Origin of the sequence: Photobacterium sagamiensis, assembly GCF_050337085.1 — a bacterium.
Lineage (GTDB): Bacteria > Pseudomonadota > Gammaproteobacteria > Enterobacterales > Vibrionaceae > Photobacterium > Photobacterium sagamiensis.
This window is the reverse complement of sequence record NZ_JAKJSP010000032.1, coordinates 1-57,671: the sequence shown is the minus strand read 5'-3', so window position 1 is coordinate 57,671 and position 57,671 is coordinate 1. Positions and strand designations below refer to the sequence as shown.

50 protein-coding genes and 1 pseudogene (1 of these 51 running past the window's edge) are annotated in these 57,671 nt (G+C 45.6%); 20 read left to right on the top strand and 31 right to left on the bottom strand.

Annotation, left to right across the window (positions count from 1 at the left end; translation table 11 throughout):
- The 3 genes from L4D76_RS16260 to znuA all read right to left on the bottom strand — a co-directional run.
- Positions 1–1,818: the 5' portion of a helix-turn-helix domain-containing protein gene (locus tag L4D76_RS16260; RefSeq protein WP_428441945.1), read on the bottom strand. It extends 1,650 nt beyond the left edge of the window; the window shows 1,818 of its 3,468 coding nt (coding positions 1–1,818); the start codon lies at positions 1,816–1,818; its stop codon lies beyond the left edge, outside the window.
- A 183-nt stretch (positions 1,819–2,001) separates the two neighbouring features.
- A complete protein-coding gene (gene mepM / locus L4D76_RS16255) occupies positions 2,002–3,357 on the bottom strand; it encodes a murein DD-endopeptidase MepM (protein ID WP_428441944.1) in 1,356 nt (451 codons plus the stop codon).
- A complete protein-coding gene (gene znuA, locus L4D76_RS16250; protein WP_428441943.1) occupies positions 3,357–4,274 on the bottom strand; it encodes a zinc ABC transporter substrate-binding protein ZnuA in 918 nt (305 codons plus the stop codon). Before znuA ends, mepM begins: the two co-directional genes overlap by 1 nt.
- A gap of 108 nt (positions 4,275–4,382) precedes the next feature.
- On the opposite strand from znuA, the gene znuC reads away from it, so the two are divergent.
- Together znuC and znuB are read left to right on the top strand one after the other, a co-directional pair.
- On the top strand, positions 4,383–5,159 hold the full coding sequence (gene znuC, locus L4D76_RS16245) for a zinc ABC transporter ATP-binding protein ZnuC (protein WP_428441942.1): 777 nt from the start codon (positions 4,383–4,385) through the stop codon (positions 5,157–5,159).
- Entirely contained in the window at positions 5,152–5,937 is a 786-nt protein-coding gene (gene znuB, locus L4D76_RS16240) for a zinc ABC transporter permease subunit ZnuB (RefSeq protein WP_428441941.1), read from the top strand. The genes znuC and znuB overlap by 8 nt, the downstream gene beginning before the upstream one ends.
- A 129-nt stretch (positions 5,938–6,066) precedes the next feature.
- Here the strand turns inward: znuB and sucD are convergent, their stop codons facing one another.
- The 8 genes from sucD to sdhC form a co-directional block, all read right to left on the bottom strand.
- Positions 6,067–6,939 carry a succinate--CoA ligase subunit alpha gene (sucD, locus tag L4D76_RS16235; RefSeq protein ID WP_428441940.1) on the bottom strand — a complete coding sequence of 291 codons (873 nt, stop codon included), beginning with the start codon at positions 6,937–6,939 and terminating at the stop codon, positions 6,067–6,069.
- Entirely contained in the window at positions 6,939–8,105 is a 1,167-nt protein-coding gene (sucC, locus tag L4D76_RS16230; protein WP_428441939.1) for an ADP-forming succinate--CoA ligase subunit beta, read from the bottom strand. Before sucC ends, sucD begins: the two co-directional genes overlap by 1 nt.
- Before the next feature lie 159 nt (positions 8,106–8,264).
- A complete protein-coding gene (gene odhB / locus L4D76_RS16225; RefSeq protein ID WP_428441938.1) occupies positions 8,265–9,482 on the bottom strand; it encodes a 2-oxoglutarate dehydrogenase complex dihydrolipoyllysine-residue succinyltransferase in 1,218 nt (405 codons plus the stop codon).
- A gap of 31 nt (positions 9,483–9,513) precedes the next feature.
- Positions 9,514–12,324: a 2-oxoglutarate dehydrogenase E1 component gene (sucA, locus tag L4D76_RS16220; RefSeq protein WP_428441937.1), complete on the bottom strand. Its 2,811-nt coding sequence runs from the start codon at positions 12,322–12,324 to the stop codon at positions 9,514–9,516.
- 113 nt (positions 12,325–12,437) lie between these two features.
- Positions 12,438–13,151 carry a succinate dehydrogenase iron-sulfur subunit gene (locus L4D76_RS16215; RefSeq protein WP_428441936.1) on the bottom strand — a complete coding sequence of 238 codons (714 nt, stop codon included), beginning with the start codon at positions 13,149–13,151 and terminating at the stop codon, positions 12,438–12,440.
- A gap of 14 nt (positions 13,152–13,165) precedes the next feature.
- Entirely contained in the window at positions 13,166–14,932 is a 1,767-nt protein-coding gene (sdhA, locus tag L4D76_RS16210; RefSeq protein ID WP_428441935.1) for a succinate dehydrogenase flavoprotein subunit, read from the bottom strand.
- Complete coding sequence (sdhD, locus tag L4D76_RS16205) at positions 14,933–15,280, bottom strand: succinate dehydrogenase, hydrophobic membrane anchor protein (RefSeq protein ID WP_428441934.1); 348 nt, start codon at positions 15,278–15,280, stop codon at positions 14,933–14,935.
- Complete coding sequence (gene sdhC, locus L4D76_RS16200; RefSeq protein ID WP_428441933.1) at positions 15,274–15,666, bottom strand: succinate dehydrogenase cytochrome b556 subunit; 393 nt, start codon at positions 15,664–15,666, stop codon at positions 15,274–15,276. The genes sdhD and sdhC overlap by 7 nt, the downstream gene beginning before the upstream one ends.
- A 397-nt stretch (positions 15,667–16,063) precedes the next feature.
- Here sdhC and L4D76_RS16195 point away from each other — a divergent pair, with 397 nt between their 5' ends.
- Positions 16,064–17,353 carry a citrate synthase gene (locus tag L4D76_RS16195; protein WP_428441932.1) on the top strand — a complete coding sequence of 430 codons (1,290 nt, stop codon included), beginning with the start codon at positions 16,064–16,066 and terminating at the stop codon, positions 17,351–17,353.
- A 52-nt stretch (positions 17,354–17,405) separates the two neighbouring features.
- Here L4D76_RS16195 and L4D76_RS16190 read toward each other — a convergent pair whose 3' ends face one another.
- Together L4D76_RS16190 and L4D76_RS16185 are read right to left on the bottom strand one after the other, a co-directional pair.
- Positions 17,406–18,164 (bottom strand): Nif3-like dinuclear metal center hexameric protein, encoded by a 759-nt coding sequence (locus tag L4D76_RS16190; protein ID WP_428441931.1) that lies wholly within the window; start codon positions 18,162–18,164, stop codon positions 17,406–17,408.
- Positions 18,165–18,329: 165 nt separating this feature from the next.
- Entirely contained in the window at positions 18,330–18,536 is a 207-nt protein-coding gene (locus tag L4D76_RS16185; protein ID WP_428441930.1) for a DUF2517 family protein, read from the bottom strand.
- 142 nt (positions 18,537–18,678) lie between these two features.
- Between L4D76_RS16185 and L4D76_RS16180 the strand changes: the two genes are divergently transcribed.
- Positions 18,679–19,512 carry a DUF1853 family protein gene (locus L4D76_RS16180; RefSeq protein WP_428441929.1) on the top strand — a complete coding sequence of 278 codons (834 nt, stop codon included), beginning with the start codon at positions 18,679–18,681 and terminating at the stop codon, positions 19,510–19,512.
- A gap of 94 nt (positions 19,513–19,606) precedes the next feature.
- On the opposite strand, the gene pgm is transcribed toward L4D76_RS16180, so the two are convergent.
- Positions 19,607–21,253: a phosphoglucomutase (alpha-D-glucose-1,6-bisphosphate-dependent) gene (gene pgm / locus L4D76_RS16175; RefSeq protein ID WP_428441928.1), complete on the bottom strand. Its 1,647-nt coding sequence runs from the start codon at positions 21,251–21,253 to the stop codon at positions 19,607–19,609.
- A 35-nt stretch (positions 21,254–21,288) separates the two neighbouring features.
- Positions 21,289–21,825: a replication initiation negative regulator SeqA gene (seqA, locus tag L4D76_RS16170; protein ID WP_428441970.1), complete on the bottom strand. Its 537-nt coding sequence runs from the start codon at positions 21,823–21,825 to the stop codon at positions 21,289–21,291.
- A gap of 104 nt (positions 21,826–21,929) precedes the next feature.
- Between seqA and L4D76_RS16165 the strand changes: the two genes are divergently transcribed.
- From L4D76_RS16165 to fcrX, 4 genes are all read left to right on the top strand, one after another.
- Complete coding sequence (locus L4D76_RS16165) at positions 21,930–22,694, top strand: alpha/beta fold hydrolase (RefSeq protein WP_428441927.1); 765 nt, start codon at positions 21,930–21,932, stop codon at positions 22,692–22,694.
- 328 nt (positions 22,695–23,022) lie between these two features.
- Positions 23,023–23,244: a DUF2788 domain-containing protein gene (locus tag L4D76_RS16160; RefSeq protein ID WP_428441926.1), complete on the top strand. Its 222-nt coding sequence runs from the start codon at positions 23,023–23,025 to the stop codon at positions 23,242–23,244.
- 230 nt (positions 23,245–23,474) lie between these two features.
- On the top strand, positions 23,475–24,002 hold the full coding sequence (fldA, locus tag L4D76_RS16155; RefSeq protein WP_428441925.1) for a flavodoxin FldA: 528 nt from the start codon (positions 23,475–23,477) through the stop codon (positions 24,000–24,002).
- A gap of 374 nt (positions 24,003–24,376) precedes the next feature.
- Positions 24,377–24,823: a ferric iron uptake transcriptional regulator FcrX gene (gene fcrX / locus L4D76_RS16150; RefSeq protein ID WP_428441924.1), complete on the top strand. Its 447-nt coding sequence runs from the start codon at positions 24,377–24,379 to the stop codon at positions 24,821–24,823.
- Between the two features lie 100 nt (positions 24,824–24,923).
- Here the strand turns inward: fcrX and glnS are convergent, their stop codons facing one another.
- Together glnS and nagE are read right to left on the bottom strand one after the other, a co-directional pair.
- Entirely contained in the window at positions 24,924–26,588 is a 1,665-nt protein-coding gene (gene glnS, locus L4D76_RS16145; RefSeq protein ID WP_428441923.1) for a glutamine--tRNA ligase, read from the bottom strand.
- A gap of 630 nt (positions 26,589–27,218) precedes the next feature.
- A complete protein-coding gene (gene nagE, locus L4D76_RS16140) occupies positions 27,219–28,709 on the bottom strand; it encodes an N-acetylglucosamine-specific PTS transporter subunit IIBC (RefSeq protein ID WP_428441922.1) in 1,491 nt (496 codons plus the stop codon).
- Between the two features lie 259 nt (positions 28,710–28,968).
- Here nagE and nagB point away from each other — a divergent pair, with 259 nt between their 5' ends.
- The 5 genes from nagB (at position 28,969) to asnB (ending at position 35,950) form a co-directional block, all read left to right on the top strand.
- Positions 28,969–29,769: a glucosamine-6-phosphate deaminase gene (gene nagB / locus L4D76_RS16135; RefSeq protein WP_428441921.1), complete on the top strand. Its 801-nt coding sequence runs from the start codon at positions 28,969–28,971 to the stop codon at positions 29,767–29,769.
- 85 nt (positions 29,770–29,854) lie between these two features.
- Positions 29,855–30,991 (top strand): N-acetylglucosamine-6-phosphate deacetylase, encoded by a 1,137-nt coding sequence (gene nagA, locus L4D76_RS16130; RefSeq protein WP_428441920.1) that lies wholly within the window; start codon positions 29,855–29,857, stop codon positions 30,989–30,991.
- A 2-nt stretch (positions 30,992–30,993) separates the two neighbouring features.
- Positions 30,994–32,208 carry a DNA-binding transcriptional regulator NagC gene (nagC, locus tag L4D76_RS16125; protein ID WP_428441919.1) on the top strand — a complete coding sequence of 405 codons (1,215 nt, stop codon included), beginning with the start codon at positions 30,994–30,996 and terminating at the stop codon, positions 32,206–32,208.
- A gap of 127 nt (positions 32,209–32,335) precedes the next feature.
- Positions 32,336–33,922 carry a cation:proton antiporter domain-containing protein gene (locus L4D76_RS16120; RefSeq protein ID WP_428441918.1) on the top strand — a complete coding sequence of 529 codons (1,587 nt, stop codon included), beginning with the start codon at positions 32,336–32,338 and terminating at the stop codon, positions 33,920–33,922.
- Positions 33,923–34,285: 363 nt separating this feature from the next.
- Complete coding sequence (gene asnB, locus L4D76_RS16115) at positions 34,286–35,950, top strand: asparagine synthase B (RefSeq protein WP_428441917.1); 1,665 nt, start codon at positions 34,286–34,288, stop codon at positions 35,948–35,950.
- A gap of 149 nt (positions 35,951–36,099) precedes the next feature.
- Here asnB and L4D76_RS16110 read toward each other — a convergent pair whose 3' ends face one another.
- The 4 genes from L4D76_RS16110 to htpG form a co-directional block, all read right to left on the bottom strand.
- On the bottom strand, positions 36,100–37,404 hold the full coding sequence (locus tag L4D76_RS16110; RefSeq protein ID WP_428441916.1) for an inosine/guanosine kinase: 1,305 nt from the start codon (positions 37,402–37,404) through the stop codon (positions 36,100–36,102).
- Between the two features lie 148 nt (positions 37,405–37,552).
- Positions 37,553–38,521 carry a ferrochelatase gene (gene hemH, locus L4D76_RS16105; protein WP_428441915.1) on the bottom strand — a complete coding sequence of 323 codons (969 nt, stop codon included), beginning with the start codon at positions 38,519–38,521 and terminating at the stop codon, positions 37,553–37,555.
- 182 nt (positions 38,522–38,703) lie between these two features.
- The gene (gene adk / locus L4D76_RS16100; protein WP_428441914.1) at positions 38,704–39,348 is read right to left on the bottom strand and encodes an adenylate kinase; all 645 of its coding nucleotides are present in this window, start codon (positions 39,346–39,348) and stop codon (positions 38,704–38,706) included.
- A gap of 161 nt (positions 39,349–39,509) precedes the next feature.
- A complete protein-coding gene (htpG, locus tag L4D76_RS16095; protein WP_428441913.1) occupies positions 39,510–41,414 on the bottom strand; it encodes a molecular chaperone HtpG in 1,905 nt (634 codons plus the stop codon).
- Positions 41,415–41,868: 454 nt separating this feature from the next.
- On the opposite strand from htpG, the gene L4D76_RS16090 reads away from it, so the two are divergent.
- Entirely contained in the window at positions 41,869–42,738 is an 870-nt protein-coding gene (locus L4D76_RS16090; RefSeq protein ID WP_428441912.1) for a winged helix-turn-helix domain-containing protein, read from the top strand.
- The gene (locus L4D76_RS16085) at positions 42,729–43,283 is read left to right on the top strand and encodes a regulatory protein ToxS (RefSeq protein ID WP_428441911.1); all 555 of its coding nucleotides are present in this window, start codon (positions 42,729–42,731) and stop codon (positions 43,281–43,283) included. Before L4D76_RS16090 ends, L4D76_RS16085 begins: the two co-directional genes overlap by 10 nt.
- Before the next feature lie 124 nt (positions 43,284–43,407).
- Here the strand turns inward: L4D76_RS16085 and recR are convergent, their stop codons facing one another.
- The 5 genes from recR to L4D76_RS16060 form a co-directional block, all read right to left on the bottom strand.
- The gene (recR, locus tag L4D76_RS16080; RefSeq protein ID WP_428441910.1) at positions 43,408–44,010 is read right to left on the bottom strand and encodes a recombination mediator RecR; all 603 of its coding nucleotides are present in this window, start codon (positions 44,008–44,010) and stop codon (positions 43,408–43,410) included.
- Between the two features lie 3 nt (positions 44,011–44,013).
- Complete coding sequence (locus tag L4D76_RS16075) at positions 44,014–44,343, bottom strand: YbaB/EbfC family nucleoid-associated protein (protein ID WP_428441909.1); 330 nt, start codon at positions 44,341–44,343, stop codon at positions 44,014–44,016.
- Between the two features lie 28 nt (positions 44,344–44,371).
- Positions 44,372–46,654: a DNA polymerase III subunit gamma/tau gene (gene dnaX / locus L4D76_RS16070; RefSeq protein ID WP_428441908.1), complete on the bottom strand. Its 2,283-nt coding sequence runs from the start codon at positions 46,652–46,654 to the stop codon at positions 44,372–44,374.
- A 174-nt stretch (positions 46,655–46,828) separates the two neighbouring features.
- Positions 46,829–47,389: an adenine phosphoribosyltransferase gene (gene apt, locus L4D76_RS16065; RefSeq protein WP_428441907.1), complete on the bottom strand. Its 561-nt coding sequence runs from the start codon at positions 47,387–47,389 to the stop codon at positions 46,829–46,831.
- A 179-nt stretch (positions 47,390–47,568) separates the two neighbouring features.
- Positions 47,569–47,967, bottom strand: a complete 399-nt coding sequence (locus L4D76_RS16060) for a YbaN family protein (protein ID WP_428441906.1) — start codon at positions 47,965–47,967, stop codon at positions 47,569–47,571.
- Positions 47,968–48,289: 322 nt separating this feature from the next.
- Here L4D76_RS16060 and L4D76_RS16055 point away from each other — a divergent pair, with 322 nt between their 5' ends.
- Positions 48,290–48,652 carry a conjugal transfer protein TraR gene (locus L4D76_RS16055; protein ID WP_428441905.1) on the top strand — a complete coding sequence of 121 codons (363 nt, stop codon included), beginning with the start codon at positions 48,290–48,292 and terminating at the stop codon, positions 48,650–48,652.
- 177 nt (positions 48,653–48,829) lie between these two features.
- Here L4D76_RS16055 and L4D76_RS16050 read toward each other — a convergent pair whose 3' ends face one another.
- Positions 48,830–49,468, bottom strand: coding sequence for a YccT family protein (locus L4D76_RS16050; RefSeq protein WP_428441904.1), 639 nt, complete (start codon positions 49,466–49,468; stop codon positions 48,830–48,832).
- Between the two features lie 165 nt (positions 49,469–49,633).
- Positions 49,634–50,617 (bottom strand): porin, encoded by a 984-nt coding sequence (locus tag L4D76_RS16045; protein ID WP_428441903.1) that lies wholly within the window; start codon positions 50,615–50,617, stop codon positions 49,634–49,636.
- 535 nt (positions 50,618–51,152) lie between these two features.
- Between L4D76_RS16045 and dinG the strand changes: the two genes are divergently transcribed.
- The 4 genes from dinG to L4D76_RS16025 all read left to right on the top strand — a co-directional run bounded on the left by dinG (position 51,153) and on the right by L4D76_RS16025 (position 55,698).
- Entirely contained in the window at positions 51,153–53,231 is a 2,079-nt protein-coding gene (dinG, locus tag L4D76_RS16040) for an ATP-dependent DNA helicase DinG (protein ID WP_428441902.1), read from the top strand.
- Between the two features lie 120 nt (positions 53,232–53,351).
- The gene (gene priC, locus L4D76_RS16035) at positions 53,352–53,903 is read left to right on the top strand and encodes a primosomal replication protein PriC (protein ID WP_428441901.1); all 552 of its coding nucleotides are present in this window, start codon (positions 53,352–53,354) and stop codon (positions 53,901–53,903) included.
- A 63-nt stretch (positions 53,904–53,966) separates the two neighbouring features.
- Positions 53,967–54,128, top strand: coding sequence for a pleiotropic regulatory protein RsmS (gene rsmS, locus L4D76_RS16030; RefSeq protein ID WP_428441900.1), 162 nt, complete (start codon positions 53,967–53,969; stop codon positions 54,126–54,128).
- A 238-nt stretch (positions 54,129–54,366) separates the two neighbouring features.
- Positions 54,367–55,698 (top strand): hypothetical protein, encoded by a 1,332-nt coding sequence (locus L4D76_RS16025; RefSeq protein ID WP_428441899.1) that lies wholly within the window; start codon positions 54,367–54,369, stop codon positions 55,696–55,698.
- An 80-nt stretch (positions 55,699–55,778) separates the two neighbouring features.
- Here the strand turns inward: L4D76_RS16025 and L4D76_RS16020 are convergent, their stop codons facing one another.
- From L4D76_RS16020 to L4D76_RS16010, 3 genes and pseudogenes are all read right to left on the bottom strand, one after another.
- Positions 55,779–56,195 carry a MarR family winged helix-turn-helix transcriptional regulator gene (locus L4D76_RS16020; protein WP_428441898.1) on the bottom strand — a complete coding sequence of 139 codons (417 nt, stop codon included), beginning with the start codon at positions 56,193–56,195 and terminating at the stop codon, positions 55,779–55,781.
- A 24-nt stretch (positions 56,196–56,219) separates the two neighbouring features.
- Positions 56,220–57,137 carry a CDF family Co(II)/Ni(II) efflux transporter DmeF gene (dmeF, locus tag L4D76_RS16015; protein WP_428441969.1) on the bottom strand — a complete coding sequence of 306 codons (918 nt, stop codon included), beginning with the start codon at positions 57,135–57,137 and terminating at the stop codon, positions 56,220–56,222.
- A gap of 275 nt (positions 57,138–57,412) precedes the next feature.
- Positions 57,413–57,671: pseudogene (locus L4D76_RS16010) on the bottom strand (IS4 family transposase); the annotation flags it as partial.

Here is a 57,671-nt window from a genome sequence, read left to right as displayed (position 1 = left end):
AACTTCCAACAGCCCTTCACGGCCACCGAAAAGCATTTTACCCGACAATAATCGCTCACACGCTTGTGAGTAAAATTCATTTTCAATGACTCCAACCGGCGGTGCAAAATGCTGACGTAAATCAGCATTAAATGAAAAATATGACACACCTTTACTGGAGCCTAACCACACGCCTTTATTATCACTCACCACGCAATAAGGATTGGCTCGCTCACCCATAAGTTCGATGATAGATGGCTGCAAGTTTTTTAAATCAGGTGCAAACTGCAAACTATGATTATTCACAATCCAAAGCTGCGCCATCTGATCTTCATATAAATCTAAAACTCCGCCTTGACCTCTGGTTTGTTCAACAACTTGAAGGCGTCCGGCGTCAAAACGATACAGCGCATAGTCCGTTCCTATCCATACTTGTTTTGCACTATCTTCAAAGATAATTGTGGCCAGTTCATCCCCCTTAGGATCCTGCTGCCAATGGCTGCCAAAAGTAACCAATTCATGGCTATCCGGCCAGTAGCGATACAATTTTGATCGCATACCAATCCAGACCGACCCATAGTGATCAACCATAATGCTGACAACGAGCTCATTGTTAAACCAAGGAGGCAGTTCATAAGAAACCAGTTTATTGCTCGATAATGAAAAAACCTTCAGCCCACGCTCGGTCGCGAGCCATAGCTCATTGTTACGATTAGCGATATGGTTAACAACACCCAGAGTGGTAATTTGGCGCACAATATCAAGTTCACCATTCAGTTCCACCAACCCCCGATCGGTAGCCAGCCAGATCTTACCGTCAGGCAATTCGATCACATCGTTAATCTGCCCTGCCTGAATCTGATCGACCTGCATACCGTAACGAAGACGCTTAAACAGGGTTGTCGTGGTAGGAAAATAGTTGATCCCATTATTGGATGCTATCCATAACGCCCCTTGCTCATCACGGTGTAAAGCCTGGATCTGATCGCCATCAATGGAAAAAGTATCATGCCGACGAGCTAGAAACTGATGCAATTCACGGCTCTCAAATTCGAGCAGATTCAACCCTTTCTTGGTACCAATCCACAGTCCTGAATCTGTTTCAGAAATACTCGAAATATAATGATGACTCAACGGTTTACTATCTTTAAATAAATAAGGCTTTTCACTGTTATTCACGAAAAGTCCTTCATTGGTACCCACCCAGAGCTGGTTGGTTTTATCGGCATAAACCGCCGTCACCTGATGTTCAGGGTACTGCATTGGTTCAATCAGCTGGCGCTCTTTAAATTCATAAAGACCGCTTTCCCCGGCAATAAACAGTGACTCACCGGCAAGATATAAACCCGTTGTAATAAAGCCCTCAGGTAAACTGAAAAATGCCGGGCGTACCTGACGCTCTGTAACGAGATAAAGCCCCTTGTCATTGGCAAACCAAACTTCTCCACCTTTGTGAATAACATGTTTCAGTGGGATCTGACTGAAGTTGAGTTTACGTAATCGGGTTTCTGCCGGAGAGTAATGAAAAGCTTCGCCATCTTTGATCAACCATAACGCCTGGTTCACCATAACAACATCGGTTACGCCTTTAACGATATTACCCAGCCCGTCAACAGCACTATGCAAAATACGGCCATCATAAAAAATCAGTTCACCCTGAACATCGACAAACCATAAACCACCGTTGGTGTTATTAATGATTTTGACAGCCGAAACAAGACTCCCTTGCTCTTGGTGAGGTAATGGATAAAAAGCGTAGTTCGCGCCAGCGTGAGCAGCAGGAAGCCCAGCAAGCAGTGAAAGCAACAAACAAACAATCGCAATAAAGGCTTTATTCATATTATTCAACGCCTGTAATATCAACAGCATAGCGCAAACTCGTAAACTCGAACTAAATGAAATCTGCAATTATGCAGCATGAATGATTCTAATATAAGCTTGGTTTTATAAATTACATCATCAGACATAAAAAAACGCACCTTGTGCGCTTTTTTTATACCCAAACTACCCCAATAAGAAAAACTAACCGGGCATCACCGCCAGTAATTTCTGTCTTTCACTATTAGCTAGCTGTTTGTATTTAGAACGCGCTTTACTTGGAACAGGATCAGCCTGAGGCAATGGTACTTTCATAGCGTTAACCGGACGATTCTTCTTGATTAGCTCAAAGTGAAGATGCGGGCCGGTCGAACGTCCTGTATTACCACTTAACGCTATACGTTGGCCCATCGTCACTCGATCCCCGACTTTTACCAGCAATTTATGAAGGTGCAGGTAACGGGTCATATACTCACGGCCATGCTTAATAACAACATAGTTGCCCGCGAGTGGGTGCTTACGAGCTTTAACCACCACACCATCGCCTGCCGCCAATACCGGCGTACCAATCGGAGTTGCAAAGTCGGTACCATTGTGTGGCGAAATACGACGGGTTACCGGGTGCTTACGCGTCGGGTTAAACGACGAACTGATACGATAGCGCTTCGCTAATGGAATACGGCGTAATGCACGATTTAAGCTATTGCCAACGCCATCATAAAACTGATCGTCGCTATGACGCATTACGAAAATTTCACGATTACCACTCAGATAATAAAGCGCTTTCAGCTCACCTTTAGTCACCGCTTTACCATCAATGAACTCACGCTCTACTGATACGGCAAAACGATCCCCTTTACGTACTTCCCGACCGAAATCAAAGCGCCACTGTAAAACCTGAACTAAAGTTTGGATCTGATTAGGCGTTAAACCAGCAGCAAGCGCTGAATTATAGAAGCTACCGGTTATCCTTCCTGTTAAGAAGACTGGCTTGATCACACCATTCTCTTCAATCTGTTTGAACTGATAACCCTTGTCAGCCAAACTATAGCTATCAGTAATTTTTTTACTGCGCTGTATCTTAAATTCTTTTACCTGCCCATCATCATCAACAGACCATTCTATTGTTTGCCCTACCCGAAGATTCTGAATCGACTTGTTGACCTTGATCAGTCGGTACATATCAGAAATAGGCAACGCATATTGCGAGAAAATCGAACCTAAAGTTTCACCTGACGCAATTTTATGCTTATGAGCAACGTCAGTGACTTGCTCTAATTTCTGCTCAAGCTCATCTTTGGGAGCTGAAAATTCAGGATCTTCAGGATCCAGAACAGCACCCAGCGGCTCACTATTCTGCTCTGATAATACTTCGACGTTCTCATGTGGCAGCTCTATTTCAACCCGTTCTGCGCGTTGAAATTTAGGTGTCTGATACGTTTGGTTCGATGGCTGCCACATAAGTGCAACCATCATCAACAGCGAGGTTGAGGCTAACGCAATCAGATGCTGACGAGGTAATTGTTTTATTGAAGAGACCGTAACCTTATACAATTTCATTATTCAAGACACTTGGTAAAACTCGCACCCAATTCTGTAAGAAATCGGGCATATCCTCCCTTGCCCTCTGCAATTTCAGTTGCCATTGGATCAAGAGTCCCTATTTTAACGTCAGTACCACTAACAACACTATTGACTACAGCTGGAGAAAACTGGGGCTCACTGAACACACAAAAAGCTTGTTGATCTTTCAGCGCACGACGTATTGAAATTAACGTCTTTGCACCAGGTCGTCGATCTGGCTCAACCGTGAAATGTCCAAGATTGTTCAGCCCAAATTGTTCTTCAAAGTAGCCATAGCCATCATGAAAAACAAAGTAGCCATGTTCTGCTAATGGTTTGAGTTTATTATTCAACTCAGTGATGGTTTGGTTGATCTCTGAGACGAACATCGAGAGATTATCCTCATAGCCCTTTTTATGCAATGGGTCATGTTGAACAAGCGCCCTAGTGATCACATTTGCAGCCTGAATTGCTTGTTTTGGCCCCAACCAAAGGTGTGGATCAATACCATCATGGCTGTGATTGTGATCACCGTGATCGATCTCAACAGCATGCCCATAGTGGCGGAAATCAATAGAATGCTGTTCAGTTAACGCAAGGCTGTTATCTTTTCCTTCAAGCATATTGGCAAGAAACATTTCTAGTTCAGGCCCCACCCAGATCACTAAATCAGCATCTCGCAATTTTTTCATATCAGAAGGGCGTAATGCATAATCATGTGGTGACGTGCCAGGTGGTAGCAATGCGTCACTGCGGGTTATACCTGCAGTCAGATCCTGTACAATCATATTCAGTGGTTTTACTGTGGTGACCACTGAAAATGCTTTCGCATTTTTAGCAAGGGCAGAGCAGGCAAAAACAGAGCCAGAAAGTACCAATACAACTGCACAGCACCATGAAGTAAAGCGACGCATAACGATGTCCATTAAACAATGCCCATTAAAATTAAAGAATACCAATAAGAAAGCGAATGTTATATTATAACATCTCATTTTGGCAAATTCCTTCTCAGTATTCTTTTCATGACAACTTTAATTGAACTACAGTCGGTCACCGTTACTTTCGCTGAACGGCATGTCCTGGATCAGGTTTCTCTAAAACTTGAACGAGGCCAAATCACCACTTTAATCGGCCCTAACGGGGCAGGTAAATCTACTCTGGTTAAGGTGATCACCGGCTTGCTCAAACCCACGACAGGTAAAGTGGTTCGTCAGAAGGGAGTACGTATTGGCTATGTTCCGCAAAAGCTGCAACTTAATACGTCTATGCCTCTAACGGTAGATCGTTTCATGCGGCTAGCTGGGCGTTACAAAGAAAATACCAGGGTCGAAGCATTGAGCCTTGTCGGAGGCGTCCACCTCCAGCACAGTGATATGCATTCACTGTCGGGTGGGGAAATGCAACGGGTACTGTTAGCCCGGGCACTGCTGCAAAAACCTGATCTGCTGGTCTTAGATGAACCTGTACAAGGCGTTGATGTAAACGGCCAGTTGGAACTATATAACTTAATTCAGACTCTGCGAGATAAGCTCAACTGTGCCATTTTAATGGTTTCGCATGATCTGCATTTAGTCATGGCAAAAACCGACAATGTGATTTGCCTGCACCATCATATTTGCTGCTCGGGCGAACCCGATACCATCACCCGCCATCCTTCCTACGTGGCTCTATTTGGTCAGCAGCAAAGCGAACAACTGGCTTTGTATCATCACCATCATAATCACGAACACGATCTTGCGGGTAGTCCTGTCGGTCCATGCCAGCATCATAAAGAACAACACGGTGATCATAATGCTTGAGTTTCTTCTTCCGGCCCTTGCCGCAGGCATTGGCATTGCCATACTGGCAGGCCCATTAGGTTCCTTCGTCGTCTGGCGTAAGATGGCTTACTTTGGTGACACCCTGTCTCACGCCTCGCTACTGGGTATTGCATTAGGTTTTTTATTTGATATCAATCTTAACCTGGCCCTGATCATTTGCTGCTTAGTGTTAGCTGTCATTCTGGTCAGCCTACAGAAGCAAAAATACGTCGCCACCGATACTTTATTGGGTATTCTTGCCCATAGTGCATTATCGCTGGGTTTAGTGGCTGTCAGTTTCCTCGATCATGTTCGTATCGATCTGATGGCTTATCTGTTTGGTGACTTATTAGCCGTCACCACGACAGATTTATTATGGATATACGGCGGCGGATTGCTGGTGCTGATCGCACTGTTCACCCTGTGGCACCCTTTACTCTCCATGACTATTAATGAAGATATGGCGCAAGTTGAAGGGGTAAATGTTGATTTGATGCGGCTTTTACTGATGCTGATGGTCGGTATGGTTATCGCGGTCGCAATGAAGTTTGTCGGGGCGCTGATCATTACTTCGCTGCTGATCATTCCGGCCGCAACGGCTCGACGTTTCTCTCATAGCCCAGAATTTATGGCTGGCTTAGCTTCTGCTATCGGCGCGGTTGCTGTCGTCATTGGTCTGGCCATGTCGTGGCATTACGATACACCGGCTGGCCCTTCCGTGGTCGTTGCCGCTGCAGGAATGTTCATGCTAAGCCAGCTGTGGCGTACAGAAAAGTAATCAACTAATACCAATCGGGATTTGGTATTAGTTATTCACTTTCTTTCGTGCACAAAAAACCCGCCAGATGGCGGGTTTTAAAAAACAAGATCTTATACTAATCGGGACAATTATCCCGAGTGGTATTAACTACCAACCTGTTACTTCGCGTAGTGCTGTACCGATATCGGCCAGACTTTTCACCGTCTTAACACCTGCTTCTTCAAGGGCAGCAAATTTATCTTCTGCTGTACCTTTACCACCAGAAATAATCGCACCGGCGTGACCCATGCGCTTACCCGGAGGCGCCGTAACACCTGCAATGTAAGAAACCACAGGTTTAGTGACGTTCGCTTTGATATAAGCTGCCGCTTCTTCTTCAGCAGTACCGCCGATCTCACCAATCATCACGATGGCTTCAGTCGCCGGATCTTTCTCAAACATTTCCAGCACGTCGATGAAGTTAGATCCCGGAATTGGATCACCACCAATACCGACACAAGTAGACTGGCCGAAACCTTCATCAGTTGTTTGCTTAACAGCTTCGTAAGTTAAGGTACCAGAGCGAGAGACAATACCAACTTTACCCGCCTTGTGGATGTGGCCAGGCATGATACCAATCTTACACTCGTCAGGCGTGATCACACCCGGGCAGTTAGGACCAATCATACGCACGCCGGCTTCATCTAGACGCACTTTAACATCCAGCATATCCAGGGTTGGAATGCCTTCAGTAATCGTAATGATCAGCTCGATACCCGCATCGATTGCTTCAAGGATCGCGTCTTTACAAAATGGTGCAGGTACATAGATAACCGTTGCTGTTGCACCAGTAGCTTCAACTGCATCACGAACGGTGTTGAAAACCGGCAGGCCCAGGTGAGTGGTTCCCCCTTTGCCTGGTGATACACCACCAACCATTTGTGTACCGTACGCAATAGCTTGCTCTGAGTGGAAAGTTCCCTGACCACCCGTGAAGCCCTGACAGATCACTTTGGTGTCTTTATTGATTAAAACTGACATTATTTACCCTCCGCTGCAGCAACAACTTTTTCCGCTGCTTCAGTTAAGGAAGTCGCAGCTATAATATTCAGACCACTTTCAGCTAGCTTAGCCGTACCTACTTCTGCATTGTTACCTTCCAGGCGAACAACAACCGGCACTTCAACGCCCACTTCTGCGATTGCACCAATGATGCCTTCTGCAATAAGGTCACAACGAACGATACCGCCGAAGATATTGACCAGTACCGCTCTTACGTTACTGTCTGACAGGATAATTTTAAATGCTTCCGTTACACGCTCTTTTGTCGCACCACCACCAACATCCAGGAAGTTTGCTGGCTGGCCGCCGTGCAGGTTGACGATATCCATCGTACCCATTGCAAGACCCGCGCCGTTAACCATGCAACCAATATTGCCGTCTAGTGCTACGTAGTTCAGTTCCCACTGTGCAGCATGCGCTTCACGTTTATCTTCCTGAGATGAATCGTGCATATCACGCAGTTTTGGCTGACGGTACATTGCGTTTGAATCGATGTTAATTTTACCATCCAGACAAACGAGACTGTCATCACCCGTAATAACCAGCGGGTTAATTTCAAGCAGCGCCAGATCGTAATCAGCAAACATGTTGCCAAGACCGAGGAAGATTTTTGTAAACTGCTTAATTTGATCCCCTTTCAAGCCAAGCTTGAATGCCAGCTCGCGACCTTGGTATGGCTGTGGACCAACCAATGGATCAATCGCCGCTTTGTGGATCAGCTCAGGGGTTTCTTCAGCCACTTTCTCGATTTCAACACCACCTTCAGTAGATGCCATGAAAACGATACGACGAGAAGCGCGATCAACCACCGCGCCCAGGTACAGCTCATTAACGATGTTTGATGCTTCTTCGACCAGGATTTTTGTAACCGGCTGACCGTTGGCGTCTGTTTGGTATGTCACCAGGTTTTTACCCAGCCACTTTTGTGCAAATTTTTTCAGGCCATCTTTCGTGTCGTGTAGTTCAACACCACCCGCTTTACCACGCCCACCAGCGTGAACCTGACATTTGATAACCCACTTGTCACCACCGATTTTACCCGCAGCTTCTGCAGCTTCTTGCGGTGTGTCACAAGCATAGCCTTCCGGAACTGGCAGACCGTACTCAGCGAAAAGCTGTTTTGCCTGATATTCATGCAGATTCATGATGTTCTATCCATTTTCATATCCCTTTGGACTGCTATATCCATTGGAGACTGTTATATCCATTTAAAATACTCTTGGGTATTTCTTCGTCAGTGATACCTGACAGCTTGATCTAAGCCGGACGTTGAGCCTGTCCGGCTTAAGCTGTAAAAACAGGTATTAAACGTCTAGTAGCAGACGGGTTGGATCTTCTAACAATTCTTTAATCGTAACCAGATAACGTACCGACTCACTGCCATCAACCAAACGGTGGTCATAAGAGAGTGCCAGGTACATCATTGGCAGGATTTCGACTTTGCCATCAACGGCCATTGGGCGGTCAGAAATTTTATGCATGCCCAAAATAGCGGCTTGTGGCGGGTTAATGATTGGTGTCGACATCAGCGAACCAAACACACCACCGTTAGTGATAGTGAAGTTACCGCCAATCAGCTCGTCAACCGTTAACTTACCGTCACGGCCTTTGATGGCGAGTTCACGGATCCCTTTCTCGATTTCAGCAAGGCTAAGCTTGTCACAGTCACGAAGTACCGGAGTCACCAGGCCACGAGGAGTCGATACTGCGATACTTACATCGAAGAAGTTATGATAAACAATATCATCACCATCAATCGAGGCATTGACTTCAGGAAAACGTTTCAGCGCTTCTACAACGGCTTTCACGTAGAAAGACATAAAGCCCAGGCGAATGCCATGGCGCTTTTCAAAGATGTCTTTGTACTGCTTACGAAGGTCCATGATTGGCTTCATGTTTACTTCGTTGAAAGTAGTTAGCATTGCGGTACTATTTTTCGCTTCCAGCAGACGCTCAGCGACACGCTTGCGCAAACGTGTCATAGGAACACGTTTTTCGCTGCGATGTGCCAGTGGTGCTTCAACCTTCGCTTCAACTACTGGAGCAGCAGGAGCGGGAGCAGCTTTAGCTTGCTTCAAAAAGGCTTCGACGTCTTCACGTGTGATACGGCCGCCAACACCAGTGCCTTTCACCGCGGATGCTTGAATGCTGTGTTCACCAAGCAGACGACGAACAGCAGGGCTTAATGCTTCGCTTGTCTCTTCACTTAAAGAAGCTTTACTACGCTTAGTCGGCGATGCTTCAGCTTCTGCCGGTACATCCTTAGTCGGTTCACCAGCAATCACACCGACTTTAATCTTACCGATCAACTGCTTAGATAAAACCGTTGTGCCATCGGCTTCAAGAATTGCTTCTAAAATACCATCTTCTGGTGCCGGAACTTCCAGCACCACTTTGTCTGTTTCGATATCAACCAGAACTTCATCACGTGTAACGGTATCACCAGGCTGTTTATGCCAAGTTGCCACGGTTGCATCAGCAACTGATTCAGGTAAATCGGGAACCAGAATTTCGATTGTCATATCGGCTTTTTCCTTTTTGTTCCAGCTCTTATTAGGCGATTGTCAGAGCGTCTTCAATTAACGCTTTCTGTTGTTTCAAGTGAACCGACATGTAACCTACAGCCGGTGATGCAGATGCCGGGCGACCGGCATAGTTCAGCTCAGCACCTTTCGGCAACGCAGAGCGGAAGTTATGCTGGCTAGAATACCAAGCACCTTGGTTTTGTGGCTCTTCCTGACACCAAATAAAATCAGTGACATGCTGATAATCAGCCAACGTAGCTTCAACATCATCTTTAGGGAATGGGTATAACTGTTCAATCCGAACAATGGCAACATCTGTCTGTTCGTTTTTACGACGTTGATCAAGAAGATCGTAATAGACCTTACCAGAGCAGAAGACAACACGTTTTACTTGTGTCGGATCGAGTGAATCGATTTCCCCGATAGCAGGCTTAAACGTACCCTCAGCTAAATCTTCCATTGTTGATACACACAGAGGATGGCGTAGTAGCGACTTCGGCGACATCACGATCATCGGACGACGCATCGGACGAACAACCTGGCGGCGCAGCATGTGATAAACCTGGGCCGGCGTCGACGGTACGATAACCTGCATATTTTGCTCAGCGCAAAGTTGCAGGTAACGCTCAAGACGTGCAGAGGAGTGTTCTGGCCCCTGGCCTTCATAACCGTGTGGTAACAGCATGGTTAAGCCACACATACGTCCCCACTTCTGCTCACCAGAACTGATGAACTGATCGATAACTACCTGTGCACCGTTGGCAAAGTCACCAAACTGCGCTTCCCAAATAGTCAGACCGCCAGGTTCTGCCGTCGCATAGCCATATTCAAAGGCTAACACCGCTTCTTCAGATAACACCGAGTCAATAACTTCGAACGGGCCTTGCTTATCATGTAGATTGGCAAGAGGAACATAAGTGCTTGCATCGCCTTGGTTATGCAATACTGCATGGCGGTGGAAGAATGTACCCCGACCAGAATCCTGACCGGTAATACGAATACGATTACCTTCATCAACTAAAGTGGCATAAGCCAATGTTTCAGCCATACCCCAATCAACAAGCTTATCGCCCGCAAGCATTAATAAACGATCGTTATACAGTTTCTGTACTCGGCTCTGAAGCTTGTGGCTTTCAGGGAACTGACAGATACGCTGACCTAATTCATGCAGTCGCTTGCTACCAACTTTACTTGCCCAATCCACAGTCCAGTCATGCCCGAGGTACGGAGACCAGTCAACAGAGTGCAGCTTCATCGGACGCCACTCTTTCACCACGCATTCACCGCGGTCAAGTGCATCACGATATTCGTTGATAAGGCCCGTCGCTGTTTCCAGTTCCACACCACTGCCATCACTTAACGCATCAGCGTAAATCTTACGAGGAGTAGGATGCTTCTTAATCTTCTGATACATCAAAGGCTGAGTGGCATTCGGCTCATCGGCTTCATTGTGACCATGACGTCGATAACAGACGAGATCGATAACGACGTCACGCTTAAACGTATTACGGAAATCAAATGCAATGCGAGTAACAAAAGCCACCGCTTCCGGATCATCAGCATTAACGTGGAAAATCGGTGCCTGAACCATCTTCGCGATATCAGTACAATAATCTGTTGAACGCATATCTTGCGGGTTTGAGGTGGTAAAGCCAATCTGGTTATTGACAACGATACGTACCGTACCGCCAACACGATAACCACGGGCCTGAGACATATTAAATGTTTCAGCCACCACGCCCTGCCCTGCAATTGCCGAGTCACCATGGATGGTGATAGGAAGCACTTTCGAGCCATCGGTATCGCTTAAACGATCCTGACGCGCACGAACAGAACCCACAACGACAGGGTTAACAATTTCGAGGTGAGATGGGTTAAATGCTAATGCCAAATGCACATCGCCACCCGGCGTAGCGAAATCAGCAGAGAAACCCTGGTGGTATTTTACATCACCGGTCCCCCAGCTCTCGCCATGCTTACCCGCGAACTCATCAAACAAGTCTTGCGGCTTCTTACCCAGCACGTTGACCAGCATATTCAGGCGGCCACGGTGAGCCATACCAACAACAACTTCACGCACACCCTGACTTCCCGCATGGCGGATCAGCTCTTTCATCATCGGGATCAGTGCATCACCACCTTCCAACGAGAAACGTTTAGCACCAGGGAATTTTGCACCAAGGTAACGTTCAAGACCTTCTGCTGCCGTTAACTCTTCGAGAAAACACTGCTTCTCTTCTTTACTGAATGTCCCCGTACCAACAACCGATTCAAGACGTTGCTGGACCCAACGCTTCTCGTCTGTGTTAGTAATATGCATGTATTCAGCACCAATCGAACCGCAATAGGTTTTCTTGAGTGCATCGTAGATTTCAGACAGCTTCATCGTTTCTTGGCCGACAGCAAAAGAGCCGACATTGAAGCTTTCGTTAAAATCATCCGCCGTTAAGTTGTGGAATTCAGGATCTAATTCTGAAACACGATCCTGTTGCCATAACCCCAGGGGATCTAAGTTTGCATGTTGATGCCCACGGAAACGGTATGCGTTAATTAGCTGCAATACCTTAACCTGCTTAACATCCACATCTGGATCACTGACGGTAGCGCTTAGATGGGTTGTCTCTTTCGCCAGACGTCGGAAGTAATCACGAACACGAGAATGAGGCTGTTCAACAACCGCTTCATTCACCACAGGCAATTCGCCGAAAACGCTTCGCCATTGTTCATCAACTAATTCTGGGTCGCTAAGATACAACTCGTAGAGGTCTTCTACATAAGTCGCATTGGCGCCAGCTAGGTGTGAAGACTCAAGCCATGCCTTCATAACGCCGTTCTGCATTGTTTTCCCTTAACCACTAGTTATCGCCATTTACTCCGGTCTCTTGGCCGGGCTTAAAAGCTGGCCACTGAATATAAAAACCAGGAGGCCAGCATATCGATAATTTGATTTATTTATACCGCACGTTTAAGCAGCATTGATTTAATATGACCAATCGCTTTTGTCGGATTTAGTCCTTTAGGACAAACATTTACACAGTTCATGATGCCATGGCAACGAAAAACACTAAAAGCGTCGTCAAGATCCGATAATCGTTCATCGGTTGCATTATCCCGGCTATCAATTAGCCAGCGATAGGCTGCCAACAAGCCGGCAGGTCCGATGAATTTATCGGGATTCCACCAGAATGACGGGCATGATGTCGAACAACATGCACACATAATACATTCATACAGGCCATCAAGATGCGCGCGCTCTTCCGGTGATTGCAGGTTTTCACGAGCAGGAGGCTGCACACCATCATCAACAAGGAACGGCTTCACCTTCTCATAGTTGACATAGAACTGTTCCATATCGATGATCAGATCACGGACAACAGGTAAACCTGGCAATGGACGAATGACAATGGTTTTTTCGCCGGTCAACGCCGATAGCTGAGTGATACATGCCAGCCCGTTTGTACCATTCATGTTAAGACCATCAGATCCACACACCCCTTCACGACATGAACGACGGAAAGCTAAGCTTGGATCTTGTTCTTTCAGCAAGATCAGCGCATCCAGTACCATCATGTCAGAGCCATCAGGCACTTCCAGGTTATAGCCCTTCATATGAGGGGCATTATCAACATCTGGATTGTAACGATAAATTGAGAAATTCAGGTTCATCTTTCTTCCCTTCCCTAGTATGTGCGAGCTTTCGGTGGGAATGCTTCGCGATGAATAGGCTCCATATTTACCGCACGCTTAGACATTTCTTCTGTCTCGGGGTTGTAAATTGAATGACATAGCCAGTTCTCATCATCACGATCAGGGAAGTCGAAGCGAGCATGGGCACCACGACTTTCAGTACGGAAATTTGCCGCAACCGCTGTCGCGTATGCCGTTTCCATCAGGTTATCAAGTTCTAAACACTCAATACGCTGAGTGTTAAATTCGGTAGAAGTATCATCCAGGCGTGCTTCTTTCAAACGCTCACGGATAACTTTAAGCTCGGCTAAACCATTCGCCATGGCTTCACCTTCTCTAAATACCGAGAAGTTGTTCTGCATGCACTGTTGCAGATCTTTACGGATTTGCACTGGATCTTCGCCTTTTTGGGTTGAATTCCAGCGATTAACACGTGCTAGCGATGCTTCGATATCCGATTCAGTTGCTGGGCGAGCCTCAGATTGTGCTGCCAGCGTTTCGCCAAGATGAAGACCCGTCGCACGACCAAAAACCACCAGGTCAAGCAGTGAATTTCCACCCAGACGGTTGGCACCGTGAACCGATACAGAAGCGATTTCACCACAGGCAAACAAACCTTGAATTTCTTCATCGATGCCCGCGCTATTTTGTTTCAGTGCCTGGCCCGAAATCTGAGTTGGCACCCCCCCCATCATGTAGTGACAAGTCGGAATAACAGGGATGGGTTCTTTAACCGGGTCAATGTGGGCAAAAGTACGCGAAAGCTCACACACACCAGGCAGACGTGATTCGAGTACGTCTTTACCCAAGTGATCAAGCTTAAGTTTAATGTGTGGACCCCAAGGACCATCACAAGCACGGCCTTCTCGGATTTCAATCATCATTGAACGGGCTACAACATCACGGCCAGCAAGATCTTTGGCATTGGGCGCATAACGTTCCATGAAACGCTCACCGTCTTTATTGAGAAGGTAGCCACCTTCGCCACGACAACCTTCTGTTACCAGAACACCGGCACCAGCAATCCCCGTTGGGTGGAACTGCCACATTTCGATATCTTGCATCGGCACGCCGGCACGCAGTGCCATACCGACACCATCACCGGTATTAATATGGGCATTGGTCGTCGAGGCATAGATACGGCCTGCACCACCTGTCGCCAAAATGGTTGCTTTTGATTTGAAATAACAAATCTCGCCGGTTTCCATACAAAGGGCCGTACAGCCTAAAATGGCGCCATCTTGGTTTTTAACCAGATCCAGCGCGTACCACTCAGAGAAAATCGTCGTTTTGTGTTTGATGTTTTGCTGGTACAGCGTATGAAGAAGTGCATGGCCAGTACGGTCAGCCGCTGCAGCGGTACGTGCCGCTTGTTCGCCACCAAATGCTTTTGACTGACCACCAAACGGGCGCTGATAAATAGTACCGTCATCAAAACGAGAGAAAGGAAGACCCATTTTTTCAAGTTCAATCACAGATTTGGGGCCATTCTGACACATATACTCAATAGCATTCTGATCACCAATATAATCAGAACCTTTTACGGTGTCATACATGTGCCATTGCCAGTTATCAGGATGCGAGTTACCTAGCGCAACGGTGATCCCCCCTTGTGCTGACACGGTATGGGAACGGGTAGGAAACACTTTAGATAACAAGGCACAGCTAAGGCCTTGTTCAGAAATTTGCAGTGCGGCGCGCATACCTGCACCACCGGCACCGATTACAACGGCATCAAACTCACGAACTGCAATGCTCACTTACACACCCCACAAAATGAAGAAACCTGAAAACAGGTAAACAAAAAGGACCACTACAACGCCGAACTGGATGCCCGCGCGCAATGCCGCAGGCTTAATGTAGTCAGTTAGCACCTGCCAGAGGCCAATCCAGGCATGAATCAGGATTGACATCAACGCCAGCATGGTGAAAACCTTGGTACTCAGCTTGCCAAAGAAAGCCGTCCAGGTTTCGTAGCTCAGATCCGGGCCGAATGCAAAGAATCCGACCATATAAATGGTGTAAAAGGTTAAGATGATTGCAGTCGCGCGGATCAGGATAAAATCGTGAATACCATTACGGCCGACTGTTGATACATTGTTTACCATACTAGGCCTCCTGCGAAGACAGCAAGAACCGCTACAATTGCGAAGCTCACTTTGGTGCTCGCAATGCCGGTATCCATTTCTTCAAAATATCCCATGTCCATCAATAAATGACGCACGCCCAACACAATGTGATAGAACAATGCTGTCAGTACGCCCCATAAAACAAATTTCACAAAAAAACTGTCAACAATGTTGGCAGCACTTGCGAAACCCTCAGGGGAAGAAAGGGAAAGGCCTAATAAACAAAGTAGAATTGCAACAGAAACAAACGTAATAACGCCTGATACACGATGTAAGATCGACGCAATCGCTGTCAGAGGGAAGCGAATCGTCTGTAGGTCGAGGTTGACAGGTCTTGGCTTTTTAACTTTCACGTGTTTGCCCACTCAGCTCCATTGAAGCATATTATTTTTATTAAACTCTCCGGCCCAGTGCTATGCCAACGAATAAGAGTAACAACTCCATAACCTTTGGTTGCAGTTTTGTGCCTTTAGTGACAAAAAAAACTTTCAACCTAAGTAACTAATATTGTTGATAACTTATCCATTCACTTCTGGCATCAGCTTAACCAGAGACCTGCCGCGAGTATACGCCTCGTAACAACCAAACACAAACCGTGTTACATGACCTCTAACACGATTTGAGATATTTGTACCATTTACTTCAGAGTTGTTAACAAGCGCGTACAAAAAAGCACGAAAATTGACAATTGGCGTGGCAAACGGTACAACTAGAATACATCCGTCTTGGATCAGGATTATAATAATAGCAAAGGAGATTGTTATGGCAGATAAGAAAGCTACTCTTCACATTGAAGGGGAAGCACCTATCGAACTGCCGATTATCGGGGGCTCCCAGGGGCCAGAAGTCATTGATGTGCGCAAACTTGGCGCTAACGGTTACTTTACATTCGACCCTGGTTTTCTAGCCACTGCATCATGTGAATCTCAAATTACCTACATTGATGGCGATAAAGGTATTCTGCTTCACCGCGGCTACCCTATCGACCAATTAGCCAACAATGCAGACTATTTAGAAGTCTGTTACGTACTGTTATATGGCGAAGTCCCTACTCGCGCCCAGTACCAGCAATTCCGTACCACGGTTACCCGTCACACCATGGTTCATGAACAAATTGCCAGCTTCTTCCACGGCTTCCGTCGAGATGCTCACCCTATGGCAGTAATGTGTGGTGTGGTTGGAGCCTTGGCGGCGTTTTACCATGACTCATTAGACATTAATAATGATGAACACCGTGAGATCACGGCATTCCGTCTGTTGTCAAAAATGCCGACACTGGCTTCAATGTGTTACAAGTATTCAATCGGTCAACCGTTCATTTTCCCACGAAATGATCTTGATTATGCTGAGAACTTTCTACACATGATGTTTGCAACACCGTGTGAAGAATATGAAGTCAGCCCTGTCGTTGCGCGTGCAATGGACAAAATCTTTACTCTGCACGCAGATCATGAACAAAACGCATCCACCTCGACAGTCCGTCTGGCGGGATCTTCTGGTGCTAACCCATTTGCATGTATTGCTGCGGGTATTGCCTCACTATGGGGCCCGGCGCATGGTGGCGCGAATGAAGCGTGTCTGAGAATGCTGGAAGAAATTGGCAGCGTTGATAAGATCCCTGAGTTTGTTGAGCGCGCGAAAGATAAAGATGACCCATTCCGCCTAATGGGCTTTGGTCACCGCGTTTATAAAAACTATGACCCACGCGCCACCGTAATGCGTGAAGCATGTCATGAAGTATTAGACGAGCTGAATATTCAGGATCCACTACTTGACGTCGCGATGGAACTTGAGCGCATCGCTCTTTCCGATCCGTACTTCATCGACAAAAAGCTGTATCCGAATGTTGATTTCTACTCAGGTATTATCCTGAAAGCAATCGGTATTCCCGTTTCGATGTTTACCGTTATTTTCGCAATGTCCCGTACCGTTGGCTGGATTGCGCACTGGAGCGAAATGCACAGTGATCCAACTAACCGTATTGGCCGACCACGTCAGCTTTATACCGGTAAGCTTCAACGTGAATTTCAGCCACTTCACGAAAGAGAGTAACTAGAAAAACGAGTGACGAGAAACTAGATCCTCGTCACTCGATACTTACATTTTAAACCGGATTATCGATATCAATAAATCCCACATCCAGTTGATGTTCCCGGGCTAACCACTCACCCAATGCTTTTATGCCATAACGTTCAGTGGCATGATGGCCGGCACTGAAATAGTGAATACCCATTTCACGCGCGATATGGACAGTACGCTCTGATACCTCGCCAGAAATAAAAGCATCAAGCCCTTTTTGTCCAGCCAGCTCAATGAAATCCTGCCCACCACCTGTACACCAGCCGACGGTTTTAATCGTTGCAGGCGCATTATCACCAATATGTAGGGGTTCGCGATGAAGAGCAATCGCAATGCGTGAAGCTAGATCTTCACCACTCACCGCTTCATCCAGCTGACCATACATGGCAACTGAGCACGGATTCCCTTCTTCTAACCCACCAAGAACTTCAATATCCAGTAGCTGTGCTAACCGCGCGTTGTTACCCAATTCAGGATGCACATCTAACGGCAGATGATAGGCATAGAGATTAATGCCATTTTCGATTAGCGCTTTAATGCGGTTGAATTTCATACCGCGGATTTCGGAAGGCTCTCCTTTCCAGAAAAAACCGTGGTGTACCAGGATGGCATCAGCGTTGGCTTCAATCGCGCGATCAATCAACGCCTGGCAGGCAGTAACACCGGTAATGACTTTCTTTACTTCTGACTTGCCTTCGATCTGCAAGCCATTCGGGCAGTAATCTTTAATCAGGTGCGGACTTAACAGCGTATTTAATGCTGCTTCCAATTTCAGGTTATTCATTCTTGATCCCTTTTCTCCAGTCACCAATATTTTATACCAAATCTATTAATTATCTAACCATTCAGATAGTTAATGGATTTGGTATTAGCTTTTGTCATATAACAAATAGCAAAAAAGCTGCATCGCTGCAGCTTTTTCAATCTTTCAGAGCAAATCAGAGTCAAATTAGAAAAGCTCTTTCACACCGTGCTCAGTCTGTTTTAACCAGACCGGTTTTGTGCTTGTTTTCAGCCAGACACGATGCAGATAACTGTAAAAACGTGATCGTAGTGAGATCGGCAAGAAGACAACAACCGGGAATGATAAAACCCCGGCAAGCACAACAAAAGTACGACGTAAAATAATGCGGTAAAGTGAGAATCGAGTGTACATCTTGCCTCCTGATAACTGGTCTGATCTGTAGTTACTTTAATCCATTTACTATAATAAGACTACAACGAACCGTGTAATTCTCGACCACATTGCGCTATTAATAAGATATCTTCCGAATAAAAAATAGACACAGAGAGTACAGATGTCATTTGCTTACAATAACGCAACAAACCACCAGCAATATGAAAACAACATCAAGGCGGTATTGCATTGCCCTACACTGACTCTTAATACACCTTATCAGGTCGATGAAGCATGGTTTGCGCATTTTAGAGAAAACGCGTTGATACCTGAAGTCACCCCCTATCAAGGAAACAGGCGCCTCGGTTTTTACTACCAATGGTTATGGCAACAAATCATTGAAGCACATCCTCACTATCAGTTAGTTGCTGAAGAAATCCAGCTTCATTGGCAAAATAGAACCCTAGGGGCTATCGACTTTTTTGTCTTAAATCGGCAAACCAACCAACTGGAGCATTGGGAAGTTGCGATTAAATTTTATCTCGCTTACCAGAGACAATGGCTGGGACCGAATGCGGCCGATCGCCTCGATAAAAAAATAGGCCGGATGGTTGAACATCAACTGATGTTGTGTGAACACCCTGCTTATAAGGAACAATTACAAGGAATATACGGTCAGCCAAAAGTGAAGCGACTGATCATGCAGGGCCGCTTGTTCAGCTCCCATTGTGGTCATGAACAAGGATCTGACATTGCGATTAACCCCAACGTATTAACCGGTCGATGGTGTTTTCGTTCTCAATTAAAAGAGATCCAGGCTGAGGAAATGCCATTAAAGCTATTGAATAAACCACAATGGTTAGCCCCGCCACGCTATGATCAGCTGTCAAAACCGCTGGATATTAATGGGCTGAGCACCCCGACTCAAGCGCTATCAGCTGATAACCAGGTATGGTTTGTGGTACCCGATCACTGGCCAGCAGAATTAAAGCACTCAAAAAATCTCCATGCATAAAAAAACGCCCTCACTTGTTAAAATGAAGGCGTTTTCTCTATTAACTGCGCTTAATTAATTACGAACAAACCGTAATTAATATGCTCACAATTAATTACAAACCAGCATCAGCAAAGACTTTACTGACTATTTCTTGTGCTTCTTTTTCAATAAGGCTCAAATGCTCCTTACCTTTAAAGCTCTCACAATAAATCTTGTAAATGTCTTCCGTACCTGACGGACGAGCAGCAAACCAGCCGTTATCAGTCGTTACTTTCAGACCACCGATCGCCGCACCGTTGCCTGGCGCATGCGTCAGGCGGGCAGTAATGGCATCACCCGCTAACGTTTCAGCGGCAACCATTTCAGGAGACAGCTTACTCAGTACCGCTTTCTGCTCACCATTAGCAACAGCTTGCAGGCGGTTATACTCAGACGCACCGTGTTTAGCAGCAAGCTCTTCATAGTATTGCTGCGGGTTCTTACCCGTTACCGCTGTAATTTCTGCCGCAAGCAGACACAAAAGAATACCGTCTTTGTCTGTTGACCATGGCGTACCGTTCATACGCAAGAACGAAGCACCGGCACTTTCTTCACCACCAAAGCCAAGTTTTCCAGAATACAAACCATCAACGAACCATTTGAAGCCTACTGGCACTTCGCACAATTCGCGGCCAAGATCAGCCACAACGCGGTCGATCAGTGCACTTGAAACTAATGTTTTACCAACGGCAACATCCTGGCTCCATTCAGGGCGATGGCGGTAAAGGTAATCAATACACACAGCCAAGAAATGGTTAGGGTTCATCAGACCAGCCGGGGTTACAATACCGTGACGATCATAATCAGGGTCGTTACCGAACGCTAGGTCGTAATTGTCTTTATGCGCAAGAAGACCAGCCATTGCGTATGGTGAAGAACAATCCATACGCACCACACCGTCTTTGTCGAGAGACATAAAGCGGAATGACGGATCGATAGATTCATCAACCAATGTCAGATCGAGACCGTAATGTGTCGCAATATGACGCCAGTACTCGATACCAGAGCCTCCAAGCGGATCAACACCAATTTTCAGATTGGCTTTTTGGATCGCAGCCATGTCGATAACATTTACCAGATCATCAACATAAGGAGCAACAAGCTCTTTCTCAACAACTAAATCGCTGGCAGATACCTCTTGAATAGAGACACGCTTAACATCCACCAGGCCATTGGCAATGATTTCATTGGCGCGTTTTTCAATGGCAGAAGTCAGCTCACCTTCCGCTGGGCCACCATGCACAGGGTTGTACTTGATGCCACCATCTTGAGGCGGGTTGTGAGATGGCGTGATCACAATACCATCCGCCTTATCAGCATTTGCCACGTTATGACAAAGAATGGCGTGGGAAATACCCGGAGTTGGCGTATAACCTTTACCTTCCTGAATCACGACTTTGACATTGTTAGCAACCAGCACTTCTAAGGTAGAAGTAAATGCTGGCTCTGATAATGCGTGGGTATCTTTGCCTAAGAAAAGTGGACCAGTTACACCATTTTCAGCACGCACCTCAGCAACCGCCTGAGCAATAGCCCAGATATGATGCTGGTTAAACGTCCCTTTATCAGCCGTTCCACGATGACCAGAAGTACCAAAGGCGACTTGCTGCTGTGGATTTGAAGCACTCGGCTCAATGAGAAAATAGTTTGCAACTAATGCAGGGATATTATGCATATCTTCTTGCTGAGCGCGTTGGCCCGCACGAGGATGGATCGCCATTAACTTATCCTTGTAAACGAAAGGCATACTGCCAGTTAAATTTCACCGCACACTTTTTCGATAATGTCAGCATTAAAGCTCATTTTGGCCATAAACTGATCAACCATCTGCCGTTTGCGATCTGTATTTGTATTCGTAATCACCCAGAAAGGAGTCTCTGGAATAACTTTCGGCTTAGTCGTTTTACCACTCGCAAGTAAAGTTTCTTCGTTATCAGCAAAGTAAACGCGGGTACGACCTTTAATCGAAGCAGCTTCGATAAAGCCTTCAGAATCGATGCGATAAAGTGAAGACAAGATCAGCATAAAACGTCCTATGGCTTTCTCTTGTGCCGCAAATTCATCAGAAATAAGCAAAGTTCGCATTTCTTTCACACGATCTGTTCTTGGCTCATTACCCGCGTCTTTGCTTACCACAATACCTTTAGGACGCACAGGCAGCACAACCTCACGTTGTTGTTCTTCAGTCATCAATAGTAAACGACGCAAAATATCGGATGCGCTTTCGCCGATATGCTGGGTTTGACTGGCGATATAACGATATAGCTCTTCGTCTACTTCAATAGTCTTCATCGTAGTGTTCATTATCGTTCCGTTTAAAAATCACGGTGCGATTATAACGTGATCCGGGGTTATACTCTACGGTAAATACCATACCTAATAAGAGAAAATAGTCAGTGAATCTTCATTATCGTGTTGAAGGCCAGGGGGATGCGATCATTTTGATCCATGGTTTGTTTGGCAGTTCAGATAATCTGGGGCTGCTCGCCAGATCATTAAAAGATAATTACAAAGTGATCAGCATCGATCTTCGCAATCATGGAAAATCCCCTCACGCCGAGACCTTTACCTATCATGAAATGGCTAACGATATCTTAACCGTCGTTGAGCAGTTAGATATTGAGATCTTCTCTGTGATAGGGCATTCAATGGGCGGCAAAGTCGCGATGGCGCTGACAGAGTTAGCGGCAGCACGGATGAATCATCTTATCGTACTTGATATCGCGCCTGTTCATTATCAGGTACATCGCCATCAAAATGTCTTTGCCGGTCTGCGTGAAGTGGCGAATCGCATGGTAAGTAACCGCAGTGAAGCTGAGACCTACCTGGCCCGGCATATTATCGAACCAGGTGTTCGTCAGTTTTTGCTGAAATCTTTTGCTAAAAGCGAAAACGGTTACCAGTGGCGCTTTAATGTCGAAGGATTAATTGCCAATTACGCCACCATTATGGGCTGGAATGAGCTGCCACCGTTCCAAGGCAAGACTTTATTCATTAAAGGTCAAGGATCCGAATACATCTTACCGGAACACCGCGAAGCGATTGCGAAACAATTTCCGCAGGCAAAAGCCCATATGGTGGCAAATACCGGCCACTGGCTGCATGCCGAAAAACCAGAAACCGTGAACCGGATCATTCTCACCTTTTTACAGCGTCCTTAGCATTATACCCAAGTTACCTCAAGATGCAGGATTCAGAGTGATGCCAGCCAGTTCAATTTAAGGAAAATGTGCGAAGGAATGACTGGTCCTTTCGAGTGCATTTGACACAGAAGTGGGCTGGCTGGATCACTCCCGAAGGGCGAGTTTTCCAAGCACTAATGTTGCGTTGCTGATTTTTGATGTAGAGCGACTATATCTGCAAATCAGCGCCTGACCTTAGTGCCCGGAAATTCTCGCTGAAACGAGCATCTTGAGGTTACTTGGGTATAGCAGTGAGCAAGTGTCATGTTATAGTCCGCATCAGGCTCGGATATTGTAAGGAGAGAGTATGCTATATGAATACATGGATTTGCTTGAGTCTATCGGGCTAGATTTGTTATTTGCCGCAATATTCTTCTTTATCGGTATGGCCATCAAAGATGTATTGAAACAAGGTAACGTCCCACCATTCGGTCGTAAGGTTGTTTGGTTGGTGCTATTTCTAGGCTGTGCTGGCTTTATCACTAAAGGTCTGATCCAGCTTAGCTGGGAAGGTGCAGGCCTGAGCTAAGTTTTGATGACCAGATAATCGCGATCTGCAGTAATTATCTTTGAAAATCTGGGGGCAACCCTAATCTGACTGACACAAATCGTACATACCGAAATTGTTTCAACATGCAATAGCTATGTCTTCAACAATTTAACTCGCGATCAAACGATTGATGCAACTCTGAGTTGTTCACTTAATTAGTGAGATCGGTATAATAACGTCCAATAATTAATATACGGGTAATCTCTACTATGGCGAGTGTAGGAATCTTCTTTGGTAGCGACACAGGTAATACCGAAGCTGTCGCGAAAATGATTCAGAAACAACTAGGCAAAAGCCTTGTTGAAGTAAAAGATATCGCGAAAAGCAGCAAAGAAGATATCGATAATTTTGATCTTCTGCTTCTGGGTATCCCAACGTGGTACTACGGTGAAGCACAATGTGATTGGGATGACTTCTTCCCTGAGCTTGAAGGTATTGATTTCTCGACCAAGCTTGTCGCTATTTTTGGTTGTGGTGATCAGGAAGATTACGCAGAGTACTTCTGTGATGCCATGGGTACCGTTCGTGATATCGTTGAAGCGCGCGGCGGAACGATTGTTGGCCACTTCCCTACTGATGGCTTTGAATTTGAAGCATCTAAAGCTCTAGTTGATGACAAGACCTTTATCGGTCTATGTATTGATGAAGATCGCCAGCCAGAGCTAACTGAAGAGCGCGTTGATAAGTGGGTTAAGCAGATTTACGAAGAAATGTGCCTTGCTGAATTAGCTGACTAATACGCAAGCCGATTTATACCAATCGTCTGCAAAATATAATGAAACGCGCCAAACAGGCGCGTTTTTTCTACTTCTCAACCAGATATTTTGCCTCATCCTCCAAATCTACTCCTCCATTCCCATGTTCTTCCTCCTGGCGATACTGTATTTTTTTCGTAAATACCGTCCCCGTTTCACCTGTTAGACCACTTATCTATGCACATCGATGACAAATACATACAAATACCCAACATTTTCATAAACTAAAGAAAAGTTACATATCTCATGGATTCATTTCTTTTTAAGGTTTATTGTTACCCTGTCGTCACTTATAATGAACAGATATGAGAAAGACTATCTCAGCTTGTTTTGCGGATAGCCAATAGGAAACTCGGATGTCAGATAATAATCAAGCGCTTAAGCAAGCAGGCTTAAAAGTTACACTTCCTCGTCTTAAGATCCTGGAAGTGCTGCAGCAACCTGACTGCCAACACATTAGTGCTGAAGATTTGTATAAGAAATTGATCGATATTGGTGAAGAAATTGGCTTGGCGACGGTTTACCGCGTATTAAACCAATTTGATGATGCGGGCATTGTCACGCGCCACCACTTCGAAGGCGGCAAATCTGTTTTCGAACTAGCGACTCAACATCATCACGACCACCTGGTTTGTCTGGATTGTGGCAAAGTTATTGAGTTTTCAGATGAAATTATCGAACAACGTCAAAAAGAAATTGCCGCTAGTTTCAATGTACGTCTGACTAACCATAGCCTATATCTGTATGGTAACTGCATGGGCGGTGATTGTAATGAAGATCCAAGCCTGCATAACGGCAAATAAGATCTTCTGCAAACAAGGCTCTCACTGCTAGCCTGACTGCTCATCAAAAAAAACCAGCCAATTATTGGCTGGTTTTTTATTTGGTCATTTATAACCGGCTTTAGTCGCCAATCTTAGCCCAAGTATCACGAAGACCTACTGTACGGTTGAATACAAGATTCTCAGCTGAAGAATCTTTGTTATCAGCACAGAAATAGCCAATACGTTCAAACTGGATAGCTTTTTCAGCTTCCGCAGTCTTAAGGCTCGGCTCAACAAAACCTTTCATCACGGTGAGTGACTCAGGGTTGATAACAGAGACAAAGTCATCTTCTGCCGCAGGGTTTGGTACTGTAAACAGGCGATCATATAGACGAATTTCAGCTGGAACACCTGCATCTGCAGATACCCAATGAATAACACCTTTCACTTTACGACCGTCAGTTGGGTTTTGGCCCAATGTTTCGTTATCGTACGTACAGAAAATGGTAGTGATGTTACCTTCCGCATCTTTTTCAATACGCTCAGCTTTAATCACATAGGCGCCACGTAAACGCACTTCTTTACCTAGTACCAGACGCTTGTACTTCTTGTTCGCTTCTTCGCGGAAATCTTCACGCTCAATCCAAACTTCACGAGTGAAAGGGACTTCACGCGTGCCCATTTCTGGCTGGTTTGGGTGATTGCTTACCGTTAATATTTCAGCATCGCAGGTGAAGTTTTCAATCACAACCTTCACAGGATCAAGAACAGCCATTGCACGTGGTGCATTCTCGTTCAGATCGTCACGAATACAAGATTCTAATGAACCCATTTCAATGGTATTTTCTTGCTTCGTTACACCGATTCGCTTACAGAACTCGCGAATTGAAGCAGACGTGAAACCACGACGACGCAGGCCAGAAATTGTTGGCATACGAGGATCATTCCAACCTGAAACCAGGTTATCCGTCACCAACTGGTTCAGTTTGCGTTTTGACATTACCGTGTACTCAAGGTTCAGGCGGCTGAACTCGTACTGATGTGGCAGGCATTCGATTGTGATGTTTTCCAATACCCAGTCGTACAGACGACGGTTATCTTGGAACTCCAGCGTACAGATAGAGTGCGTAATACCTTCTAGCGCATCTGAAATACAGTGCGTGAAGTCGTACATTGGGTAAATGCACCACTTGTCACCGGTCTGGTGGTGGTCGGCAAAACGCACTCGGTAGATAACCGGATCACGCATGACCATAAACGGTGATGCCATATCGATTTTCGCACGAAGACACATTTTACCTTCTTCGATTTCGCCGTTCTTCATCTTTTCGAACTGCTGAAGGTTTTCTTCTACGCTACGATCGCGGTATGGACTATTTTTACCAGGCTCGGTCAAGTTGCCACGGTACTCACGCATTTGCTCGGGACTTAGCTCATCAACATACGCTAAGCCTTTATTAATTAATTCAATAGCAAACCCGTATAGCTTGTCGAAATAGTTTGATGAGTAACAAATCTCACCGCTCCATTCAAAGCCCAACCAGTTAACATCGTTCTTAATAGACTCAACGTATTCGATGTCTTCTTTCTCAGGGTTAGTATCATCAAAACGAAGATTACATTGTCCCTGATAGTCCTGAGCAATACCGAAGTTCAAACAAATTGATTTAGCATGACCGATATGCAGGTAACCATTGGGCTCCGGCGGGAATCGGGTATGTACGCTTGTATGTTTGCCACTTGCTAAATCCGCATCAATAATCTGGCGGATAAAGTTAGTTGGACGAGCTTCAGAATCACTCATCAATTAGACCTCGTGTGCTTACAGGATTTTAGAACTCACTATGATCCATAAATATGGGTCACTACTCAACAAATAGTATGCATTGTTTATCGATATGTATAAAAAAACCCCGCAAAAGCGGGGTTAAGTACATCCAATTTTTTTTATGGCCCCAAATTAGGTGCCAAGCAACAACATTCCACTCAGGACTTCACCATCAAAGATGAAAAAACCAACACCTTAAAATTACGAAAATTTGAAGGTTGAAACTACAACAGCAGCTTCTTGATAAGCTCATGGGTAATACCAAATCCATTAATTATCTAACCATTCAGAACACCACTGGGAGTCAAGTTCAAGGATAGCGATTGATAGAAGAGTGGTTCTCTTTTGAAATCGCTAGACACCGAAATGGGCTTTCAGTGGTGTTCCCTTTGGGCGAGTTTAAAATGCTTTTATACTACGTTAATAAATCTCAATTTAGAGCCACTAGATTTTCAATTTATTGCCTTGTCTAAAAGCATTTTAACTCTCGCTGAATTGATCAGATAATTAATGGAATTGGTATAAGCCTATTAAGAAACTGGCTCCCAATCGGGAGCCAGCTATTACATTGTTACTAACTCTTCAATTACTATAAAAACCGAGTAATTAAGGAAGTTTTACAGAAGACAGGTCTTCTGATGCCGGGATTTTTTTCATTTCGCCAGCGACGATTTCTGCTAGTGGGCCGAGGATAACCTGCAGGTTGTTTGAACCTAGTTTAACCACACCCATTGCACCTAACGCTTTCAGAGTCTTCTCATTAGCAAGGCTGCTATCTTTCAGAGTAAGACGTAGACGCGTGATACAAGCATCGATGTTTTCAAGGTTGCCGTGGCCGCCAAGAGCTTTCAGGTATTGCTTAGCCAGTTCACCAGTTTCTTTTGAACCGGTAATACCGCTTTCTTCAACATCGTCATCTTCACGACCTGGAGTCTTTAAGTTGAACTTAATGATGACAGTGCGGAAGATTGCGTAGTATAGGCCGAAGAATACCAGACCCTGAACAATCAGCATGTACCAGTTAGTAGCTAGTGGGTTCTGTGACTGCAGGAACATATCAACGAAACCCGCAGAGAAACCAAAGCCTGAAATCCACTGCATTGAAGCTGCGATGTATACAGACAGACCAGTCAGTGCTGCGTGAATGACATATAGACCTGGTGCTAGGAACATGAAGGCAAATTCTAGCGGCTCAGTCACACCAGTGAAGAATGATGCGAAACCAGCGGCGATCATGATAGAGGCGACTTTTTCTTTGTTCTTCGCCTTAGACGTGTGGTACATCGCAAGCGCAGCACCTGGCAGACCGAACATCATAATTGGGAAGAAACCACCCATGTAGATACCGGTAACACCCGGAGTTGCAACACCGTCAGCAATTGACTTCGCGCCACCCAGGAAGTTTGGCAGGTCGTTAATACCAGCCACATCAAACCAGAATACAGAGTTCAGTGCGTGGTGCAAACCAACAGGAATTAACAAACGGTTGAAGAATGCGTAGATACCCGCACCTGCTTCACCCAGCCCCTGAATACCTTCACCGAAAGATACCAGGCTATTGAAGATTGCAGGCCAAACATACATTAGAACAAAAGCAATAAAGATACCGGCAACAGATGTCAGAATAGGGACCAGACGCTTACCAGAGAAGAACGCCAGTGCTTTGTGCAGTTCAACCGCCGAGTAACGGTTGTAGATTTCAGCAGAAACAATACCGACAAGGATACCGACAAACTGGTTTTCAATCTTACCAAATGCCGCAGGAACAGCACTTGCGTCGATACCTTGGATCTGCGCCACCGCACCAGGCGCAAGAAGTGTTGTAACTACCAGGTAACCAACAAAACCAGATAGGGCAGCTGCACCATCCTTATCTTTAGACATACCATACGCTACACCGACGGCGAACAGTACAGACATGTTTTCAATAATTGCACCACCAGCCTTGATTAGAAAAGCAGCAAGCGCACTGTTTGCACCCCAGCCATTCGGATCAATCCAGTAACCAATACCCATTAAAATTGCAGCGGCAGGCAGAGTGGCGACCGGCACCATCAATGCTTTACCTACTTTTTGAAAATACCCAAGAATATTCACCGTTAGTTCCCCCTAATTGGTTCTCTTAGATTTGGTTATCAGATAACTTACTTCGGCTATTTGATAAAGTCATCATCAGTGTAAGAAGTTTATTTCGCACCGCAAATTAAAACGTCGTCATTTGTGATCTTAGTCACCTGCTGGAGCAAGATCCAGGCGATTTTGCTAGCCCGATCATAAAACTTATTTTATGATTCGAAACAAAGGCGCTATGCCACTACAATTATTTTGTTTTATCTATCTTGAATGAGGTGTCACCGTGAGACTAATCCCACTTATTAACGCGAAAGATGTAGGTTTATGGTCTGCTCGCTATATTGCTGATCGTATTAACAAATTTGAACCAACGGCAGAACGTCCTTTTGTACTTGGTTTACCTACCGGTGGCACTCCTTTAACGACATACAAGCGTCTTATTGAGCTTTATGAAGCTGGTGAAGTAAGTTTCAAGCATGTTGTGACTTTCAATATGGACGAATATATCGGCATTCCAGCCGATCATCCGGAATCTTATCGTAGCTTCATGTATAACAACTTTTTCAATCACATTGATATTCAAGACGAAAATATCAATCTCCTGAATGGTAACGCAGAAGATCACGAAACTGAATGTCAGCGTTATGAAGATAAAATTAAATCTTACGGTAGAGTCAACCTGTTCATGGGCGGTGTCGGCAACGATGGCCACATCGCATTTAATGAGCCAGCGTCTTCATTATCCTCTCGTACTCGTATCAAAACGCTGACGCAAGATACCCGCATCGCGAACTCTCGTTTCTTTGATGGTGACATCAATCAGGTTCCGAAATACGCACTGACTATTGGTGTCGGTACCCTGCTTGATTCTGCTGAAATCATGATTTTGGTGACTGGCCATAACAAAGCACAAGCTCTTGAGGCGGCTGTTGAAGGCTCAGTAAACCACCTGTGGACGGTTTCGGCACTGCAACTGCACCCTAAATCACTGGTTGTATGTGATGAACCAGCCACCCAGGAACTGAAAGTAAAAACCGTAAAATACTTTCAGGAACTGGAAGCACAAAATATTAAACACCTTTAACTATAAATGATCACCTTCTTGCTATTAAACGAAATAGCAAGAAGGTGAATCGTTACAATAACCTTTAACATAAAAGGAAATGTTCATGTACGCGCTTACCAATTGTCGTATTTTTACCGGTAGCGATGTGCTGAATAACCACGCCGTCATAATTGATGGCGTGAACATTCACGCTGTTTGCCCGGTAGCTGAGCTGCCAAATGATATCAAATCCGTTGATCTTGAAGGGGCTAACCTGACCCCTGGTTTCATCGACCTGCAGCTAAATGGTTGCGGTGGGGTGATGCTGAATGACAAAATCAATGCTGACACCATTCATACCATGCACCGTGCCAACCTGAAGTCTGGTTGCACAAGCTTCCTGCCGACTCTGATCACCTCTTCTGATGAAGATATGAAAGCTGTGATCACCGCAGCTCGCGAATATCACAGCAGGTATCAGAACCATTCACTGGGTTTGCACCTTGAAGGTCCTTACCTGAATGTGATGAAAAAAGGTATTCACAGCGTTGACCACATCCGTCGTTCAGATGATGCAATGATCAAAACCATCTGCGAGAACGCAGATATCGTCACCAAAGTAACTCTTGCCCCTGAACAAAACGCTCAGGAGCATATCGAACAACTGGTTGAAGCCGGTGTTGTTGTTTCAGCAGGGCATACCAATGCATCCTATAAAGAAGCACGTAAAGGTTTTGCGGCGGGTATCAGCTTTGCGACTCACCTGTTCAATGCCATGACACCTATCGCCGGCCGTGAACCGGGGATGGTTGGCGCAATCTATGACACGCCAGATGTCTATGCCGGCATTATTGCTGATGGATTCCACGTTGATTATGCAAATATTCGCATGGCACATCGCATGAAAGGCGAAAAACTTGTTTTAGTGACTGATGCAACTGCACCTGCAGGAGCAGACATGGATCACTTTATTTTTGTCGGTAAGAAAGTATATTATCGGGATGGCAAGTGTGTTGACGAAAATGGCACACTTGGTGGCTCGGCACTTACCATGATTGAAGCGGTTCAAAACAGTGTCGAGCATGCAGGTATCGCCCTGGACGAAGCGATTCGCATGGCTACCCTTTATCCAGCACGGGCAATTAGTGTTGATAATAAACTGGGTGCCATCAAAAAAGGCATGGTTGCAAACCTGGCTATTTTTGATCGTGATTATAACGTTCAGGCGACTGTTGTTAACGGTGAATACGAGCAGAACTAACTATGACAGGCGGACAAATTGGTAATGTAGATCTGGTTAAGCAGCTTAACAGTGCTGCTGTTTACAGACTAATAGACTTGCAAGGCCCTATTTCACGGATTCAGGTTGCAGACGTGAGTCATCTTGCTCCGGCAAGTGTTACTAAAATTACCCGCCAATTGCTTGAGCACGGCTTAATAAAAGAAGTCGCGCAGCAAGCATCTACCGGTGGTAGACGTGCCATATCGCTGACAACGGAGTCAGCGCCTTTTCATTCAATTGCGATCCGCCTTGGACGTAATTACATCGAAATAACCCTTTATGATCTGAGCGGAAAATATATTGCAGGTGCTGAAGATCAATTTAGCTATTCTAACCAGCAAGAACTGACCGATGGTTTACTTGGCCACATTCGTCAATTTATCTCCGATAATCAGAGTGTAATAAGAGAACTGGTCGCATTCGGTATTACCCTGCCAGGTCTGATTGATCCTGAAAAAGGGATTATCGAGTACATGCCAAATATTGAAGTTGATAACTTCCCGCTGGCGGATATTATCCGAGACAAATTTGGTGTGTCTTGTTTTGTCGGCAACGATATCCGTGGCCTGGCTCTGGCCGAGCACTATTTTGGCTCCAGCCGTGATTGCAAAGACTCGATTTTAGTCAGTATGCACCATGGTACAGGCGCCGGCATTATTGTTAATGGTCAGGTATTCCTGGGCTATAACCGTAATGTAGGTGAAATTGGTCATATCCAGATTGATCCTCTTGGTGATAAATGCCAATGCGGAAACTTCGGTTGTCTCGAAACTGTCGCCGCAGATCCGGCCGTTATTTATCACGTACAGCAGTTACTTGATCAAGGCTACCCGAGCAGCTTGCAGGCATTAGAAGATCTCACTATGCCCGCGATTTGCGAAGCCGCTAACAAAGGTGACGAACTGGCCACCCAGGCATTAATTAAAGTGGGCAACCAGTTGGGTAAAGCGCTGGCAATGACCATCAACTTATTTAATCCACAAAAAATTGTTTTGGCGGGTAATATTACCTTGGCACAAGACATTGTTTTCCCGGCTATTCGACGTTGTGTCGAAACCCAGTCTCTTTCCACGTTCCACAAAGATCTGCCCATTGTCGCATCAGAACTTTATGGTCAGCCAACCATTGGCGCTTTTTCGATGATCAAACGTGCGATGTTAAATGGTGTATTACTGCAGCGTATGCTTGATGACTAATTCAGAGCAACAAGTTCTACTGTAGCAGCTTAATTCGTAACACTTTCTCGGGGGATGGGTCATACAGACACATCCCCCTTGTGCTATATTGAAGGCCAGTTTTGCTCACCAAGGCCTGTCACTTACCATGGAACTCGTCTTCCTCATTGCCGCTTTTCTAGCTGGCTTCATCGCGTTGCAATGTAAACTCCCCCCTTTAGTGGGTTTCCTGCTTGCAGGGTTTGCCCTCAATAGTGCCGGCTTTCATTCAACCGAAACCCTCACAACGTTGGCAGATCTGGGTGTCACTCTTTTACTGTTTAGCATCGGTCTGAAATTAGACGTTAAAACCCTGCTGGCTAAAGAAATATGGGGAGGTGCGACGCTTCACAATCTGCTTTCAACCGCCCTGTTCACCTTGTCACTGCTCGGTTTAAAACAACTTGGCCTTGGTATGCTCACGGAGCTGGACATCGCGCAACTTGTTCTGCTCGGCTTTGCCTTGTCTTTTTCCAGTACTGTCTTTGCCATTAAAGCCCTACAAGAGAAAGGTGAACTTAACGCCACCTACGGTACCTTAGCAATCGGTATTCTGGTCATGCAGGATATCTTTGCCGTTGTCTTCCTGACTGTCTCAATGGGAAAAATACCGGATATTACCGCATTAGGTCTGTTTGCCCTGCCGCTACTGCGACCATTATTGTTCAGGATTCTTGACAAAGCGGGACACGGCGAAATGCTGGTTCTGTATGCCACCTTCCTGGCTTTGGTCGTCGGGGCTGGCCTATTTGAGCTGGTTGGCATCAAGGCCGATCTTGGCGCCCTCATTCTCGGCATGATGCTGGCCGCACACCCCAAAGCCTCTGAGATGTCCAAGACTCTCTTTAATCTGAAAGAGCTGCTGCTGGTCTGCTTCTTCCTCAACATTGGATTAGCAGAAGAACCCACCTTCGACGGCTTCTTAATGGCGATTGTGCTGCTTTTACTGCTCCCGATTAAAGGGATCCTTTATTATCTTATTTTCAGCCTGAGCCGTTATCGTGTCCGCACCTCATTGCTCGGCACACTCACCCTGTTTAACTACAGTGAGTTCGGTCTGATCGTCGGTGGAATGGCCTATAAGCTAGGCTGGCTGCCCGGCAGTTTTTTGGTTGCGATTGCCATTGCGGTCTCACTCTCCTTTTTAATTGCCGCCCCGCTCAACAGTATGGGCCACAAGCTCTACACTGAAGCAGCGAAATGGCTAAAAGAATATGAACCGGCAAAGCTCAATGCCAGTGACAAGCTGATTGACCTGGGTCATGCCAAAGTTTTAATTTTAGGCATGGGACGGATAGGCAGCGGTGCCTATGACGAACTGGTACAGCGTTATGGGAAACAGGTGATTGGTATCGATACTCGCGAAGACTCTGTCGAAAGCCACAGAGCTGAAGGTCGTAACGTGATCCATGGTGATGCAACCGACTCAGATTTCTGGGCTCGAGTTATGGCTGATCACCGTATCAAATTGATCTTACTTGCCATGCCACACAGCCAGGCCAACACCTTTGCCCTGGAGCAAATTCACCTGCGCGATTATAAAGGTAAAATTGCCGCCATCGCCAAATACGACGATGATGAAGAGCTGCTATATGAGCTGGGGGTTGATGCGGCTTTTAATATCTATAACGAAGCCGGAAGCGGCTTTGCCCGCCACGTTTGTGAGAGTTTAGCACCAGACATCAAGCAAATTTAATTCCCTTCTTCCATACATCTTGCATACCCAAACCAGCTTGAGATGCGAGATTTAGCATCTTGAGGGGGTTTATGAAAACAACGGCAACCTCGGCTGCCGTTTGTTTTTTCGGTTAAAAACCGACCGCGATTAGATCTCATTCGGAAAAAGGCAAAATAACCAAATAGAATTCACTAGCGGCACTTTTCTTTAATTGATTGAAGGTTTTTTATTGCATTTACTTACCGAATACGCAATTTTAACAAACAAGCAAGTAAGGGGATAAAGCGAGTGACTAGAAACTAGAAACTAGTCACTAAAGGCTCAACTCCCCCGAAAGAATTAGGGATAGCACCAAAGATATTAAGGTTGGAGTGGAAAAATATGTGTTCAGTATTCGGTATCTTAGACATTAAAAGTGATCCAGCAGCACTGCGTGCAACAGCACTGGAAATGTCAAAAAAAATGCGTCACCGCGGCCCCGACTGGTCCGGTATCTATTCATCAGATAAAGCGATTTTAGTCCACGAGCGTCTTGCTATCGTTGATCTGAATAGCGGTGAGCAACCACTTTACAACCAAGACAAAACCCACGCTTTGGCGGTTAATGGTGAAATCTACAACCACAAAGAGCTAAGTGCCGAATTTGCACCGGATTACCCATTCCAAACTGAGTCAGATTGCGAAATCATTCTTGCGCTTTATAAAGAAAAAGGTCCTGAACTACTCGATTATCTGAACGGTATCTTTGCTTTTATTCTTTATGATGCTGAGGAAGATGCTTACCTGATTGGTCGTGACCATATTGGTATCATCCCACTGTATCAAGGCTACGATGAGCACGGTAACTACTATATCGCCTCTGAAATGAAAGCCTTAGTACCGGTTTGTAAAACCATCACTGAATTTCCTCCTGGCCACTTCCTGTGGAGTAAAAAAGGCGAACCAGTGCGTTACTACAAGCGTGACTGGATGGAATATGATGCCGTTGCTAATGCAAAAACAGACAAAGTAGCACTGATAAACGCATTAGAAAGTGCAATTAAACGCCAGTTAATGACCGATGTACCTTACGGTGTTCTATTATCAGGTGGTTTAGATTCTTCTGTGATCTCTGCTATCACCAAGAAATTTGCGGCGCGCCGTATTGAAGATGATGAACAGTCACAGGCCTGGTGGCCTACCCTGCACTCATTTGCCATTGGTCTTGAAGACGCACCGGATCTGAAAGCCGCCAAAGTCGTGGCGGATAGCATAGGTACGGTTCACCATGAACTGACCTACACCGTTCAGGAAGGCCTGGATGCGATTCGTGACGTGATCTACCACATCGAAACCTACGACGTAACCACCATTCGCGCCTCAACGCCAATGTACCTGATGGCGCGTAAGATCCGTGCAATGGGTATCAAGATGGTACTTTCTGGAGAAGGGGCTGATGAAGTATTTGGCGGTTATCTGTACTTCCACAAAGCGCCGAACGCCAGAGAATTCCACGAAGAGACGGTGCGTAAACTCCTTGCGCTGAATATGTTTGACTGTGCACGTGCCAACAAGTCTATGGCTGCCTGGGGAATTGAAGCGCGTGTACCATTCCTGGATAAAGAGTTCCTTGATGTCGCAATGCGTCTGAAGCCTGAAGATAAAATGTGCGGCAATGGCAAAATGGAGAAACACATCATCCGTGAATGTTTCGGACATTACCTGCCAGAATCTGTTGCATGGCGTCAAAAAGAGCAGTTCTCTGATGGCGTTGGCTACAACTGGATTGATACGCTAAAAGAAGTGGCAGAAGCAAAAGTCACGGATAAGCAGCTAGAAACAGCCAAATTCCGCTTCCCGTACAATACGCCAACCACGAAAGAGGGTTATTCGTACCGTGAAATCTTCGAAGAGCTTTTCCCTCTGGAAGATGCGGCGAAGTGTGTGCCTGGCGGCCCGTCTATCGCATGCTCAAGCGCTAAAGCAATAGAGTGGGATGAGAGCTTTAAAAACAGTGCAGATCCATCAGGCCGCGCCATTGCAGCCGTGCACAACGAAGCTTATTAACAGTAGATTAGAGTGACGAGGAGCGAGTTTCGATAAAAGAAATTCGCAATCTTGAATAAAAAAACCGCCATCTTCGGCGGTTTTTTTATTTGAGGTAATAAGTGGCTTTTCCTAGGGCCGAGGGCCTTCTTTTCCTAGCGCCGCTCTTCTTACCGTTCCCAGTATGCTTCTTCCAGACTATCTTCACGCTCTGGTAAACCACGAGATAAACGCGGTGAGTGCTGAGCCAGTACTTCATAGCTCACACGGTTTGCGTACAGACACACTTGTGAAAACGATGAATAGGTCAGGAAGTTCTGCTGGTGCTTACTTGAATTCGGCACATTGTCTTTGTGATAACGGTTTGCCGACATATCATGTAGAACAGCAGACAGTGCGCCATCACCGGCACCATTGGTATTCTTAATACGCTCCGGACCACCCATGTATGGTGCAATGTGTGAGTACACCTTGATTGGACTCTCACAGCCGGATTTCAGCATCGGGCGGCTGAACTCATAGCGGTTAAACTCAGGAATATCTCCAGGCAGCAGCGGCAAGCTCGTTTCTCGCTTTGCTGCATCCTCGGTATAACCTGCAGTATATAAACCAATAGGACCCGCCGTACACAGTACTAAATCAACCCATTCCAGCGTTTTATCAGAAGCGAGCAATGGATCTGACTCACCCGTCAGTGCTTCTGCTTCATCTTCATTCATCGCAACGACAGTAACATGATCGCGTAAGAAATCACGCCACCACTGTGGATCGTCAGCAATCACGAACTTGGTTCCCAATGTCAGAACAACCGGTACATCGTATTTTTTTGCGTATTCAATAGCACGCATGGTCGCATCAGGCATCGGGTCGCCATCTTTACAGCGCACCAGATAAGCCGTTAGTACCAGCGCCGACGCACGTTTGAAAATATCTTCCGAGATATTATCAGGATGCAGTTGGTTCATGCGGCCTTCATTGATCGCGAAGGTACGCTCACCGTCTTTAGAAATCAGAGCAAAACATCGGCCGATAGGCCCTTCAACAGCCTGCAGGTGATTCATATCCATACGGCTTGAGGTGTTGCAAAGATAGCGGTACGCATAGCTACCGATTTCAATATCTTTACTCATGACACCTAACAGCACCGATTTATCATCAGCCAGCACAGAGTAGTTATGCAAAGTGTTACCAATCGTGCCACCCGCAAACTCGTGGGTGATCAAATCGTTTTCTTTTAACTCTTGATAAAGTGCTTCCGCTTTATCATCTGTAATGACCAATGAGTGGCCTTTACTCAGCTCATAGCGCTCCAGGAATTCATCATCCACATACGCTTCAATATCAACCAATGTCTGATCAATACCCACCACATGGGCCCGTGTCAGACGCTTTTCTGGTTTAGTTTGACTAAGAAGTGGATCACGCGCATGTACAGGAAAGTAATGCTTTGATTTTCGTTGACCTGGAAATTTCATGAGAATGAGCTGTCGGTTGTGAATTTTTGCGGATTCTATCACACAATATAGAACAAAAAAGGAAAAGCTCTCACAGTTTGTGAGAGCTTTCTCGCTTCAACAGGAAACTTTTTTATACTGTCAATACCTAAACCACCTCAAGGTGCAGCTACCAACCCTGGCTATGCTGTACGACTAAACTGGCCATCATGTCGATATGTGCCGGACTATCATTCAGGCACGGAATTAAATTAAACTCTTCGCCGCCTGCCTCGATGAATGTTTCTTTACACTGCTCGGCAATTTCTTCTAATGTTTCTAAGCAATCGACAGAGAACGCCGGACACATTACATCTAACCTTTTAATTCCTTTCTCTGCCAGTTCTTTAATGGTTGGTTCAGTATATGGCTGTAGCCATTCTTCACGACCAAAGATCGACTGATAGCTCATGCTCATCTTTTCACGGCTCAGTGCTAACTTTTCAGCCAGCTTCGCCGTGGTACCGTTACAGTGCGCCGGATAAGGGTCGCCATTATCGGCATAACGCTTCGGAATGCCGTGATAAGAGCAGAGCAGGTAGTCTGGCTCACCTTTTTCTGCCCACAATTCATTGACTGATTTCGCCAACGCATCAATGTAATTCGGATGGTCAAAGTAATGGTTAACAAAGCGAAGTTCTGGAATATCGGGCAGCTCTTTCAGTACCCTGGCGACTTTGTCAAACACCGCCGCCGTCGTCGTTTGCGAGTATTGGGGGTATAGCGGTAAAACCAGTACTTTTTCACACCCCTGCCGTTTCAGCTCGTGCAGACCCGATTTAATATCTGGCTGGCCATACGTCATTCCCAATGCAACCGGAACATCAAGACGTTGAGCTAATTGTTGTTGCTGACGACGGGAATAAACCATCAGCGGTGAACCCTCGTCCATCCAAACTGATTGGTATAATTTAGCGACTTTAGGCGCGCGAATAGGCAAGATCACGCCATGTAAAATTGGGTACCATAGCCAACTGCTCATATCGACAACACGTTGATCATGTAAAAATTCAGATAAAAAACGTTTGACCGCGGAAGGTGTTGCTTCGTCTGGGGTGCCTAAATTTACGAGTAGCACACCATATTGATTATTATTCATTCCCACCTACTGAGCACTTGTACTAATCTGAAAAAACTTATTTTACCACTAAGCGATTGACACTAATCTGTTAATTATACCAATCGGGATATATTTATTCGGTAATTACATGGCATAAAAAAACGGGCGATACCATTGGTATCGCCCGCTTTTTCTTATTGATAGAAACTATCAATAATTAATTAAGCCAGTTCTTTTTCTAGCTCGGCACTGACTGCTGCAACGTCCTGAGTACCATCGATTTTGATGTACTTGGTATTGCCAGCTTCAGCTTCTTTACCGTAGTAAGCGATCAGCGGGGCTGTTTGCTCATGGTAAACGCCTAGACGTGCAAGCACTGTTTCAGCTTTATCGTCTTCACGAACAACAAGATCTTCACCTGTTTCGTCATCTTTACCTTCAACCTTCGGCGGGTTGTAAACAACGTGGTAAGTACGACCAGATGCCAGGTGAGCACGACGGCCCGCCATGCGCTCAACGATAACTTCGTCAGCTACATCAAATTCGATAACGTAATCAACAGCAACGCCATTTTCTTTCAGGCCATCAGCCTGAGGAATAGTGCGAGGGAAACCATCTAGTAGAAAACCTTTTGCACAATCGTCTTGGGCAATACGCTCTTTAACCAAACCAAGAATGATATCGTCAGACACCAACTGACCAGCATCGATGACTGATTTTGCTTGTTTACCTAGCTCAGTACCTGCTTTGATCGCTGCACGTAACATGTCACCGGTAGAAATTTGAGGAATACCCAATTTCTCCATGATGAATTGTGCCTGAGTTCCTTTACCTGCACCTGGAGCGCCCAGAAGAATGATGCGCATCGTGATCCCCTTTCAAAAATAAGCTGGATTTATCAAAAACCGTTGGTTCTCAAAAAACATGCAAAATACACTGATTAGCCAGCAGTCGCAAGCCCGGTACCGTGACCGGGCTTGATTACATGCTTTATCAGGATACTATTTGATGCCGCGAGAAGAAGCGATTAGACCTTAGTCAGAAGCTTGTTCACAGCAGCAACAAACTGTGATGGATCTTCCATTGAACCTCGTTCAGCCAGCATTGCCTGACCCAGCAGTAGCTCAACCCAGCGTCCGAAGGTTTCTTCATCTGCTTCGTCTGCCATTTGCTTCACCAGTGCGTGCTCCGGGTTCAATTCAAAAATGTACTGAACTTCAGGCGCATCGTGGCCAGCCGCCGCCAGTAATTTCGCCATTTGTGTGCCCATCTCGTTCTCATCAGTCACCACAACAGCCGGTGTGTCGTGTAACTTAAACGTGGTGCGCACATCTTTAACGCGCTCGCCCAAGTAACCTTTCGTGCGCTCAACAACAGATTTGAACTCATCTTCGACTTCTTTTTGCTTCTCTTTTTCTTCTTCGTTTTCAAACTTAGACAGATCAAGATCTGCTTTAGTGATCGCCTGGAATGGCTTACCGTCGAAATCCGCCAGGTGACCCATCAACCACTCATCGATACGATCGTGCATTAGAATTACTTCTAAGCCTTTCGAACGGAATTGTTCCAGGTGAGGGCTGTTCTTTGCCGCAGTGAAGCTATCGGCCGTCAGGAAATATATTTTATCCTGACCTTCTTTCATGCGTTCAACATACGCTGCCAACGATACATTTTGCTCGGCGGTATCGTTATGCGTAGAGCTGAAACGCAGTAAGTTGGCAATCTTTTCACGGTTAGAGAAATCTTCAGCCGGGCCTTCTTTTAACGCCTGACCAAATTCCGTCCAGAGCGTCTGGTATTTCTCTTCATCTTTCTTCGCTAAGCGATCAAGCATCGTCAGGGCACGCTTAGTACATGCCTTACGCAGCGCCTGAGTCACTTTGTTATCCTGCAAAATTTCACGGGATACGTTCAGCGGCAAATCATTGGAATCAATCAAGCCACGCATGAAGCGTAAATAGCCCGGCATAAACTGCTGCGCGTCATCCATAATGAAGACACGCTGTACATACAGCTTAAGACCATGCTTGCTATCTCGGTTGTTCATGTCCCACGGTGCTTTAGACGGGATATAAAGCAGGCTGGTGTAATCCTGGGTGCCTTCAACTCGGTTGTGGCTCCAGCTTAGCGGCTCGGCAAAATCATGAGACACATGCTTATAGAACTCGTTATATTCTTCGTCAGTGATATCTGACTTATTACGCGTCCACAATGCCTGAGCTTTATTGATCTGTTCCCACTTAGAACCTGTTGGCTTGCCTTCCTCATCATGTTCAGTGATCTGAATATGGACAGGAATACCAATGTGATCAGAGTACTTACCAATAATGCTGCGCAGACGATGTTCATCTAAAAATTCTTTTTCATCATCACGAAGATGAAGAATGATATCGGTGCCACGGCCGGTTTTAGTTATATCTTCAACCGTGTAATCACCTTCACCCGCCGAATGCCAGCTAACGGCTTGATCGGCGGCGACGCCCGCTGCACGCGTATTAACGGTAACGGAATCAGCAACAATAAATGCAGAATAAAAACCGACACCAAACTGGCCGATCAGCTGTGACTCTTTAGACTGATCTTCACTCAGTTTGGCAAAGAAGTCTTTCGTACCCGATTTTGCAATCGTGCCCAAATGCTCGATCACATCGTCACGAGTCATACCGATGCCATTATCACTGATGGTTAACGTGCCTGCCTCTGCATTGAAAGACAATTTCACACCGATATCTGCGTCATTTTCATAGAGATCAGGTTGAGAAAGTACACGGAACCGAAGCTTATCGGCAGCATCTGATGCGTTGGAAATCAACTCACGTAAAAAAATCTCTTTATTCGAGTATAAAGAGTGAATCATAAGATGCAGAAGCTGTTTCACTTCCGATTGAAAACCGCGGGTTTCCTTATTTTTATGTAACTCTTGCTCGCTCATCTAAACTCCAAAACTAGTCATTTTACGTATACCCAAGTTACCTCAAGATGCTCGTTTCAGCGAGAATTTCCAGGCGCTAAGGTCAGGCGCTGATTTGCAGATATAGTCGCTCTACATCAAAAATCAGCAACGCAACATTAGTGCCTGGAAAACTCGCCCTTCGGGAGCGATCCAGCCAGCCCACTTCTGTGTCAAATGCACTCGAAAGGACCAGTCATTCCTTCGCACATTTTCCTTGAATTGAACTGGCTGGCATCACTCTGAATCCTGCATCTTGAGGTAACTTGGGTATTACTCATTACAGATATGTGGTCATTGGATAGGTTTTCAACCTAAAATAACGGCTTTTACACCCTTTATCTTTTTTCAGTTCGCTTTTTCATTTTTTTACATTCAGATTATGTTCAGCGAAACATGGTATACAGATGTCTGAACTATACCTCCGGGGCAAAAAATGCATACAATCTCCACCAAACACTTGATCGGGCAACGCTTCCTTTTTGACCCTTATGACAACAGCCTGATTGATCAACACGAAAATAATGCACTGACACGTCTTGGCAGCAATGAGAGCCGAGCCTTAAGTCTGCTAATTGAAGAGCCGGGAGCGATCATTACCCGAACGCGCTTACATGAATACGTCTGGCGTGAACAAGGTTTTGAAGTTGACGACTCCAGCCTGACACAAGCAATATCGACTCTGCGTAAAGCACTGAAAGATTCAACAAAATCTCCGGGATTCATTAAAACCGTACCTAAACGTGGCTATCAAATGATCGCCATGGTAACAAAGTGCCAAGACACACCAGTTACGGTTTCACAAGATACTCTCGATGAACGGCCAACGGCAACAGCGCAACCAGAGTTCTCTGACACCGAGCAAGTTCAGCTGCAACATGATGTAAAGACAGCGGCCAGCTCAGGCGGGCAAAAGAGTGCTACCAACCCCGTTCAGTTATCAGCGAAAATGGGGACGTGGGCATGGCTGGCTCTGGTTGTTGCGTTCCTGTTACCACTGCTGGTAAACATGGGCTTTCCGGCTAAATCAGCCGCTTTTGAACCGCTTTTTGAAGTAGAAGGTGTAAAAGTCTTAACACCGAAAAGTCGCCCTGTACTTTCAGATTGGCAGCCGATGATTTCAAGCTGTGTTCGTACTTATCTCGAGTATCATCAAGATAAGGTTCGCCCGGTTGAAGTTATTGTAACTGGCGGCCAAAATAATCAACTTTGGCTCAACTACATTCACGATACTGCCGTTCCTGATGAGAACGTCACGCTTCGCTTGCTGACAAGCCAAGAGGATAATTCCAAGTTATGTCGATAAAACGTAAACCAATGCAAATACCAGCGCGATTGAAACGCTTCTGGCCGTTTATTGTTTTAGTCTGCTCTGCCATTTTCAGTACTTGGCTCTACTACTCCAGCGATTACAAGCAAGAGCGTTTGTTAATGTCACGTGAATGGCAATCGAATACAGTTAGCCGAGTCGAAGAGACCCAGCTTGATCCTCTGGGTATGGGTATGCTACGCCGTTTTGAGCAAACCAGTAATGTGGTTTATCTGCCAAATAGAACCTACTCTCGTATCACCCTAATGAAACTGTTCAGTGCCACTGATGAACCACTGACACTGCATATTTCCGAATCAGGCAAGTGGGATGTCAGTGGTGGTTACTTGCTAACAGAGCCCGTTGAATTTAAAGACATCACTTCAGGCCAAAATGCAGACTTCCAGAAGCAGCATTTAGCCACTGTGAAGAAATTATTCCGCATGGATGCCCAGCAGAGCCGCCGTATTGATGTGCTTAGTGAAAAATCGATGCTATTAACCAGCTTAACTCACGGCTCGAATATTCTTCATTCGCTGTAATATACCCAAATAACGAAAAAGGAGCCAAAGCTCCTTTTTTTTCGTCTTTTACAACGAATTTAAGACAAAAAAATACCAATCATCAGAGTAGCTCTGATGATTGGTACTTATACGGCAGTCGGTATTAATATAATTTGTGGCGACCTGCAATAGAGTGAGACAGCGTGGTGCCATCCACCAACTCTAATTCGCCACCAACCGGAACACCGTGAGCAATTCGGGTTGCAGTCACGTCGTACTCATTACATAGCTCCGCGATGTAATGTGCCGTCGCTTCACCTTCTACTGTCGGGTTAGTCGCCAGGATCAGCTCAGCTATCTGTTCTTTTTGCAGACGAAACTCAAGTACATCTAAACCGATATCTGAAGGGCCTATACCGTCTAACGGCGACAAGTGTCCCATTAGCACAAAGTAGCGTCCCGAAAACTGTCCCGTCGCCTCAACAGCAACAATATCTGCTGGCGTTTCTACAACACAGATCTGGCCGTTTTCCTGACGTCGAGGATTGGCACAAAGCGCACAGACGTCGTCTTCGGTGAAAGTACGACAATCTTTACAGTGACCGATTTCCGTCATCGCCCTGGTAAGAGCATCCGCAAGTTGCAGACCCCCCTGACGATTTCGTTGCAACAAATTGAAGGCCATCCGCTGCGCTGACTTGGGGCCAACCCCAGGCAAGCAACGTAAGGCCTCCATTAATTGTTCCAGTAAATGACTGGTGCGCATTGATTAAAATGGCATCTTAAAACCCGCTGGCAAGTTCATGCCACCGGTAACACCAGCCATTTTTTCTTTCTGAGTTTCTTCGATACGACGAGCGGCGTCGTTAAACGCAGCAGCAATCAAATCTTCCAACATGTCTTTGTCATCTTCCATCAAGCTGTCATCCAGCTCAACACGACGAACACTGTGGCTGCCCGTAATCGTTACTTTTACCAGGCCAGCACCAGATTCACCAGTCACTTCCATATTGGCAATTTCTTCTTGCATCTTCTGCATGCGCTCTTGCATTTGCTGCGCCTGCTTCATCATGTTGCCCATACCACCTTTACCAAACATATTTTCTCTCTCTATTGGTCTGGTTAATTTATAACGGCCTAACGCTGTCTTCATCTAAAACAGCGGCAAAGCGCTGACAGATAAAGTTCACATTTGGATCACTCTGTAAACTCTGTTTCGCCTGATTGAGCTTCTGTTGATAAAGCGCTTCTCGCCATTCAAGTGGCGATTGGCCCTTTTCACTCAGCTCAATCGATAATTCTACGGGTACCGCCAGCAACTCATTCAGTGCTTGAGTTAACTGCTCCCGGGCTTTTGGACTATCAAGGTGTCCCTGTGACTGACGTAAAGACAAAATAACCTGATTGCCATTCTGTTCAAACGCTGAATTCAACGCTAACTGCTGGACCAATCGTCCTACATCTAGCTTAGTCACTAAATCGGACCAACTATCCTGATTTGCCGCTTCCTTGACAAGCAATTTCGCCATCTCTGGTGTTTTTTCGTGTTCTAATGCCTGCTTGATATACCGAGGAGCCACATCAACCTTCACCGCTTCAGGCTCTGCCGCCAGCATCGGTTTCCAGCGATACTCATCCTCTTCTAATGGCTTTTCGCCCTGAGAAAAATTGTTTGCTTGAGATGAAGCCATCGACGCTGGCATCGCAGTGTTTCCCGAGACAGGAGCAGAATGTCCTGAAGCCGGTAAGTGTGAGCCAGAATGCTTATTTGCAATCCGATCTAACACATTCGTTGCGACTTTTTTAGCTAACGTCGATTCATTTTTTTTTGGCGATTGCTCTTCATTACCGCGTTTAGTATGGCTGCGTAATTTATTACGCGCAGCCAGCAAACCCGATGCCGCCGATTGAGGCTGCGGCGGTTGCTGTTGTGATAATTGCTGCTGTGATGCGGTCGACATATCATGTACCGGAGAGGCCGGCTGTACCGTTTGCGGCGCAGTAACTATTGGTTCAGCTGGCGGTGCCATTTCTGGCGATGTCATCAGCGGCTGAGAAGCGGCTGGTGCCGTATCCGGCTCGCCCGGCTGAACCGGTAGTTGCGGCTGTGAGTTCATCTGCGCTTTCAATGCCTGGACGCGCTGTATACCCTGCTGCGGTACCTGCTGCTGCGGAGCCTGCTGTTGTTGTACAAGCCCCTGATTCAAGTGAGCGGTATTCACTGGTGCGATGTTTGCAGGAGCCGTGTTTACAGAAGCCATGTTTACAGGAGCCGTCGGCTCACTTGTCGGTACCGCAATAGCCTGGGGGATGATCCCCTGCCCTGCAACCGGACGGAAAGCTAACATCCGTAGCAATACCATTTCTAATCCGGTACGGCCATCGGGGGCAAAAGCCAAATCCTGGCGGCCTTGTAAGGCAATCTGATAGCACAGCTGTACATCTTGTGGAGACATCGCCGTACTTAAGGTAACAATACGATCAGCATCGGGGGCACTTTGATCTAACGCAGCCGGTAATGCCTGATACATCGCAACCCGATGTAATTGCGCAGCCAACTCGCGCAGCAAGCTATCCCACTCAACGCCGACATTCGCCAGCTCTTCCAGACTCGCCATTGCAGGTTTAGCATGACCTTGAGCGACAGATTCCAGCAGGTATAACGCTTGATCGGTATTTAAGGTACCGAGCATCGCTGCGACAGAACCTGCATCTATCTGACCATTACCCAGCGCAATGGCTTGATCGGCCAGGCTCAATGCATCACGCATACTGCCTTCAGCCGCACGCGCCAACAGATTCAACGCCTTCGGTTCAAATTCAACGTGTTCTTGAGTTAATACGTTATCAAGCTGAGTCTGGATCTGGGTGTTATCCAGATGCTTAAGATGGAATTGCAAGCAACGGGATAAAATCGTCACCGGCAATTTTTGCGGATCAGTCGTTGCAAGAATAAATTTGACGTATTCCGGTGGCTCTTCAAGGGTTTTCAGCAGCGCATTGAAGCTATGACGAGATAACATATGTACTTCGTCAATCAGATAGACCTTAAAGCGACCGCGGGCCGGTTTATACTGAACGTTATCAAGCAGTTCGCGGGTATCTTCAACTTTCGTTCTTGATGCCGCATCAATTTCTAACAGATCAACAAAACGACCTTCATCAATTTCACGACAAGTATCACACTGACCACAAGGTGTTGCAGTTACTCCCTGCTCACAGTTCAATCCTTTGGCAAAAATACGCGCAATTGTCGTTTTACCCACACCCCGGGTACCACTAAATAAATAGGCATGATGAAGACGGTTATGTGTAAGCGCGTTGGCCAGTGCTGTTAATACATGGGACTGCCCTACCACATCAGTAAATTGATGTGGTCGCCATTTACGTGCCAGAACCTGATAACTCATGTGATATAACCTTACTGAATCGTTATTATTCAGTATATTTCCGTAGCGATTCAAGCCGTCAATGCTAACACAGAGAGGAAAATGGAGCGAGAGGGCACTATCGTGAGCGCCCAATCATTAGCCAAATTCACACAAATCTGACCGTTAACGTTTTAAGTTTTATATGAGTCGATATTAGTGACCGTCAAAATCACACAGGCTAAATACATTCAGTCCCATACCACTCAGGCGTTCTTCTCCACCGATATCCGGCAGATTAATGACGAACGCTGCATCTTCAACCAGGCCACCTAAGCGGCGTACCAGCTTAGTTGTCGCCTCAATCGTACCGCCGGTTGCTAATAAGTCATCAACGAGCAGGATCTTATCGCCTTCAACAATCGCATCAATATGAATTTCTAACGTATCTGTTCCATACTCAAGCTCATAACTCTCGGCAATCACTTCACGTGGTAATTTTCCCGGTTTGCGAACAGGTACAAAACCAACACCTAACTCAAGCGCCAATGGTGCACCAAACAGAAAACCGCGCGCTTCTGTACCGATGATTTTAGTAATTCCCTTATCGCGGTATTGCTCAACCAGTACCTGCATAGTGGCGCGATATGCTGCAGAATCTTCCATCAGACTTGTGACATCACGGAACAATATGCCTGGCTTTGGGTAGTCAGGGATAGATTTGATGCTATTTTTAATCAGGGCTAACTGGTCTTGAGTCGCGTATTCTTGAGTCATAGTTGTTTTCCGTGCACCACAATTCGCCCTTCTACAGGCATGGTGCTTAAAGCGAATTAAACGCCCGCGACGGTAAAGTGCCAGAAGCAGACGGGGATCCTAATACCAATGACACTAACTACTCACCCAAACGGTATCGGCGATAATCAGTAGCATTGGCATTATCTCAGCACGCAATACTATTGATTTTTTTTCGTGGGAGCAACTCGCTCTACGATTGGCAAACGATTAAACCAGAAAAGTAATGTCGCCCCGATCACAATCAGCATAATTTTATGCCCGAGGTGAGGCACCAGGGTAAGAGAGAGGGCAAAACTAAGTATTATCGTAATATAAGCGCGGCGTTTCACCGTCGATGATACCGCCCGGTTTTCGTGCCAGTTAGTCAGAACCGGGCCGAATTGTGGATGCTTATGCAACCAGCAACTCAGCCGGGGCGAGCCGCGCATGAAACAGGCACTGGCCAATAGCAAAAAAGGCGTCGTGGGTAATAAGGGAAGAAAAATTCCTATCACACCTAAAACCACACACAGCGAACCACAAATGACCAGTGTGGTTCGCTTGATCAGCTCTTTCACTACCAACTCCTTTCCAATGCCCCTTCACACAAATTGTAACCGAAATTCTAATGCGTTATAGCCTTATACCCGGTTACTGTGTCAGTGTCAGTATCCCGATACAGGTTAAACTTGCCGGTAAGGTTGCAATAAGACAAGCGGCTGATATAACGTTCTGAAGCTTCTTTGAGCTTCCTTTATTTGATATCAGGGCATGAAACAGACAAAAACCGAAGGAAAATACGGGTATTCGGGCGAAGACTCATAAAGATTTGATTCAAATCACAATCAAAGAATGAAAGCGTTTTAGACTAAATTCATCATCAATAATTAAAAAACGACTATGACAACGTCAGAAGCTATCTATCAGCAATTACAAACGACTTTGGAACAACTGCACGTTGCGCTAGCCAAAGAGCTCAAGCACGAGATGCTTTTAAACACCTTGGTGCCTTCAGCGACGGTGATCGAAACTACGGATCTCAATGATCTGATCATGATGGCAAAGTCCTCTTTTATTCCAAACTTATTTGATCTGGCGATCAGAATGGAAAAAGTTGACGCTGCAGTCTGCTCGGTCAAATTAGGGATGTATGGCTTGTGCGTCGATTGTGAAGAAGAAATTGAGATCGATGACTTATTAGAAGACCCGGCTCAACCCCGCTGCCATGCCTGCCGTGATCACAGCCGATACCACCATGACTGACCCCAGACTTTCCTGCGTTAAATCAGCCTAATTAGGGCAACCTACCTAAGCGGATCTGTTGCCCATCGCTCTATCATATAACCCAGGCAACCTGCTGTAGGTATAAGGCATGTTCAGGTATAAAAAATGGTCTTGCTGTAAACACGCACCTCAATACCTGACGGTACAATAGCCTGATTAATTAAAGTCGTGCTCAGCCATCCAAATTTTAAAGGCTTTTTTCTCTTTTCCAGACGCTTTGGTGTACCACATTTTAAGCTGAGTCAGCGAGTCTCCGGTGATTTTCACCTCACCCTGCTCGGTAACCTGAACGGCCACTTTTTCCAGATCAACCGCATAGCCCTGCTCGAAGACAATACCATTCTTACTGTTATACTTTGCGACTAAAGCTTCCATATCGCTAAAGGATCCAAAACCTTCCCCTTTCAGCTCTGTATACTGAATGGCTTCTTTGAAACCGTCGGCATACTCCAGCGACCAGTCGGCACCACGGTCAAAGTGTGCTTTTGCCTGTGACAGTGTCGTCAAGCGCGGCAACACAATCGTGGCATCTTTATCGGCCACGTCCAGATCGAACAGGTAAGGCCGGGTGGTAAATACGGTATTTTTAGAACCATTTTTAACTTCACCGTCAAACTGAACCACGATCTGATGTTTACCTTCAGACAGCTCCACATGCTCTGTCGGTGACCAGTATGATGATTCCACTTTTTTACCATCAACCACCAATAACTTTATATTCTGGCTGGTCGATAACGTCGCCGCTTGAGCGCCCACAGATAGTAAAGCCAGACTCGCCAGTGCTAATTTCTTCATCTGAATCCTTTTTATGCCAATCGCATTAAATCATTACCCATTCAGAGTATCTCAGGTTTTTTAATACAAAGGTATTGGGTTACAACGATAAATATGAAACTCAAGATAGCAGAAAGCCGCCATAGCGGCGGCTTTCTCAAGAAGTATTCTCAGATTACATCAATCTTAGAATGATACTTCCATACCAGCTACGTAACCGAACTCTGAATCATCAACATCAGAGCTACCGATTTCGCCGTATACTTTAACATTGCTGTGCAGCTGCTGAGTTACGTTTGCGTAGAAAACGTTAGCTTCTTCGCTCAGTTTATCAGTAGTACCCTTAGATTCTGGGCTCCAGTATGTATAACCTACTGCGAAAGTAGTCTTGTCCATAGTGTATGAACCCGCAAGTGCTGCAGTATCCGCTTCAACTTTCTGGCTTGTATCAGAAGCTAGCTCATAGTCAACCTGACCGAAAGAGGCAGCAAACGCGAATGCATTGAAGACGTATTCTGCTTCTAGCTGGAAGCCTTCGATGTCTAGAGTTGCGTCACCACCTGTGAAAATATCAAACTTGCCAGTGCTTACGTCTTCACCAGAGTACAGGTAAACACGTGCGTCTAAGTCACCGAAACGTGCACCTAAACGACCTTCGTAAACAGTTGCTTCGTCTTCAGTTTTGCCTGTTTCAGTCAGAAGTGCATCGGCAGCCGCATAGAACTGGCCATTGTCGAATACGTATTTGATGATCTGGGAACCAGATGCCTGTACGAAATCAATACCGTCACCGCCTAGCTCGTAGTCTTTACCAATGCCTGTATCATCAGCAAGTAGGTATTGACGACCGAAAGTAACCGTACCGAAGTCACCGGCAAGACCAACCCAAAGCTCATCGTTAGTTACTTCGCCAGATTCCATTTCGAATGCAAGACCAGCAATTGCGTTCATGCTGTCAGAAATAGCAACTGTAGTATTTACACCCAGGTCGCCATCATCCAGACGGATTTTAGAATCGCTGTCTTTTTCATAACCCTGGAAGTACTGAACTTCTGCAGCACCTGAAAGGTCAGTTTTAACGCCGTCTGCGTCATATAGGTTAACGCCTGCAGTTGCAGAACCTGCAACTAGTAGAGCTGGTACAGCTAGTGCTAATAGAGTCTTTTTCATGATATCCACTGCCTTATTCTTATTGAGTATGGAATTTCCGTTTCCAGAATTCCTTTTCTTTATATTCTCCTGGTCATCCATCTGCTTTAAACATCAAGAGAAAAAACAACCAAGAGTGAGTAACTTGTGGAACTCATCGTGCAGAACTTCAAACCGCATGTCAAATCTTCTAAAAACATGCTCAATAAACATCAAACTAGTTAAAAACCAATAACTTGCATCCGGATGAGATTAATTATCAGACACAATTGAGAGCTGAGATGTCAAGGCTGACTTTTTAACAAGACAAAATAAACAGAATTTAATCTCGAAATAAACATAAAAACACAGCAAATAAACCTAAATTACCACAAAAAAATACCATTAATGGTTATATCATTGTTTTTGAACAGCTTGAGATTACCCCCTATAAAGGTTCAATCTTATTTCGTGATGAGAATCTCATTTTATTTATAAACTATTCAGAAATTTGTCTCCGCTCACATTTAGGGCTTCGTGCTATAATCCCCACCCCTGCCACAACGAAGTTTGCGAAATGTTACACAGCCAGATTAAAAGTGATATCAAACAATGCTATGAGAACCTGGGAAACCAGCTGGACAATTTTATTCCCCGTCGAGCACAAAACTACCTGGTTGCAGAAATCGCCAAAACTCTGGCTGGTGAATATCATCCGAAACACCGAATGTTAGTGGCAGAAGCCGGGACAGGCATTGGGAAGTCATTGGCTTATTTGCTGGGTGGGATCCCCTTTGCACAATTTAATAACAAAAAATTACTGATCTCGACCGCGACTGTGGCATTACAAGAACAGCTGATAAACAAAGACCTGCCCCTGTTTAACCGAATTTACCCCAGAGAATTCAGCTTCATTCTGGCAAAAGGCCGTCAGCGCTATTGTTGCACCCATAAACTGGAAGCATGCTGTGCGACAGACAGCGACCCGCAAGTAGCATTATGGGAAGAAAAACCTAAAAAATCTGATTTAGAACTTTTAAGAAGAATGCTAACAGCCTGTCAGGAAAGGAAATGGGATGGTGATCGTGACAGCTGGCCAACCACGATCCCTGATCGGGTCTGGCAACAGATCATGGCCGACAAGCACAGTTGCCATGCAGGCATGCCGAAACACCGTAGCTGTCCATTTGCCAAAGCCAGAGAGCATATGGATAAAGCCGATGTCATTATTGCCAACCATGCCCTGCTGATGGCAGATATTGAGCTAGGCGGGGGCGTGATCCTGCCTGAGCCCGAGAATACAATTTATATCATTGATGAAGCGCACCACTTGCCGCAAGTCGCGCGAGATTTCTCGTCCGCAGCCGCCAGTCTGAAAGGTACTGCCAGCTGGCTTGAAAAGCTGAACCAGTCCGTCAGTAAACTGGCCGAGCTGGCTGAATACAGTAAAGCCGGGCGCTTTCAGAACACCTTACAAGAAAATATCCAGCACCTGATCCCCACGCTGCGCCAGATGGCCACGAACATCGATCCCACCTTGTTAAATAAAGATGGTGTCTATCGCTTCGAACACGGCGAACTACCTGCCTGGCTGCAAGAACAAGCCAAAGACTGTAAAGAGGCGAGTAAAAAAGCCGGGCAATCACTGGGTAAGATCCATGATTTAATTTCCGAACGGTTAAAAGAAAACGAAATAGTGCCTCGATTGGGTGAGCAAGCCCTGGCTGAATCGGGATTCTACCTTCAACGTCTTGAAAACCTGGAAAAGGTCTGGACATTAATGGCTCAGCCGAACAAGGATAAAGGCGCACCTTTAGCACGCTGGATAGAAAAAAGCCCAGATCGGGAAAATGATTTCATTGTTGAAGTTTCTCCCCTTGAGGTGGGTTATCGTCTCGATCAGTTACTGTGGAGCCGAGCAGCTGGCTCAATCTTGGTATCGGCAACCCTGCGCGCGCTCAATCAATTTACCTATTTCTGTCGTCAGGCCGGTATCTCAGAAGATGATGGTACTCGCTTCCTGGCTTTAGCATCACCGTTTGACTATCAGAATAACGCCCGCTTAGTCATTCCGGCACTGCCACTGGAACCACAGGCCGATAAATTTACCGACTTACTGATCAAAACGTTACCGGAATACTTAGAAGGGGAAACAGCTAGTCTGGTGCTATTCTCTTCCTATTGGCAAATGAACAAGGTCACTGACCAGCTTCGCCCTCTTGCGAAAAAAAATAAGTGGCAATTACTGGTTCAAGGCGAAGAATCGCGTCACATTATTCTAAAGAAACATAAAGAGAACTGTAAAAGCGGCAAAATCAGCATTTTGTTTGGCACAGGAAGTTTCTCTGAAGGCCTTGATTTACCAGGAGAGTTACTGACAAATCTCATTATTACCAAGATCCCGTTTGCAGTCCCGACATCTCCGGTTGAAGAAGCGCATGCGGAATACATTGAAAGTCGTGGTGGCAATCCTTTTTTACAAATTTCAGTTCCTGAAGCCAGTAAAAAGCTGATCCAATCGGCTGGCCGTTTACTGCGAAAAGAAGATGATTCTGGTAGAGTCGTGCTGCTTGACCGCCGGGTGATCAATCGCCGTTACGGCAAGGCATTACTTGATGCACTGCCGCCTTTTAAGCGTGTGATTGAGTACGCTTAAAAAGAGTAACGATCTAGGTTCTAGTTTCTAGGTTCTCGTTTCTCGGTACTCGGTACTCGGTACTAGGTTAGAGGGCCACTTTGCCCATAAAGTAGACACGAATATTCAAGGTAATCGCCAATGTCTGATCTCGCTCGCTTAGAAGCTATCATTGTCCAACTGACGACCGAAGCAGCTCAAATTGACCGCCGGCGTGGTGAAGCCTCACGGCCTTTGTTTGATGAGCAATTATTTCGTTGCCGCAGCAAGCTACTAACGCCGTGCGTTGATGAAATCCACAGTGAAATAACAGCATTGCGTAAAGAACGCCAGGCCGGAAAGCTGCAAGCCTCTCGGACTCAACATATCTGCGAGAAAGTCATCGCTCAAATTCAGGCGGTTCAGCGCGAACTGGCGACGTTGAAAATCCGTAAAAATGAACCCAAAAGACCAGGAAGCTGGCGCCGTCCAATCAATGAGCTCTATCAGGATCTGTCCCAGCATAAAGATTGGGAGCGCCGTCTGGCAACAATGCTACGAGATAAAGAACTGTTGTTCAGCCATTGCTCGACAATTGCTGAGCAGCAAAAACTGCAAAAAGAAATACTGGCGCTTGAAGGGCGTTTATCACGTTGTCGTACCGCGATGGTAAAAATCGAAAAGAGCATTAGTCATCGTGAACGAAAAGGGTAAAGTGTTCACTGTGTCCTATTCCCATCAACTCGTACATCACATTCACCATGTAAAAAGGTCAGTATGAAAAAAGACAACTCCTCTGCATCGCTGACAGATGCCCCTGAAGACATTCAACTGGCTGTCGATCTCATTTATCTGCTAGAAAGTAATGAGATCGAGCCTCAAGTGGCTCTCTCTGCTCTGGAGATCGTAAAAAAAGATCTGGAAGCAAAATTAGAGTAACGTTTCAGTTTTTGGCACTTATTCATTAGGGTCTGTTTAAATAAAGAGTCATAATATTGACTCTTTGTTTAATTAAGCGTCATTTAATTAACGTTTTTTGTGCTAACAGCACATTATTTAAAATATCATTTCATCTTTATTCGAAAATAAATAGAATGGACTTTTCAGGTCATCATTAAATGTCACTCAATAATAATAGTGATGGCTAATACTTTTTTCCCATCACTAAGGTTTATTCATGAAGAAGGAATTTCGTATCGCTGCGATTGTTGCAGCCATTACGCTATCAGGTTGTGCTTCAGATTCTAATTCAACGGCCAACCTACCATTAGAAACCAATCAGATTCAAAACGAAACTCAAATTCAGAATGTAACCCAAGCACTTAATTTAGCTAACAATACATTAGAAGATTCACACAAGATGGAATTAGCTTGGTTTGCGACAGTGCAGTTAAAAGATGCCGTCGATGCCCTGAATGAAGCCAAAGAGTATTACGCTGAATTTGAACATGATCCATCTGAAGCAAATAGCAGTGCTGGTATATTCAGTTCTAAAACCAATATTCAGGCAACTCAAGATGCATTAACAGAATTTAATGTTTATATTCAAAAGGCTAACGCTATACGTAGTGAAGCTTTAACGGTATTAGAAGATGCCTTTAGTTATCGCAAGCAACTGGATAGTATTGAGGCTCTGAAATATTACCCGACTACGGCTAAACAATTAGAACAGCAACTAAAGAAATTGGTTAATTACGTTGCCAGTGACAACACTGAGAATGCAATCAAATACCAGCCAGATCTTGTGCGAAAACAACGCGCTCTGGAAGTCAAAACAGTGACCAAAATTTACCTGTCTGACAGTCAGAAAGAGCTGAAACGCCAGAAAACAGCGGGTATCAGCAGGCATGCTCCCGAGACACTGCGCCATGCTGAAGCGACACTAAAAGCGGCAGAAGCTTTTATTAACGCTGAACCAAGAGCCATCTCGCGCATTACTGACAAAGCGGAAGAAGCCCGCTTTGCACTTGCTCATTCACTGCAAATTGCTACGGCCGTAAAAAAGCTGAAAGCGATGCCGGAAAGCGATTATGAGCGCCACATTGTCAGCTATGAAAAAATTCTGCTGCAAGTCAGCGTCGCTCTTGGCTCTGGTGATCTGCGCGATCAGCCTATATCCCAGCAAGGCAAGCATCTGGTCAATCACATCAGAACTAATCTGCAAGGGCAAAACGACAGCCTGATTGCACAGCAAAAAGCCGAAGCCGAGTTAGAGAATAAACACGATCAGAACAGTGCTCTACAATTACAACTCGCCGAATTTAAAGCAACATCAGCCCAAGAGCGCCGGGTACTCAGCGAAGATAATAATCGCTATTTACAGCAGATTGCCGAGCTGTCGGCACAGCTAAACCGGGCTAAATTGCCACAAGCCGCCCCGCTTAAGCAAGTCACTCCGGTAAAACATGCTGCAGCAGATGAAAAACCTGTACAAAAAACGGAAGTTTCAGCAATAGAGACTCCTGCGGAGAATGCTCCAGCAGAAACCACCGCTGAAGCGACAAGCTAATCGAATAGCTTTTATTGCATAAAAAAAGAGCCTTTGATCATCAAGGGCTCTCTCATTTTTACGGTGTCTTTACAGCGCGGTTAAAATTCCTGGTTTATTTTAATCAGGTATGACAATAAATTACGTCGCTCGGCATCATCGAGTTTCGCTGTAATATCCTGCGTCAGAGTCAGGTGCAAGTTATCATGCTCCTTAAACATCTCAATGCCCTTCGCGGTAAGCTCAACTAATATCGAGCGTCGATCTGATTCATGCGGACGACGTTGGATTAAACCTGCATTAACCATTTTATCCACCTGAACAGTGAGTGTGCCGGTCGTTACACCTATTTTATCAGCCAGCTCTTTCATTCTCATCGCGCCATGCACTCCGAGAATTTCCACGACATGAACCTGAGGTAGCGAAACCCCTTTACCGCGTACAACTGACTGCTCCCATGACGAGAGCTTTTCATAAAACTCAATAATCGTATGATTTAACTGTTCAAGTTCTTTCATTCAACACCCATGGCCCTAGCGGTATTAACCACTCTGGCACTTATTCACTTCGATGGTCAGATGGCTGATTTTATCGAAATCAGACAGTAATTGCTTGTAATACTGTATCGACTTTGGCTCGTGCGTCACTAACGAAATAATCGCCGCATAATGATTAGCACTCACTCTCCAGATATGCAGATCTGCCACCTGATTACCACTCTCGCTTTCAAGCGCCATCACCACTTTTTCTTTATAGTCACGATGAATGTTGGCATCCAATAAGATCGGGCTGGTTTGCTTCATCAGCCCATATGACCATCGAGTGATGATGACGGCTCCGACAATCCCCATCAGTGCATCCAGCCAGTTAAGACCGTAGTACTTACCAAAAAATAGCGCAACAATTGCCAGTAATGAGGTCAGCGCATCCGCCAGCACATGAAAATATGCCGCTTTAAGATTATGATCATGATGATGGTGATGGTGATGTTCGTCATGGTCGTGGTCGTGGTCGTGGCTATGATGATCTTTAAGCAGGAAAACACTGACAATATTTACCGCCAGACCGATAAATGCGACAAAAATAGCCTCATTAAACTGAATCGCCTGGGGGGAAATCAGCCTTTGCAAGGACTCCACCAGCATAACGAAAGCAACTAAACCCAACGCAATCGCACTGGCAAAGCCTCCTAGTACACTGACTTTCCCCGTTCCGAATGAGAATGCTTCGTTATGAGCATGCTTTCTCGCATATCGGTAGGCAAAAATAGTGATCATAAAAGCAGCGGCATGCGTGCCCATATGCCAGCCGTCAGCGAGTAATGCCATAGAGCCAAACACTGTACCAGCCGCAATCTCAGCAACCATTGTGAGCAATGTCAGCCACAGTACATAGTAGGTTCGCTTCTCACCCTGCTCATTGAACGAAACATAATCGTGGCTATGCTGCCACTTTGCCAAAGATTGAGTATGCACGAACTTCTCCGGTGTAATTATAAGTTGTTTGAATTGCTTGTATCTTGATAATCAAACTATCTTTGCAGCATATAGTTTGAATATCAAGGTAAATTATTAAAAACAGACAAGATGAAGCTGAAATATCTCAGATCTCAATTAGAGGCGGGTGAATGAAGGTATGGATAGCTGAAGCTTTCAATATGAGGATGCAATAAAAACGCGGAATATCTGAGAGCTGTTTACAGAAACAACAAAAGCCAGCAATTGCTTAATGCCGTTCACTTAACGTGAGCGGCATTGTTTTTTCTAACGGGATATCGGTTTTTTGAGCACTTCAATACTCTAGGGTAACTTCGTTCTCTTCTAGCAGGTAAAATAAACTGCTTCGCGATCTCTTCTAGTACCATTACTTGTTTCGGTATGTTCCCTGGTGTCACAAATGGCAACTGCGTTAACTCATGAACAATATGCAATGCCGCCCCATGAAAACTGAGTTGATTGGGAAAGACTCCTTTTAAACTACTAGCCATCAATACC

Coding starts and splice junctions, on each gene's coding strand:
- mepM (WP_428441944.1), bottom strand. CDS start 3,357: ATGAAATTGTATAAGGTTACGGTCTCTTCAATAAAACAATTACCTCGT.
- znuA (WP_428441943.1), bottom strand. CDS start 4,274: ATGCGTCGCTTTACTTCATGGTGCTGTGCAGTTGTATTGGTACTTTCT.
- znuC (WP_428441942.1), top strand. CDS start 4,383: ATGACAACTTTAATTGAACTACAGTCGGTCACCGTTACTTTCGCTGAA.
- znuB (WP_428441941.1), top strand. CDS start 5,152: ATGCTTGAGTTTCTTCTTCCGGCCCTTGCCGCAGGCATTGGCATTGCC.
- sucD (WP_428441940.1), bottom strand. CDS start 6,939: ATGTCAGTTTTAATCAATAAAGACACCAAAGTGATCTGTCAGGGCTTC.
- sucC (WP_428441939.1), bottom strand. CDS start 8,105: ATGAATCTGCATGAATATCAGGCAAAACAGCTTTTCGCTGAGTACGGT.
- odhB (WP_428441938.1), bottom strand. CDS start 9,482: ATGACAATCGAAATTCTGGTTCCCGATTTACCTGAATCAGTTGCTGAT.
- sucA (WP_428441937.1), bottom strand. CDS start 12,324: ATGCAGAACGGCGTTATGAAGGCATGGCTTGAGTCTTCACACCTAGCT.
- L4D76_RS16215 (WP_428441936.1), bottom strand. CDS start 13,151: ATGAACCTGAATTTCTCAATTTATCGTTACAATCCAGATGTTGATAAT.
- sdhD (WP_428441934.1), bottom strand. CDS start 15,280: ATGGTAAACAATGTATCAACAGTCGGCCGTAATGGTATTCACGATTTT.
- L4D76_RS16195 (WP_428441932.1), top strand. CDS start 16,064: ATGGCAGATAAGAAAGCTACTCTTCACATTGAAGGGGAAGCACCTATC.
- L4D76_RS16190 (WP_428441931.1), bottom strand. CDS start 18,164: ATGAATAACCTGAAATTGGAAGCAGCATTAAATACGCTGTTAAGTCCG.
- L4D76_RS16185 (WP_428441930.1), bottom strand. CDS start 18,536: ATGTACACTCGATTCTCACTTTACCGCATTATTTTACGTCGTACTTTT.
- L4D76_RS16180 (WP_428441929.1), top strand. CDS start 18,679: ATGTCATTTGCTTACAATAACGCAACAAACCACCAGCAATATGAAAAC.
- pgm (WP_428441928.1), bottom strand. CDS start 21,253: ATGGCGATCCATCCTCGTGCGGGCCAACGCGCTCAGCAAGAAGATATG.
- seqA (WP_428441970.1), bottom strand. CDS start 21,825: ATGAAGACTATTGAAGTAGACGAAGAGCTATATCGTTATATCGCCAGT.
- L4D76_RS16160 (WP_428441926.1), top strand. CDS start 23,023: ATGCTATATGAATACATGGATTTGCTTGAGTCTATCGGGCTAGATTTG.
- fldA (WP_428441925.1), top strand. CDS start 23,475: ATGGCGAGTGTAGGAATCTTCTTTGGTAGCGACACAGGTAATACCGAA.
- fcrX (WP_428441924.1), top strand. CDS start 24,377: ATGTCAGATAATAATCAAGCGCTTAAGCAAGCAGGCTTAAAAGTTACA.
- glnS (WP_428441923.1), bottom strand. CDS start 26,588: ATGAGTGATTCTGAAGCTCGTCCAACTAACTTTATCCGCCAGATTATT.
- nagA (WP_428441920.1), top strand. CDS start 29,855: ATGTACGCGCTTACCAATTGTCGTATTTTTACCGGTAGCGATGTGCTG.
- nagC (WP_428441919.1), top strand. CDS start 30,994: ATGACAGGCGGACAAATTGGTAATGTAGATCTGGTTAAGCAGCTTAAC.
- L4D76_RS16120 (WP_428441918.1), top strand. CDS start 32,336: ATGGAACTCGTCTTCCTCATTGCCGCTTTTCTAGCTGGCTTCATCGCG.
- asnB (WP_428441917.1), top strand. CDS start 34,286: ATGTGTTCAGTATTCGGTATCTTAGACATTAAAAGTGATCCAGCAGCA.
- L4D76_RS16110 (WP_428441916.1), bottom strand. CDS start 37,404: ATGAAATTTCCAGGTCAACGAAAATCAAAGCATTACTTTCCTGTACAT.
- hemH (WP_428441915.1), bottom strand. CDS start 38,521: ATGAATAATAATCAATATGGTGTGCTACTCGTAAATTTAGGCACCCCA.
- adk (WP_428441914.1), bottom strand. CDS start 39,348: ATGCGCATCATTCTTCTGGGCGCTCCAGGTGCAGGTAAAGGAACTCAG.
- htpG (WP_428441913.1), bottom strand. CDS start 41,414: ATGAGCGAGCAAGAGTTACATAAAAATAAGGAAACCCGCGGTTTTCAA.
- L4D76_RS16090 (WP_428441912.1), top strand. CDS start 41,869: ATGCATACAATCTCCACCAAACACTTGATCGGGCAACGCTTCCTTTTT.
- L4D76_RS16085 (WP_428441911.1), top strand. CDS start 42,729: ATGTCGATAAAACGTAAACCAATGCAAATACCAGCGCGATTGAAACGC.
- recR (WP_428441910.1), bottom strand. CDS start 44,010: ATGCGCACCAGTCATTTACTGGAACAATTAATGGAGGCCTTACGTTGC.
- L4D76_RS16075 (WP_428441909.1), bottom strand. CDS start 44,343: ATGTTTGGTAAAGGTGGTATGGGCAACATGATGAAGCAGGCGCAGCAA.
- dnaX (WP_428441908.1), bottom strand. CDS start 46,654: ATGAGTTATCAGGTTCTGGCACGTAAATGGCGACCACATCAATTTACT.
- apt (WP_428441907.1), bottom strand. CDS start 47,389: ATGACTCAAGAATACGCGACTCAAGACCAGTTAGCCCTGATTAAAAAT.
- L4D76_RS16055 (WP_428441905.1), top strand. CDS start 48,290: ATGACAACGTCAGAAGCTATCTATCAGCAATTACAAACGACTTTGGAA.
- L4D76_RS16050 (WP_428441904.1), bottom strand. CDS start 49,468: ATGAAGAAATTAGCACTGGCGAGTCTGGCTTTACTATCTGTGGGCGCT.
- L4D76_RS16045 (WP_428441903.1), bottom strand. CDS start 50,617: ATGAAAAAGACTCTATTAGCACTAGCTGTACCAGCTCTACTAGTTGCA.
- dinG (WP_428441902.1), top strand. CDS start 51,153: ATGTTACACAGCCAGATTAAAAGTGATATCAAACAATGCTATGAGAAC.
- priC (WP_428441901.1), top strand. CDS start 53,352: ATGTCTGATCTCGCTCGCTTAGAAGCTATCATTGTCCAACTGACGACC.
- rsmS (WP_428441900.1), top strand. CDS start 53,967: ATGAAAAAAGACAACTCCTCTGCATCGCTGACAGATGCCCCTGAAGAC.
- L4D76_RS16025 (WP_428441899.1), top strand. CDS start 54,367: ATGAAGAAGGAATTTCGTATCGCTGCGATTGTTGCAGCCATTACGCTA.
- L4D76_RS16020 (WP_428441898.1), bottom strand. CDS start 56,195: ATGAAAGAACTTGAACAGTTAAATCATACGATTATTGAGTTTTATGAA.